The 57671-nt window shown below is 63.9% G+C and carries 50 protein-coding genes and 1 pseudogene (1 of these 51 running past the window's edge); 46 read left to right on the top strand and 5 right to left on the bottom strand.

Annotated features, from left to right (window positions below):
* The 12 genes from arcD to ZAL01S_RS06545 form a co-directional block, all read left to right on the top strand.
* Positions 1-1417 carry the 3' portion of an arginine-ornithine antiporter gene (arcD, locus tag ZAL01S_RS06600; RefSeq protein ID WP_244875356.1) on the top strand. 89 nt of this gene lie to the left of the window's left edge, so only the last 1417 of its 1506 coding nucleotides appear in the window; its start codon lies off the left edge, out of view; it ends in the stop codon at positions 1415-1417.
* A 109-nt stretch (positions 1418-1526) separates the two neighbouring features.
* Positions 1527-2777, top strand: a complete 1251-nt coding sequence (locus tag ZAL01S_RS06595; protein ID WP_066081536.1) for an arginine deiminase — start codon at positions 1527-1529, stop codon at positions 2775-2777.
* A 145-nt stretch (positions 2778-2922) separates the two neighbouring features.
* The gene (locus ZAL01S_RS06590) at positions 2923-3924 is read left to right on the top strand and encodes an ornithine carbamoyltransferase (RefSeq protein ID WP_066081532.1); all 1002 of its coding nucleotides are present in this window, start codon (positions 2923-2925) and stop codon (positions 3922-3924) included.
* 54 nt (positions 3925-3978) lie between these two features.
* Positions 3979-4899 carry a carbamate kinase gene (gene arcC / locus ZAL01S_RS06585; protein ID WP_066081530.1) on the top strand — a complete coding sequence of 307 codons (921 nt, stop codon included), beginning with the start codon at positions 3979-3981 and terminating at the stop codon, positions 4897-4899.
* Between the two features lie 132 nt (positions 4900-5031).
* Complete coding sequence (locus ZAL01S_RS06580; RefSeq protein ID WP_083523138.1) at positions 5032-6858, top strand: AMP-binding protein; 1827 nt, start codon at positions 5032-5034, stop codon at positions 6856-6858.
* 46 nt (positions 6859-6904) lie between these two features.
* Positions 6905-7882, top strand: a complete 978-nt coding sequence (gene dapA, locus ZAL01S_RS06575) for a 4-hydroxy-tetrahydrodipicolinate synthase (protein ID WP_066081529.1) — start codon at positions 6905-6907, stop codon at positions 7880-7882.
* 54 nt (positions 7883-7936) lie between these two features.
* Positions 7937-9679: a ribonuclease J gene (locus ZAL01S_RS06570; RefSeq protein WP_066081525.1), complete on the top strand. Its 1743-nt coding sequence runs from the start codon at positions 7937-7939 to the stop codon at positions 9677-9679.
* A gap of 219 nt (positions 9680-9898) precedes the next feature.
* The gene (locus ZAL01S_RS06565; protein ID WP_066081606.1) at positions 9899-12688 is read left to right on the top strand and encodes a DNA translocase FtsK; all 2790 of its coding nucleotides are present in this window, start codon (positions 9899-9901) and stop codon (positions 12686-12688) included.
* An 11-nt stretch (positions 12689-12699) separates the two neighbouring features.
* On the top strand, positions 12700-13308 hold the full coding sequence (gene pgsA / locus ZAL01S_RS06560) for a CDP-diacylglycerol--glycerol-3-phosphate 3-phosphatidyltransferase (RefSeq protein WP_066081521.1): 609 nt from the start codon (positions 12700-12702) through the stop codon (positions 13306-13308).
* Positions 13309-13350: 42 nt separating this feature from the next.
* On the top strand, positions 13351-13887 hold the full coding sequence (locus ZAL01S_RS06555; protein ID WP_066081518.1) for a CinA family protein: 537 nt from the start codon (positions 13351-13353) through the stop codon (positions 13885-13887).
* Positions 13874-14872: an alpha/beta fold hydrolase gene (locus ZAL01S_RS06550; RefSeq protein WP_083523137.1), complete on the top strand. Its 999-nt coding sequence runs from the start codon at positions 13874-13876 to the stop codon at positions 14870-14872. Before ZAL01S_RS06555 ends, ZAL01S_RS06550 begins: the two co-directional genes overlap by 14 nt.
* Entirely contained in the window at positions 14869-15189 is a 321-nt protein-coding gene (locus ZAL01S_RS06545) for a helix-turn-helix domain-containing protein (protein WP_066081511.1), read from the top strand. Before ZAL01S_RS06550 ends, ZAL01S_RS06545 begins: the two co-directional genes overlap by 4 nt.
* A 34-nt stretch (positions 15190-15223) precedes the next feature.
* Here ZAL01S_RS06545 and ZAL01S_RS06540 read toward each other — a convergent pair whose 3' ends face one another.
* On the bottom strand, positions 15224-16675 hold the full coding sequence (locus ZAL01S_RS06540) for an XRE family transcriptional regulator (RefSeq protein ID WP_066081509.1): 1452 nt from the start codon (positions 16673-16675) through the stop codon (positions 15224-15226).
* A gap of 183 nt (positions 16676-16858) precedes the next feature.
* Here ZAL01S_RS06540 and aceA point away from each other — a divergent pair, with 183 nt between their 5' ends.
* The 5 genes from aceA (at position 16859) to ZAL01S_RS06515 (ending at position 22296) form a co-directional block, all read left to right on the top strand.
* The gene (aceA, locus tag ZAL01S_RS06535) at positions 16859-18157 is read left to right on the top strand and encodes an isocitrate lyase (protein ID WP_066081506.1); all 1299 of its coding nucleotides are present in this window, start codon (positions 16859-16861) and stop codon (positions 18155-18157) included.
* Positions 18158-18182: 25 nt separating this feature from the next.
* On the top strand, positions 18183-19835 hold the full coding sequence (gene aceB, locus ZAL01S_RS06530; protein WP_066081503.1) for a malate synthase A: 1653 nt from the start codon (positions 18183-18185) through the stop codon (positions 19833-19835).
* 82 nt (positions 19836-19917) lie between these two features.
* Positions 19918-20151, top strand: coding sequence for a DUF3046 domain-containing protein (locus ZAL01S_RS06525; RefSeq protein ID WP_066081500.1), 234 nt, complete (start codon positions 19918-19920; stop codon positions 20149-20151).
* A 257-nt stretch (positions 20152-20408) separates the two neighbouring features.
* Positions 20409-21473 (top strand): recombinase RecA, encoded by a 1065-nt coding sequence (recA, locus tag ZAL01S_RS06520; protein ID WP_066081497.1) that lies wholly within the window; start codon positions 20409-20411, stop codon positions 21471-21473.
* A gap of 88 nt (positions 21474-21561) precedes the next feature.
* Positions 21562-22296, top strand: a complete 735-nt coding sequence (locus ZAL01S_RS06515) for a regulatory protein RecX (RefSeq protein WP_066081494.1) — start codon at positions 21562-21564, stop codon at positions 22294-22296.
* A 56-nt stretch (positions 22297-22352) separates the two neighbouring features.
* On the opposite strand, the gene ZAL01S_RS06510 is transcribed toward ZAL01S_RS06515, so the two are convergent.
* Complete coding sequence (locus ZAL01S_RS06510) at positions 22353-24197, bottom strand: hypothetical protein (protein WP_066081490.1); 1845 nt, start codon at positions 24195-24197, stop codon at positions 22353-22355.
* Positions 24198-24380: 183 nt separating this feature from the next.
* On the opposite strand from ZAL01S_RS06510, the gene miaB reads away from it, so the two are divergent.
* Genes miaB through dapF form a run of 3 tightly spaced genes read left to right on the top strand, consistent with a single transcriptional unit; the run spans position 24381 to position 27758 of the window.
* Positions 24381-25937, top strand: coding sequence for a tRNA (N6-isopentenyl adenosine(37)-C2)-methylthiotransferase MiaB (miaB, locus tag ZAL01S_RS06505; protein ID WP_066081487.1), 1557 nt, complete (start codon positions 24381-24383; stop codon positions 25935-25937).
* A 2-nt stretch (positions 25938-25939) separates the two neighbouring features.
* Complete coding sequence (gene miaA / locus ZAL01S_RS06500) at positions 25940-26866, top strand: tRNA (adenosine(37)-N6)-dimethylallyltransferase MiaA (protein ID WP_066081482.1); 927 nt, start codon at positions 25940-25942, stop codon at positions 26864-26866.
* A 49-nt stretch (positions 26867-26915) separates the two neighbouring features.
* Positions 26916-27758 (top strand): diaminopimelate epimerase, encoded by an 843-nt coding sequence (gene dapF / locus ZAL01S_RS06495; protein WP_066081479.1) that lies wholly within the window; start codon positions 26916-26918, stop codon positions 27756-27758.
* Here the strand turns inward: dapF and ZAL01S_RS06490 are convergent.
* The gene (locus ZAL01S_RS06490; protein WP_066081476.1) at positions 27755-28405 is read right to left on the bottom strand and encodes a class I SAM-dependent methyltransferase; all 651 of its coding nucleotides are present in this window, start codon (positions 28403-28405) and stop codon (positions 27755-27757) included. The two genes, dapF and ZAL01S_RS06490, sit on opposite strands and share 4 nt — an antisense overlap.
* A gap of 96 nt (positions 28406-28501) precedes the next feature.
* Between ZAL01S_RS06490 and hflX the strand changes: the two genes are divergently transcribed.
* Complete coding sequence (hflX, locus tag ZAL01S_RS06485; protein WP_083523136.1) at positions 28502-30187, top strand: GTPase HflX; 1686 nt, start codon at positions 28502-28504, stop codon at positions 30185-30187.
* Positions 30188-30229: 42 nt separating this feature from the next.
* On the opposite strand, the gene lexA is transcribed toward hflX, so the two are convergent.
* Positions 30230-30874, bottom strand: a complete 645-nt coding sequence (gene lexA / locus ZAL01S_RS06480; protein ID WP_066081475.1) for a transcriptional repressor LexA — start codon at positions 30872-30874, stop codon at positions 30230-30232.
* 247 nt (positions 30875-31121) lie between these two features.
* Here lexA and ZAL01S_RS06475 point away from each other — a divergent pair, with 247 nt between their 5' ends.
* The 7 genes from ZAL01S_RS06475 to ZAL01S_RS06445 all read left to right on the top strand — a co-directional run bounded on the left by ZAL01S_RS06475 (position 31122) and on the right by ZAL01S_RS06445 (position 37990).
* Positions 31122-31436 carry a LysM peptidoglycan-binding domain-containing protein gene (locus ZAL01S_RS06475; RefSeq protein WP_066081472.1) on the top strand — a complete coding sequence of 105 codons (315 nt, stop codon included), beginning with the start codon at positions 31122-31124 and terminating at the stop codon, positions 31434-31436.
* Between the two features lie 57 nt (positions 31437-31493).
* Positions 31494-32612, top strand: coding sequence for a histidinol-phosphate transaminase (locus ZAL01S_RS06470; protein ID WP_066081469.1), 1119 nt, complete (start codon positions 31494-31496; stop codon positions 32610-32612).
* Positions 32609-33214 (top strand): imidazoleglycerol-phosphate dehydratase HisB, encoded by a 606-nt coding sequence (hisB, locus tag ZAL01S_RS06465; RefSeq protein WP_066081465.1) that lies wholly within the window; start codon positions 32609-32611, stop codon positions 33212-33214. Before ZAL01S_RS06470 ends, hisB begins: the two co-directional genes overlap by 4 nt.
* Positions 33214-33843: an imidazole glycerol phosphate synthase subunit HisH gene (gene hisH, locus ZAL01S_RS06460; protein ID WP_066081603.1), complete on the top strand. Its 630-nt coding sequence runs from the start codon at positions 33214-33216 to the stop codon at positions 33841-33843. Before hisB ends, hisH begins: the two co-directional genes overlap by 1 nt.
* Positions 33844-33931: 88 nt before the next feature.
* Complete coding sequence (priA, locus tag ZAL01S_RS06455) at positions 33932-34675, top strand: bifunctional 1-(5-phosphoribosyl)-5-((5-phosphoribosylamino)methylideneamino)imidazole-4-carboxamide isomerase/phosphoribosylanthranilate isomerase PriA (RefSeq protein ID WP_066081463.1); 744 nt, start codon at positions 33932-33934, stop codon at positions 34673-34675.
* A gap of 5 nt (positions 34676-34680) precedes the next feature.
* Entirely contained in the window at positions 34681-35559 is an 879-nt protein-coding gene (locus ZAL01S_RS06450) for an SseB family protein (protein ID WP_066081461.1), read from the top strand.
* 10 nt (positions 35560-35569) lie between these two features.
* Entirely contained in the window at positions 35570-37990 is a 2421-nt protein-coding gene (locus ZAL01S_RS06445) for an HAD-IC family P-type ATPase (protein ID WP_066081458.1), read from the top strand.
* A gap of 27 nt (positions 37991-38017) precedes the next feature.
* Here the strand turns inward: ZAL01S_RS06445 and ZAL01S_RS06440 are convergent, their stop codons facing one another.
* Complete coding sequence (locus ZAL01S_RS06440; RefSeq protein WP_066081455.1) at positions 38018-38365, bottom strand: DUF1844 domain-containing protein; 348 nt, start codon at positions 38363-38365, stop codon at positions 38018-38020.
* A 284-nt stretch (positions 38366-38649) separates the two neighbouring features.
* On the opposite strand from ZAL01S_RS06440, the gene infC reads away from it, so the two are divergent.
* The 18 genes and pseudogenes from infC (at position 38650) to tyrS (ending at position 57248) form a co-directional block, all read left to right on the top strand.
* Positions 38650-39291: a translation initiation factor IF-3 gene (infC, locus tag ZAL01S_RS06435; RefSeq protein ID WP_083523135.1), complete on the top strand. Its 642-nt coding sequence runs from the start codon at positions 38650-38652 to the stop codon at positions 39289-39291.
* Between the two features lie 22 nt (positions 39292-39313).
* Positions 39314-39508 (top strand): 50S ribosomal protein L35, encoded by a 195-nt coding sequence (gene rpmI / locus ZAL01S_RS06430; protein ID WP_066081449.1) that lies wholly within the window; start codon positions 39314-39316, stop codon positions 39506-39508.
* Positions 39509-39546: 38 nt separating this feature from the next.
* A complete protein-coding gene (gene rplT, locus ZAL01S_RS06425) occupies positions 39547-39930 on the top strand; it encodes a 50S ribosomal protein L20 (RefSeq protein ID WP_066081446.1) in 384 nt (127 codons plus the stop codon).
* A 129-nt stretch (positions 39931-40059) separates the two neighbouring features.
* Positions 40060-40863 carry a TrmH family RNA methyltransferase gene (locus ZAL01S_RS06420; protein ID WP_066081601.1) on the top strand — a complete coding sequence of 268 codons (804 nt, stop codon included), beginning with the start codon at positions 40060-40062 and terminating at the stop codon, positions 40861-40863.
* 84 nt (positions 40864-40947) lie between these two features.
* Positions 40948-41721, top strand: a complete 774-nt coding sequence (locus tag ZAL01S_RS06415; RefSeq protein WP_066081443.1) for an amino acid ABC transporter ATP-binding protein — start codon at positions 40948-40950, stop codon at positions 41719-41721.
* Positions 41722-41790: 69 nt separating this feature from the next.
* Positions 41791-42672 carry a glutamate ABC transporter substrate-binding protein gene (locus ZAL01S_RS06410; RefSeq protein WP_066081440.1) on the top strand — a complete coding sequence of 294 codons (882 nt, stop codon included), beginning with the start codon at positions 41791-41793 and terminating at the stop codon, positions 42670-42672.
* An 82-nt stretch (positions 42673-42754) separates the two neighbouring features.
* Positions 42755-43402, top strand: a complete 648-nt coding sequence (locus ZAL01S_RS06405) for an amino acid ABC transporter permease (protein WP_066081437.1) — start codon at positions 42755-42757, stop codon at positions 43400-43402.
* Entirely contained in the window at positions 43399-44370 is a 972-nt protein-coding gene (locus ZAL01S_RS06400; RefSeq protein ID WP_066081433.1) for an amino acid ABC transporter permease, read from the top strand. The genes ZAL01S_RS06405 and ZAL01S_RS06400 overlap by 4 nt, the downstream gene beginning before the upstream one ends.
* Positions 44371-44397: 27 nt before the next feature.
* Positions 44398-45447 carry a phenylalanine--tRNA ligase subunit alpha gene (gene pheS / locus ZAL01S_RS06395; protein WP_066081430.1) on the top strand — a complete coding sequence of 350 codons (1050 nt, stop codon included), beginning with the start codon at positions 44398-44400 and terminating at the stop codon, positions 45445-45447.
* The gene (pheT, locus tag ZAL01S_RS06390; RefSeq protein WP_066081427.1) at positions 45448-48015 is read left to right on the top strand and encodes a phenylalanine--tRNA ligase subunit beta; all 2568 of its coding nucleotides are present in this window, start codon (positions 45448-45450) and stop codon (positions 48013-48015) included.
* A 137-nt stretch (positions 48016-48152) separates the two neighbouring features.
* Positions 48153-49202, top strand: a pseudogene (gene argC / locus ZAL01S_RS06385) (N-acetyl-gamma-glutamyl-phosphate reductase).
* Positions 49199-50365, top strand: coding sequence for a bifunctional glutamate N-acetyltransferase/amino-acid acetyltransferase ArgJ (gene argJ / locus ZAL01S_RS06380; RefSeq protein WP_066081422.1), 1167 nt, complete (start codon positions 49199-49201; stop codon positions 50363-50365). Before argC ends, argJ begins: the two are co-directional and overlap by 4 nt.
* A gap of 9 nt (positions 50366-50374) precedes the next feature.
* A complete protein-coding gene (gene argB, locus ZAL01S_RS06375) occupies positions 50375-51268 on the top strand; it encodes an acetylglutamate kinase (RefSeq protein ID WP_066081418.1) in 894 nt (297 codons plus the stop codon).
* A 55-nt stretch (positions 51269-51323) separates the two neighbouring features.
* On the top strand, positions 51324-52064 hold the full coding sequence (lipB, locus tag ZAL01S_RS06370) for a lipoyl(octanoyl) transferase LipB (protein WP_083523134.1): 741 nt from the start codon (positions 51324-51326) through the stop codon (positions 52062-52064).
* A complete protein-coding gene (gene lipA / locus ZAL01S_RS06365) occupies positions 52061-53140 on the top strand; it encodes a lipoyl synthase (protein WP_083523133.1) in 1080 nt (359 codons plus the stop codon). Before lipB ends, lipA begins: the two co-directional genes overlap by 4 nt.
* A gap of 63 nt (positions 53141-53203) precedes the next feature.
* Positions 53204-54403, top strand: coding sequence for an argininosuccinate synthase (locus ZAL01S_RS06360; protein ID WP_066081415.1), 1200 nt, complete (start codon positions 53204-53206; stop codon positions 54401-54403).
* A gap of 2 nt (positions 54404-54405) precedes the next feature.
* Entirely contained in the window at positions 54406-55833 is a 1428-nt protein-coding gene (gene argH / locus ZAL01S_RS06355) for an argininosuccinate lyase (protein ID WP_066081412.1), read from the top strand.
* A 104-nt stretch (positions 55834-55937) separates the two neighbouring features.
* A complete protein-coding gene (gene tyrS / locus ZAL01S_RS06350) occupies positions 55938-57248 on the top strand; it encodes a tyrosine--tRNA ligase (protein WP_244875355.1) in 1311 nt (436 codons plus the stop codon).
* Positions 57249-57671: the final 423 nt, after the last annotated feature.

Below are 57671 nucleotides of genomic sequence, written 5' to 3'. Positions count from 1 at the left end.
CGTCGTCGGATCGATGATCGGTGGCGGCATCTTCGCACTGCCCTCGCAGATGGCAGCTGCAGCCGCCCCCGGCCCGCTGATTATCGGCTGGCTCATCACCGGCGTCGGTATGCTCGCGCTCGCGTTTGCGTTCCAGGCGCTTTCGCGCCGCCGCCCCGAAATTGACGGCGGTGTGTACGGATACGCTCGTGCAGGCTTCGGTAACTACATCGGTTTTACCTCTGCGTGGGGATACTGGCTCTCCGCGTGGATCGGTAACATCGGTTACCTCGTTCTGCTCTTCTCGACGCTCGGATACTTCTTCCCGGTCTTCAAGAGTGACCAGAACCTGCTTGTAGACGGCGGTGCCAACATCCTTGTGATTGTTGGTTCGTCGATCCTGATCTGGGTGCTTCACTTCCTGCTTCTTGCAGGTGTCCGTGAGGCAACCTTCATCAACACGATTGTGACGATCGCTAAGGTCGTCCCGATTCTCACCTTCATTGTCCTCGTCGGCTTCGCGTTCAACGCTGGTGTCTTTTCGCAGGACTTCTGGGGTGAGACCACCCTCTTCGACGGCGAGACCCTCGGAAGCGCCTTCGACCAGGTGAAGAACATGATGCTCATCACCGTGTGGGTGTTCATCGGTATTGAAGGTGCATCGGTCTACTCGAGCCGTGCAAAGACTCGCTCGGACGTCGGTAAGGCAACCGTCATCGGCTTCCTCGGCGTGCTGCTCCTCCTCGTGAGCGTGAACCTCTTCTCGTTCGCAGTGATGCAGCGTCCGGAAATTGCAGAGCTCGAAGACCCGTCCATGGCCGGTGTGCTCGCGCACGTCGTTGGCCCGTGGGGTGCAGCCTTCATCGCAATCGGCCTCATCATCTCGCTCCTCGGCGCGATCCTTGCATGGGTGCTCCTGTGCGCTGAGATCTTCCGCGAGCCGTCCAACGAAGCAATCCTTCCCAAGTGGGTTGGTCGCCTCAACAAGAACGGCACGCCGTCGGGTGCACTGTGGCTCACGACCATCGCCATGCAGATCCTCCTCGTGTGGACGATCTTCGATGGTTCGGGCTACACCGGCCTCATCATCCTCGCCTCGAGCCTCATCCTCCTTCCCTATCTGTGGAGCGCGCTGTTCCAGCTCGTCAACGCAGTCCAGGGCAAGGAGGGGTACGAAGGTGGCAAGGGCCGCGGTTCGGACATCCTGGTCGGCCTAGTCGCCTCGGCGTACGGCGTCTGGCTCGTGTACGCCGGTGGTCTCGGCTACCTGCTCATCGCAGCGATCTTCTACCTCATCGGTACCCCGCTGTACATCTGGGCGCGTAAGGAAGCCAAGGCGAAGATGTTCTCGACCGTGGACCTCATCGTCATGATCATCGTGGCCATCGCGGCTGTGGCAGGTGCTGTCCTGCTCGCCACCGGTGTGATCACCGTCTAAGCAAGCGCAACGTACGGGGTGGGGAACAAGGCCCGCCGTCCTCTCCCGCCCCTCCCAACTCGGCGAAATCAGCTACAAACAACGACATCTTCTGAAGGAGATGAGCTACATGTCAGAAAACAAGGTTGGCGTTTACTCGGAGGCTGGGAAGCTCCGTAAGGTGATGGTCTGCCGTCCGGGCCTCGCACACGAGCGCCTGACGCCCACCACGTGTGACGACCTTCTCTACGACGACGTCCTCTGGGTTGAGCAGGCTCAGCGTGACCACGCTGACTTCGTCGCAAAGATGGAAGCACGCGACATCAAGGTTTACGAGCTCCACCAGACCCTCGCCGAGGTCCTCTCGGACAACGAAGCCCGCGCCTGGCTCCTCGACCGCAAGCTCGCCTTCTCGGTCGTTGGTTTCGGTCTCCGCGAAGAGATCCGTCCGTGGCTTGACGAGATGGACTCGAAGGAGCTCGCAGAGCGCCTCATCGGTGGTATCGCCTACGACGAACTCCCGGCCGACCTCCAGGGCCCGATCGTCAAGGCCTTCCGCGACGGCGTCCAGGACGAGAACTTCGTCATCGACCCGATCCCGAACACACAGTTCATGCGCGACAACTCGTCGTGGATCTTCGGTGGTGTGACGATCAACCCGATGTACTGGAGCGCTCGCCAGCAGGAAACGCTCATCACCCACTCGGTCTACAAGTTCCACCCGGACTTCAAGGACCTCGACTTCCCGGTGTGGTACGGCGGCGACGAGTCGATCGACTACGGCTCGGCTTCGATCGAGGGTGGCGACGTCATGCCGCTCGGTAAGGGTGTTGTCGCCATCGGTCTCGGTGAGCGCACCTCGTACCGCGCAGCTTCGGCTGTTGCCAAGGCCATGTTCGAGGCCGGCGCTGCAGAGCGCTTCCTCCTCGGCGTGATGCCGAAGACCCGTTCGGCCATGCACCTCGACACCGTCTTCACCTTCTGCGACCGCGACGTCGTGAACGCTTACGAGCCCGTCGTTGACCAGATCAAGACGATCGAGCTCCGTCCCGACAGCTCGACGGAGTCGGGCTTCACCGCTTCGGTTTCGGAGAAGCACTTCATCGACACCGTTGCAGACGCAGTGGGCGGCAAGTTCCGCACCGTCACCACCGGTGGCGACCGCTTCGGCATCGCTCGCGAGCAGTGGGATGACGGCAACAACGTCATCGCCCTCGAGCCGGGTGTCGTCGTCGGCTACGACCGCAACACCGCAACCAACGCCAAGCTCCGCGAGGCAGGCGTTGAGGTTATCGAGATTTCGGGCTCCGAGCTCGGCCGTGGCCGCGGTGGTGGCCGCTGCATGACCTGCCCGATCCTCCGTGACGAGATCGAGTACTAAGCCTCGCGCTGAGTCCCTCTGATCTAGCACGAACCCGGGAGCCGCGCCCGGAGCCTTACTCCGGGCGCGGCCTCCAGGGCCGCAAGGCCCAAAGAAACACCCAACAACCGCTGCACCGCAGTAACCCAAGGGAAAGAGAAACACAATGCCGTACAACAACCGCCACAGCGTGCTCAGCCTCCTCAGCCACACGCCCCGTGACCTCCAGTACCTCCTTGACCTGTCGCGCGACCTCAAGCGCGCCAAGTACGCAGGCAACGAGGTGCAGCGCCTCAAGGGCAAGAACATCGCCCTCATCTTCGAGAAGACCTCGACCCGTACGCGTTGCGCCTTCGAGGTTGCCGCATACGACCAGGGTGCCTGCGTGACCTACCTCGAGCCGACCGGTTCGCAGATCGGCCACAAGGAGTCGATGAAGGACACCGCTCGCGTGCTCGGCCGTATGTACGACGCCATCGAGTACCGCGGCAAGTCGCAGAAGGCTGTTGAAGAGCTCCACGAGTACTCGAACGTCCCGGTCTACAACGGCCTCACGGACGAGTTCCACCCGACCCAGATGCTCGCCGACGTCCTCACGATGATCGAGCACGCTGACAAGCCGCTCCACGAGATCTCGTTCGCCTACGTTGGCGACGGCCGCAACAACGTCTCGAACTCGCTCCTCATGATCGGTGCGAAGCTCGGCATGGACGTCCGCATCGGTGCCCCGACGAACCTCCAGCCCGAGGCCGAGCTCGTCGAGCAGTGCCAGGTCTTCGCTGACGCTTCGGGCGCCAAGATGACCGTCACCGACGACGTCAAGGCTGCTGTCAAGGGCGTTGACTTCATCTACACCGACGTTTGGGTGTCGATGGGTGAGCCGATCGAGTCGTGGGGCGAGCGCATCCAGGCTCTCCTCCCGTACCAGGTCAACGCAGAGCTCATGGCCGCTGCTGAGAACCCCCGCGTGAAGTTCATGCACTGCCTCCCCGCCTTCCACAACTCGGAGACGAAGGTCGGCGCTGACATCGCTGAGAAGTACCCCGAGCTCGCCAACGGCATCGAGGTCACCGAGGACGTCTTCGAGGGCCCGGCCAACATCTCGTTCGAGCAGGCGGAAAACCGCATGCACACGATCAAGGCGATCATGGTCGCCACCCTCGGCTAGTCCGAACTTTCCAACAAGTTATCTAGCCAAGAATTCCATTCGGAAAGGCATCTCATGAAGATTGTGATCGCACTCGGCGGTAACGCGCTCCTCCAGCGCGGCGAGCCGATGACGTACGAGAACCAGCACGCCAACATCGTCACGGCTGCAAAGAGCATTTGCACCCTCACCGACGAGCACACGGTCGTCATCTCGCACGGTAACGGCCCGCAGGTCGGCCTCCTGGCTCTCCAGGCTGCCGCATACACCGACGTCCCCGCCTACCCGCTCGACGTCCTCGGCGCCGAGACCCAGGCAATGATCGGTTACACGCTCGAGCAGGAAGTTCGCAACCACGCTCCGGGCCGCAACGTCGCAACGTTCATCACCCTCACCGAGGTTGACGCGAACGACCCGGCGTTCCAGAACCCGACGAAGCCGATTGGCCCCATCTACACCGAAGAAGAGGCCAAGAAGCTCGCCGACGAAAAGGGCTGGTCGATCGCTCCTGACGGCACGTCGTTCCGCCGCGTCGTCCCGAGCCCGAAGCCGAAGGCTGTCCTCCCGATCGAGGACATCAAGACGCTCGTCGACAAGGGCACCCTCGTCGTCTGCGCCGGTGGTGGCGGTATCCCGACCGTTGTCGAAGACGGCAAGGTCAAGGGCATCGAAGCTGTCATCGACAAGGACCTCGCAGCTGCTGTTCTCGCTGCTGGTCTCGAGGCTGACATGCTCATCATCGCGACCGACGTCGACGGCCTCTACCTCGACTGGGGTACGCCGGAGCAGCGTCGCGTTGTCGAAGCAAGCCCCGAAGAACTCCTCAACATGGAGTTCGCCAAGGGTTCGATGGGCCCGAAGGTCATGGGCTGCATCAACTTCGTCCAGGCAAGCGGCAAGTCGGCTGTCATCGGTTCGCTCTCGGACATCGAGAAGATCGTCCGCGGCGAAGCTGGCACGCTCATCAAGCCGGGTGCTGAGCTCAAGACTGCATAGTCTTTAGCCACCTGCAGTGCAGCAGATTGGGGTCGGTCCTTCGGGGCCGGCCCCAATCCTTGTTTCTGAGGTACAGACTTCGCGCGCTGACGTTGGCGGAGGGATATTGCGGGTCGGTGGTTGAATAGCTCCATGACGACGCACGACGAGGCCCGCACCCACGCACTCATCGAAGAGTCCAAGCGAAACGGTGCGCTCTTCCGCGAGGCACGTGACGGACTGCTCGAGCTCCTCGCAGAGCCGCAGCGCGCACGGGATACCTTCCGCTGGCCCGAACTCGGCGACCACTTCAACTGGGCCCGCGATGTGTTCGACCCCGCGGCAGACGGGAACGACGTCACTGCGCTTCGCATCATCGAAGATGACGGCAGCGTCGCCGACTACAGCTTCGATGAGCTTCGTCGCCGCTCCAACGCAGTTGCCCACCACCTCCGTGGACTGGGCATCAGCGAGGGTGATGTCGTCATGCTCATGCTCGCCAACCGAGTCGAGTTGTGGGTGTCGATGCTCGCGGTCATGAAGCTCGGCGCGGTCATGCTGCCGACGGCAATCGTGCTCGGCCCGCACGAGCTCGTGGATCGCGTCACTCGCGCCGAAGTGCGCTGGGTCATCACGGACGAAGCGGATGCCGAAAAGTTCGACGCCGTAGAAGGCGACTTCGGTCTTATCGCCGTGGGTGGCGCGAAGGGTGCAGAGCGGGTCGCGCTCGAGTTCACGAATACCCCGGAGGATGACCTCAACCGCGAGCGCTTGCGGTTCCTGCCCGAAGCATCGGCCGTCGATGAGTCGGCGTACCTCAGCCCGGTTGGGGGAGCGGACCCGGCCATCATCTACTTCACGTCGGGGACGACGTCGAAGCCGAAGATTGTCGTCCACTCGCACCTGTCGTATCCCGCCGGGCACCTCTCCACGATGGCGTGGATTGGCGTGAAGCCGGGGGACACGCACATGGTGATCTCCTCGCCCGGATGGGGGAAGCACGCCTGGAGTGCGTTCTTCGCGCCGTGGCACGTGGGCGCCACGATCGTGGTCGACAACGTGGTGCGCTTCCAGGCCTCGCGTCTGCTGCGCGTGCTTGATGAGCAGTGCGTGAACACGTTCTGCGCGCCGCCGACCGTGTGGCGCATGCTCATCCAAGAGTGCGCGAGTGACCGGCCGCGTGGCCTGCGCGAGCTGCTTTCGGCGGGTGAGCCACTCAACCCGGAAGTTATTGCCCGCATCCGCGAGTGGTGGGGGCTGGAGATTCGCGACGGGTACGGGCAGACCGAAACGACCGCGATCATCGGCAATCTTCCCGGCGACCCGGATCAGCTGCCCGGATCGATGGGGCGTCCGCTGCCTGGCGTCTCGATCGTCCTCGTCGATGAGCACACGGGGGAGCGGATCCCGTCCGACCGTCCCCGCGCGGAAGGTGAGGTGTGCCTCGAGCTCCGCGACGGTCGTCCTCTCAACCTCATGGTCGGGTATGCGGGTGACCCGGAGGCGACGGCGGATCGTTGTCGCGGCGAGGTGTTCCACACGGGTGATGTCGCGCAGCGCGACCCTGAGGGGCGCTACACCTTTGTCGGCCGAACGGACGACATCTTCAAGTCCTCCGATTACAAGGTCTCACCCTTCGAAGTCGAGTCGGTGCTCGTCGAGCATCCCTACGTTGTGGAAGCCGCGGTCATCGGTGCACCGGATGAGACGCGCCTCAACATCACGAAGGCCTACGTGCAATTGGCTGAGGGCATTGAGCCGGACGAACACGCGGCGTTTGAGATCTTGAAGCACGCCCGTGCCGGTCTCCCGCCGTACATGCGCGTGCGACGGATCGAGTTCCAGGACCTCCCGAAGACCTCATCCGGCAAGATCCGTCGTGTTGAGCTGCGCGACCGTGAGCAGCAGCTGGCCCGTCGCGGTGAGCGGATCCCCAACGAATGGCGCGAGGGCGATTTCCCGGAGCTCAAGCGCTCCTAGCCGGGGAGCTCGGACCGCGTCACGGGGTAGCGGTAGACTGGGGGAGGTGACGAGCATCGAGAATCCTTTTGGCCAAGTCCTCGTGGCGCTCGTGACGCCGATGACGATCGACGGCGAAGTCGATTGGGGCGGCGTTGAGCAGCACATGGAAGACGTGATCGCTCGTGGCGCCGACGGAATCGTCATCTCCGGCACCACCGGTGAAACTTCCACCCTGACGGATGCAGAGAAGATCCGTCTGGTCGAGGTCGGCAAGAGCGTGGCGGCCGGCCGCGCGAAGATCATCCAGGGTGGTCCCTCCAACGAAACCGCGCACGCCATCCAGCTGGTGAAGCAGTCTGAGGCTGCTGGCGCCGACGGCATCATGGCCGTCACGCCCTACTACAACAAGCCCACGCAGGCCGGTGTGCTCACGCACTTCCGCATGATCGCGAACGCGACCGACCTGCCGATGATCCTTTACGACATCCCGGGCCGTTCCGGCATCCCAATCAAGTACGAGACGATCATGCGCCTCGCGAAGCACCCGAATGTGCTCGCGGTGAAAGATGCGAAGGGCAACTTCGCTGAGGCGAGCCGGGTCATGAACCAGACCTCGCTCCTCTACTTTGCGGGCGACGACGCAAATGCGCTGCCGGAACTGTCGATCGGTGCCGCGGGCCTCATCGGCGTCACCGCGAACATTGCGCCGGGGCCGTACCGCACCATGATTGACGCGGTGAACCGCGGTGACCTCACGACGGCAACCGAGCAGCACCGACTCCTCGAGCCGCTCGTGCGCGCCACGATGACGCACGTGCCCGGCACTGTCTCGACGAAGTACATCCTCCACGGCCTCGGCCGCATCGCCTCGCCCCGCGTTCGCCTCCCGCTCGTCGGCCCCGAAGAGTGGGAAGCTGCCCAGATCGAAGACGAGATCGCCCTCGTCCACGGGCTTGAGGGCGTCGACGTCACAAACTTCCGCCCCGATCGGAACGCTGCCGCTGGCGGCGCACTGCCGAAAATCGCGGGCACGACGCGCTAGGCGTCACCTCAGGGTTCGGGTATCCGAGCCAACATCCTCAACGACAGGTACGACATGACAGGTACAGCCGCAGAAACCGAGCCGCACCCCATCGCACTTCCCAAGCTCAAGGAGGGAGTGCTCCGCATCATCCCTCACGGCGGCCTCGGCGAGGTCGGCCGGAACATGACGAGTTTCGAGATCGACGGCAAGATCCTCATTATCGACTGCGGTGTGCTCTTCCCGGAGTCCACCCAGCCAGGCGTCGACCTCATCCTGCCCGACATTGAGTCGCTCGGCGACCGTCTCGACGATGTCGTCGGCATCTTCTTGACCCACGGTCACGAAGACCACATTGGCGGTGTGCCGTACCTGCTCAAGCAGAACCCGGGCATCCCGCTCATTGGTTCACAGCTCACGCTCGCGCTCGTGGAGGCGAAGCTCAAGGAACACCGCATCAAGCCGTACACACTCACGGTTCGTGAGGGCGATGTCGAAGAGCTCGGGCCGTTCCGCTGCGAGTTCATGTCGATCAGCCACTCGATTCCCGACTCGCTCGGCATTCACGTGACGACGAAGGCCGGCACCTTTGTCCACACGGCCGACCTCAAGGTCGACCCTTCGCCGCTCGATGGCCGACTCACGGATCTCGTGACGCTCGGTCGCCTCGGCGCGGAGGGCATCGACATGTGGCTCTGTGACTCGACGAACGCCGAGATCCCAGGATTCTCGGGCTCGGAACGCATCGTCGGGCCGGCGATTCACGAGGCGATTCGCACGGCGCGCAAGCGCGTCGTCGTCTCGAGCTTCGCCAGCCATATTCACCGCGTGCAGCACGTCGTCGATGCCGCTGTCGCGAACAACCGCAAGGTTGCCTTCGTGGGGCGCTCGATGACCCGCAACATGGGTATTGCGCTTGACCTCGGCTACCTCAACGCGCCCGAGGGTACGATCGTTGACTACAAGAAGGCACTTGGGTTGCCGGACGACCGCGTCGTGTTTGTGTGCACCGGTTCGCAGGGCGAAACCCTCGCCGTGCTCAACCGCATTGCGCAGGGCGACCACGCTATTCAGATCGGTCGCGGTGACACGGTGATCCTCGCTTCGAGCCTGGTGCCGGGCAACGAGGTCTCGGTCTCGAACATGATCAACAACCTCATGAAGGCTGGCGCCGAGGTCATTCACAAGGGCAACGCGCTCGTGCACGTCTCGGGTCACGGCTTCGCCGGCGAAATCCTGCAGTGCTACAACGTCATCAAGCCGAAGTATGCGATGCCGGTGCACGGTGAGTACCGCCACCTCGTCGCGAACGGGAAGATTGCGCAGCTCTCGGGCGTGCCCGCCGATCACGTCGTCATCGTCGAAAACGGTGGCGTCATCGAGATGGAGAACGGCGTGCCCCGCAAGGCGGGCGAGGTTCCGGTCGGCTTCGTTTATGTCGACGGGAAGACGGTTGGCGAAGTCACGGAGGATGACCTCCATGACCGCCGCGTGCTTGCGGAAGAAGGCTTCATTTCGGTGTACGCCGCGGTCGACACGAAAGCCCGCCGCATCGTTGCTGGCCCGGAACTGCACGCGCGTGCTTTCGCTCCGGATGATTCGGTGCTTGAGCCGCTCGTGCCGCAGGTTCGCCGTGCACTCGAGGAAGCGCTCGAGGACGGCGTGGAAGACAAGTACCGCCTTTCGCAGACGGTGCGTCGTGTGGTTGGCCGTTGGGCTGGTACGAAGCAGCGTCGCCGCCCGATGATCGTGCCGATTGTCGTGCTGGCCGAAGAGTACGAAGAAATTCGCGCGACGGAAGCTCGTGCCGACGACTAGGTACTGAGCACGCGAGGGCCGCACTGTCGAGAGGCAGTGCGGCCCTTCCGCATGTGGGGGCCTGTGAGGCGAATGCTCATTGAGCACGCTGGCCATATCTGCATCATTTGCCACAGAAGTAACACCCGTCACATTTGTTTCATCACACTCATGTGTCACTTCTGGCGACACTCGTTCATCGTGCACCGGATGTCGGTGGTCGCCATTACCCTCCGAACCATGGCCTCGACTACGACCAAGCGTCAGCCTGCCCAGAATTCCTCGTCTCGACGTGGCGGATCCTCGGCAGGTGCTTCGTCGAGCCGTGGAAAGCAGCCCGAGTTCGAGACCGGGCCGAGCCTTCTCGAGCGCATGTGGATGGGCGCAGCCCACGCCACCGGTGCAGGGGCCCGCGCCTTCGGCCTCGAGATGATCGAGCGCGAAGAACGTCGCGATGGCTTCCCCTTCGCGCTCGTCGTGCTCGCCGTGCTTGGCGGCATCACGGTGTGGTTCTTCCCCTCGAACCCCGTCGCGGTCACCATCAACGCCTTCACCTTCGGTGGGCTCGTGGGCCGCGTCTCCATTGCGCTCCCGGTCATCTTTGCTCTTGTCGCGTTCTGGCTCTTCCGGCACCCGTCATCGGTGACCGACAACTCCCGCATTGGCGCGGGCGTCGCACTCGGCACCATCTCCGCCGCGGCCATCTGCCATGTTGCTGGCGGCACGCCCGAGCCGAGCCTCGGCATGCCAGCGCTCGCAACGGCTGGCGGCATCCTCGGGTGGCTGCTTGCGGCGCCGATCGCCTTCTTGATCACGCCCATCGGCGCTGGCATCGTTGCGGGCCTCCTGTTGGTGCTGTCACTGTTCATCATCACGAAGACGCCCCCGAACCGTGTCCCGGAGCGGCTGCGCGAACTCTGGGCGTGGCTATTCGGTCTCGATGAGGACGATGCCTCGGCCCCGGGCGAGGCTGACACTGACGTGGAGGCCCAGAGCTCTAGGCGCGGCAAGCGCGATGACGAGCGCGTGCCGTGGTGGCGTCGCAACGAATCCGGCCGCGAGGTCGACCCGGCCTACGACTCGCCCATGATTGACGGCGAGCGTGCTCCCGAAGGCGTTGACGAGTCCATCCAAGAGCTGCTCGGTGAGAAGCCCCGCAAGCCGAAGAAGGCGAAGCGCGAAGCTGCCGCAAACGACAACGCCACGCGCGTGCTTCCTGTCGTGCCCAATGACGAGCAGGACACTGACCCCTATGGCGTTCCCGCGGTCGAAGCGCCCACCTCGGGTGCGTCGTCGACGGGCCTTCGCGATGAAAGCCCCGAGAGCGTTGACGACTCCGAGCGCGAGGGCGCTTCGGAAGCTCTTGAAGCAAGCGATGCTGCCTGGGACTCGCAGGGGAGTGGCCTCGACGGCGACTATGCCCTTCCCTCGGTCAACATGCTCTCGACCGGGTCGCCCGCGAAGGAGCGCACGCAGGCGAATGACGACATCATGGCCGCGCTCGACGCGGTATTCGCAGAGTTCAAGGTCAATGCGAAGGTCACCGGCTTCTCGCGTGGCCCGACGGTCACTCGCTACGAGGTTGAGGTTGGCCCGGGCACCAAGGTGGAGCGCGTCACGCAGCTCTCGAAGAACATCTCGTACGCGGTGAAGTCGAACCAGGTGCGCATCCTCTCGCCGATTCCCGGCAAGAGCGCCATCGGTATTGAGATCCCGAACTCCGACCGCGAGGTCGTCTCGCTCGGTGACGTGCTGCAGTCGTCGAAGGCCATGAGCTCGAGTCACCCGATGACGATTGGTGTCGGCAAGGACGTCGAAGGCGGCTACGTCATCGCGAATCTCGCGAAGATGCCGCACCTGCTCGTGGCTGGTTCCACCGGTTCCGGTAAGTCGTCGTTCGTCAACTCGATGATCGTGTCGCTCCTCATTCGCTCGAAGCCGAGCGAGGTGCGCATGGTGCTTGTCGACCCGAAGCGCGTGGAACTCACGCCGTACCAGGGCGTCCCGCACCTCATCACGCCCATCATCACGAACCCGAAGAAGGCGGCCGAAGCGCTGCAGTGGGTCGTGAAGGAAATGGAGATGCGCTACGACGACCTCGAGAACTTCGGGTTCCGTCACGTGGACGACTTCAATGCCGCCATCCGTGAGGGCAAGGTCGTGCTGCCGGAAGGCTCCAAGCGCAAGCTCAAGCCGTACCCGTACCTCCTCGTGGTCGTGGATGAGCTCGCCGAGCTTATGATGGTTGCGCCGCGTGACGTGGAAGACTCGATCGTCCGCATCACGCAGCTTGCCCGCGCCGCGGGTATCCACCTTGTGCTCGCGACGCAGCGTCCCTCGGTGGACGTCGTCACCGGTCTCATCAAGGCGAATGTGCCCTCGCGCCTCGCCTTCGCCGTCACAAGCTCGACCGACTCGCGCGTCATTCTCGACCAGGTCGGCGCGGAAGCCCTCATCGGCCAGGGTGACGGGCTCTTCTCGCCAGCTGGCTCGAAGCCGCTGCGCGTGCAGGGTGCCTGGGTAAACGACGCCGAGATCCACGAAGTCGTCGCCCACGTCAAGTCGCAGGCACAGCCCGAATACCGTCAGGATGTCGCCGCTCCCGCCGAGAAGCGCGAGATCGACTCCGACATCGGGGACGACCTCGAAGTGCTCCTCGCCGCAGCCGAGCTCATCATCAACTCGCAGTTCGGTTCAACGTCGATGCTGCAGCGCAAGCTCCGCGTTGGCTTCGCGAAGGCAGGTCGCCTCATGGACCTTCTCGAGTCGCGCGACATCGTCGGCCCCTCGGAAGGCTCCAAGGCGCGCGACGTGCTTGTGACCCCAGAGGAGCTTCCTGCCGTCCTTGCGCGACTGCGTGGTGAGGAGCCGCCGGCCGAGGCTGCTGCCGAGGCTGATGATGACTGGGATGACGAACCATCGGAGCCCGTCGACCTCGTCGCGCGTGACGCCGAAGCCCGCATGCAGGGCCTTGAAGAGGTCGAGGCGGAAGACTCCGAAGACGCGTGGAGCCTCACCGGCCGCGAGTAGGCTGATCGTTCATGAGCGGTCGAATGCTGAGCGCGGGCGAAGGCCCTGCAAGCACCTGGTGCGTACCGAACCTCATCACGATCGTGCGCATCCTCATGGTGCCGCTCTTCGTGTGGCTCATGGTGCTGGATGCCGGGAGCCACGGGGCGCTCCGCTGGTGGGCCGGGGCAATCTTCCTCGTCGCAATCGCAACCGATGCCGTTGACGGGCACCTCGCCCGCAGCCGCAATCTCATCACCGACTTAGGGAAGCTTCTCGACCCCATCGCGGACAAGGCGCTCACCGGGGCGGGCTTCATCATGCTCTCGATCGTCGCCGAGTTGCCGTGGTGGGTCACCCTCGTCATCCTCACGCGCGAGATCGGCATTACGGTCTGGCGACTCGTGGAAGCCCGCCGTATCGTCCTCCCTGCGGGGCGCGGAGGCAAAGCAAAGACGGTCTTGCAAACGGTGGCGCTCGGGCTGGCACTCTGGCCGCTGCACGTTGTGCTTGGGCACGAGATCTGGCACTGGGCAAACATCGTCTTCATGTCGCTGGCGGTGATCCTCACTGTAGCCAGCGGCATCGACTACCTTTGGCAGGCTTACCGGCCCGGCGCCTCAGCAGACAGTTCGTCGTAGCGTGTGATTGGACGACGAGAGGTGGGAGTTCCTGTGACTGAGATGAATGTCGGCGACGTCGGAGGGGTGCTCATCCAGCGTGGTTTGAGCATCGCGGTGGCGGAATCCCTGACCGGTGGACTGCTGGCTGCATCGCTGTGTTCTGTGCCCGGCATCTCGGCGGTGTTTCGCGGAGGCATCGTCGCCTATCAGACACCGCTGAAGCACGCCCTGCTCGGCGTTGATGCGGAGCTTCTTGCTGCTCGTGGAGCTGTTGATCCGGACGTTGCTCAGCAGATGGCCGAAGGGGTTCGACAGCGTATAGCGACGTCAGGCCCAGCAGATATCGGCCTGTCCACGACGGGCGTCGCGGGCCCCGACCCGCAGGATGGTCACGCTGTTGGAACCGTCTTCGTGGGGATCGCAACGGCGCAGGGGAGCCACGCTCTTCGTCTCAATCTGGGCGAAGCGATCGTCTCCGGCGACCCGGTTGCCACTCGCCAACACATTCGCGACGCAACAGTCGCCGCCGCGCTGCAAGTCCTGGCCGAACACCTCGCTCGATGCGAGCCGAAGACGGGGCGCGATGTTGCGTCTTGAACGACGACGCTTTGAGCGGCCGCGTGCCAACCTCTTGCTCCGAGTGCGTCCGTCACACTCCGGGTCTTGGTGCGTGTTCCTCCACGGAGCTGGTTGTGACGGAGCGATGTTCCTCCATCAAATGGGAGTCCTGCCCGAGGATATTGGCATCGTGTGTTGGGACGCCCGTGGACACGGTTCATCGACCCTGAGTGGCCCATTTGTCTATGCGGACATGGTGGATGACCTCGCAGCCGTGCTCGACGAGGTGTGCGGTGGTCGCGCCATTCTCATCGGGCAATCCATGGGCGGTAACCTCGCCCAGACGCTGGCCGCTCATTCTCCAGACCGTGTTGAACGCCTCGTCCTCATCGACTGCGCCGACAATCATGCTGTGCTGTCGGTGGGTGATCGGCTGGCGATGCGCTGGGGAACACCGCTCGCGTTTCGGGTCTTGCCGTGGTGCCAACTTGTCACGATGTCTGCGGAAGCATGCGCACTGCGTTCCACCAACATCGCGTATGCGGCATTGTGTCTCCATAAGACGGGACGCCGCAGACTCGAGCAAGTCCTGACGAGCTTGTGCGATGCGCTTGAGCCGAATCCCGATGCTCGGTTCTCCATTCCGACGCTTGCCATCGTTGGCGAAGAAGACCGAACTGGCCGCGTACGGGAACAGCTGAGAGCCCTCGCTGAGCGTGACCCTGCCGTGTCACTCGTCGAAATCCCCAACGCCGGTCACCTGGCCAACATGGATGCGACGGACGTGTGCAGCGCTGCGATCACGCAGTTTTGTTCGAGGCCAGCCACAGACACTCAGGTGAGTCTCAGCCTTCCGGGGAATGTTCGCGCGCCTTTCGGAGTTGAGTTCATCAGACTCAAGATTTCTCCACAGGGGGCCATTTCCCAGCGTGTGGAGGCTCAGGGTCGCGTATCGTTAATCGACATGCCCCGCCACCGCCGGTGGATCGGGAAGTGTCCACAGTCACGAAAGGAGATCCCATGAGCCTTGCACGTCATGAAATTGGCGAAGTGCTGCGGGATGTCCGCCTCCGCAAGGGGCACACGCTCCGCCAGGTCGCTGGCCGCGCCTCGGTTGCACTCGGCTACCTCTCCGAGGTTGAACGTGGCCAGAAGGAAGCCTCGAGTGAGATTCTCGCCGCCGTTGCAGAAGCCCTCGACACCCCACTGTCCTCGATCTACCTCGAGGTTGGCGAGCGCCTTCGCATGCACGAGCGCCTGACTGCCCAGGCAGCGATTCCCGACACGGTCCCGGACGACCTGATCCAGAGCGTTCGCTCCAACTACGAGCGGGCCTCCTAGCGAGATCACGCAACGATCCACGCGCCCACGCCCATTACTCGGACGTGGGCGCGTGGCGTTCCAGGAAGGCGTAGAGCTCCCGCAAATCGACACCGGGAAATTCGCCGGTGGGCAGAGCTGCGAGCATCGTTGACGGCATACGCGCGCTTGGGAACGACGACGTTGCCCAGCGTTCCGTGAGCTCGGGGTGCGGGAGCTGGCAGCACGCTCCGCTCGGGCACTTCGAGGTGTAGCGGTGTGCGGTGTCTCGTCCACGGAACCAACGAACGTGCTCAAAGGGTGTGCCGACGCTCACCGAGTACAAGCCGAGAGCATCCTGTTGCACGCGGGAGGTGCACCAATACGTGCCGGACGGCTTGTCGGTGTACTGGTGATACGGATTGAAATGGTCCTCGACTTCGAAAACCCGGCGGGCACTCCACTGGCGGCACACGAGTTGCCCTTCAACGGCTCCAAGCGCATCGGCGGGGAACTGGACAGCATCGTTCTCGTAGGCCTTCGAGATGGTGCCCGACTCGTGGACCTTGAGGAAATGCACCGGGATATCCAGGTGAGCCGTGGCCAGGTTCGTGAATCGGTGGGCCGCGGTTTCGTACGTGACGCCAAAGGCATCCCGCAGGTCCTCAATTGAGAGCTGGCGCTCCTGTTTCGCTGCGGCCAGCAATTCGATGCAGCTCTGCTCAGGCATGAGTATCGCGCCAGTGAGGTAGTTCGTTTCCACCCGTTGCCGAAGAAAATCGGCATAGTTTGCGGGTGCCTGATGCTCGAGCACCTGAGCGGCGAGGGCTTGCAGGACAACTGTGCGCTGATCGCCGTCCTCCCGTTGAGCTCGAGGCACGTAGAGACGATGATGTGCCCGATCAAGGACAGACCGGGTTGATCGCGGCAGATCCGGCACCGAATGCAGGGAGAATCCGAGATGCGAGGCGAGTTCCGCTGCTCCGCGCTGCGGCAGCGGCCCTCGCGGCATACTGATTGCAGCGCGAAGGTCAGTCGCCTGTGCCTCAAGCTCCTCGAAATAGTTGGATCGTGCGCGCATGATCGCTCGAAGCTCTGTGTTGGCACGCCGAGCCTGTTCAGGGGTAGCGGCACGTTCGGTGTCCATACGCTCAATTTCGCGAAAGAGCCCGACGATCGCATGGAGGGTGTCGTCGCTGAGCGACTTTCGAGCGGGGATGTGCGGCAGGCTCAAGCGCTGATAGCGGGCCGTGGTTTGCAGCTTGGCGAGAGCGATTTCAAGGTGCTCCCGCTCTGAGAGCTCGGCAGCATCGAGGAGTTCGGCGACGTTCGCTTCGAGCGCGCGGGCATATTGCTGCAGCTCGGAGAGACGCAACTCCCGGCGGCCGTTCTCCACGACGGACACCTGAGATGGTGCCTTGCCGATGCGTTCCGCGAACTCCTCCAGTGTGAGGCCAAGGCGTTGGCGCAGTGAGCGCACGCGCCGGCCGATGGTGAGGGGGTCGAATGCATCGTCGAACTCAGTCATGGCAGCGGTCCTCTCAGCTTCAACGACGTTGTTGAAGCAAGGTCCTTTGGAAGCTTAGAAGAAACGCGTTTCTTCTGCCAAGAGTTTCGCGACACACGGGCGACGAGCGGACCAAGATCGAAGCAAGACCACACAGAGCCGCAAAACAGCAGGCTCTTCACCGCATCGCAAAGGAGCGAAACGATGACTGAACTCACCGGCACTCCCACGAAGACCGCTGCTGACATTGCGAAGGACTGGGCTGAGAATCCCCGTTGGCACAACGTGCGCCGTGACTACTCGGCCGAAGATGTTGTTGCTCTTCGCGGTTCTGTCATCGAAGAACACACGCTTGCGCGCCGAGGAGCTGAACAGCTCTGGGAACTCACCCATCAGGAAGAGGGTGAGTGGGCTTACGCGCTCGGTGCGCTCACTGGCAACCAAGCCGTTCAGCAGGTTCGTGCCGGCCTGAAGGCCGTCTACCTCTCCGGGTGGCAGGTCGCCGCTGACGCAAACGCCTCGAGCCAGACCTACCCCGACCAGTCGCTGTACCCGGCCAATTCGGTTCCGCAGGTCGTCCGCCGCATCAACAATGCCCTCCTGCGTGCCGACCAGATCGAGGTGGCTGAATCAGGTCAGGCCTCACGTGACTGGCTGGCCCCGATCGTCGCAGACGCTGAAGCTGGATTCGGTGGGCAGCTCAACGCCTATGAACTCATGAAGTCGATGATTCAGGCGGGAGCTGCGGGCGTCCACTGGGAAGATCAGCTTGGCTCGGAGAAGAAGTGCGGCCACATGGGCGGCAAGGTGCTCGTGCCCACATCGCAGCACGAACGCACCTTGCAGGCCGCCCGACTTGCCGCCGATGTTGCTGACGTCCCAACCGTGATCATTGCCCGAACTGACTCACTGGCGGCGACACTCATGACGAGCGACATCGATGAGCGTGACCGACCTTTTGTGACGGGCGAGCGCACTGCCGAGGGGTTCTATCAGGTCAAGCCCGGCATCGATCCGGTGCTCGCGCGCGGTGAGGCATACCTTGAAGTTGCGGACATGCTCTGGGTTGAAACATCTGTGCCGGACATTGATCTTGCTCGCCAAGTGGCAGAACACATGAAGGCGAAGCACCCAGACAAGAAGCTCGCGTACAACTGCTCGCCGTCCTTCAACTGGAAGCGCGCCCTGGACGATGCCGACGTCGCCCGATTCCAGCGCGAACTTGCCGCCATGGGGTACACCTTCCAATTCATCACGCTTGCCGGTTTCCACGCTCTCAACTACTCGATGTTCGACCTCGCCAAGGGGTACAACGAGACGCAGATGAGCGCCTACGTGGATCTCCAGGAACGCGAATTTGCGGCGGAGATGGACGGATACACGGCGACGAAGCACCAGCGCGAGGTGGGTACGGGCTACTTCGACCGTCTTGCCAGCGCGATCAACCCCAACGCCTCAACGCTTGCGCTCAAGGGTTCAACCGAAGAAGAACAGTTCCACTGATGGTCTCGATGGAAAGGACAGCATCATGATTGCACTGCAGACCAAGGTTGAGATCAACGGTCCAACGCATGAGCGCTTCGAGGACATCCTGACTGACGAGGCATTGAGCTTCCTTGCTCGACTGCACGACGCGTTCGCGGTGTGCCGCGAGGAGCTCCTCCGCGGGCGAGCCGTGCGCCGGCGTCGAATTGCAGAAGGGAAAGACCTCGACTTCCTCGAGGAGACCAAGCACATTCGCGAGGACCGCAGCTGGCGAGTTGCGGGCGCAGGGCCGGGGCTGGAAGACCGCCGCATCGAAATTACCGGTCCGACCGACCGCAAGATGACGATCAATGCTCTGAACTCGGGAGCACAGTGCTGGCTGGCAGACTTCGAGGATGCGCTTGCTCCGAGCTGGGAGAACGTGATCGGCGGCCAGCTCTCGCTCTATGACGCGATTCGCGGTCAGATCGAGTACACCTCACCGGAAGGTAAGCACTACTCGGTCACCGCGGAATCGACGCCCACGATCATCGCCCGCCCGCGAGGTTGGCACCTCGTGGAGTCACATCTGATCTGCACGGACGTCACGGGTGAAGAGCGGGCGGCAATTGGTGCACTCGTCGACTTTGGCCTGTACGCCTTTCACAACGCGAAGTTGCTCGTTGAGCAGGGGAGCGGCCCCTACTTCTACCTGCCGAAACTCGAGTCTCACTTGGAAGCGCGCCTGTGGGACGAGGTGTTTCACTTCACGGAGGAGCAGCTCGGGCTTCCCGTGGGCACGATTCGAGCTACCGTGCTCATTGAGACGATCCCGGCAGCCTTCCAAATGGAAGAGATTCTGTACGAGCTGCGCGATCACTGCGCGGGCCTCAACGCCGGCCGCTGGGACTACATCTTCAGTGTCATCAAGATGCACCGAACGCGCGGATGCTCCTTTATTACTCCGGATCGTGCGGCGATCACGATGACGGTCCCGTTCATGCGCGCCTACACGGAACTCCTCGTGAAGACGTGCCATGCACGAGGAGCGCACGCGATTGGCGGCATGAGCGCGTTCATCCCGAACCGTGCGAACCCGGAGGCGAGCGCAGCCGCGATCGACAAGGTTCGCGAGGACAAGCGGCGAGAAGCCGGTGACGGTTTTGATGGATCGTGGGTCGCTCATCCCGGACTCGTTGAAGCCGCCAGGACTGAATTCGATGCGGTACTCGGTGAACGACCCAACCAGGTAGACCGCCAGCGTGACGATGTGCGCGTGACCGCGGCAGAGTTGCTCGCCGTGCAAGCGGCGGGTGGCGAAGTAACTGATGGTGGCCTCTTGACGAACGTCTCGATTGGGCTTCGCTACATCGAAAGCTGGCTTCGTGGGGTCGGTGCTGCGGCGCTTGACGGTCTCATGGAAGACGCAGCCACCGCGGAAATCTCTCGCTCGCAGATTTGGCAGTGGATCAATGGAGGCGTGAGCACTGTCGAGGGGACACGCATTACGGCGTCTCACGTTGAGGGCCTCATTGACAGGGTTCTCGTTGACATGCCGCGTCACCCGGGGGATCAATTCGATGAGGCTGCGGTCCTCATGCGGGAAGTGTCCATCGGCGAGAACTACCCCACGTTCCTCACGATCTCGGCCTATGAGCGGTGTGTTGCGACACCGTTGCGGCCTGCGTTGAGCGGGTTCCAAGACGTCGAAGGATAGTGACGGGGCAGGTGCGTCTGCGGCAGTTCACCACGAGTGACTGTCGCAGGCGCACGCTGCTGTGCCTCGTAGCATGTTGCCCATGCGAATGAGCGAATTCCAGCGGGCGGTGCACGATGAATTTGGTGATGCCTATGGCCGCTCGCTCATGAATGATCTCGTGCTCGGTGCGCTGAGGGATCGTACGGCACGGGAAGCGCTGGAGGCTGGGGTTGTGCCGCGTGAGGTCTGGCTTGCGCTCTGCGAAGCGATGGATGTGCCGCCGCAGCGACGGGTTGGTGTGGGGCGACTGGAGCCGTCGAAGCACTCGGCGTAGTCGGTGTATTCGAAGATTGTTCGAACGACACGCGATGTCAGATATCGAACGCGAGTTCGAATGCGTTAGGTTCATCCACAGGTGAGAAATCTGCTCCGTTTCCACAGCTTCCGGGTGACAAAAATCGAATGTCGGTGGTCCCCCGTAGCGTGCACGGTAGACAGACATCAACGCCTGTTCCGCCTTGTTGAGGCGCTCTCCATCAGCGCAGCGACAGCCTTGAGGCGAGCCGACCACTTCCGAAAGGACACCCCACCATGCCATCACCCGCCGACCGCGAGAAGGCCCTCGAAGCAGCCCTCGCCCAGATCGACCGCCAGTTTGGCAAGGGGTCGGTCATGCGCCTCGGCTCCGACGAACGTGCACCCGTCGAAGTCATCCCCACCGGTTCGATTGCGCTCGACGCTGCACTCGGTATCGGCGGTCTGCCGCGTGGCCGCATCGTCGAGATCTACGGTCCGGAGTCTTCGGGCAAGACGACGCTCACACTGCACGCCATTGCCAATTGCCAGCGCGCTGGCGGTATCGCGGCCTTCATTGACGCCGAGCACGCGCTCGACCCGATCTACGCGCAGAAGCTCGGCGTTGACATTGACGCGCTCCTTGTCGCTCAGCCCGACACGGGTGAGCAAGCCCTCGAAATCACCGACATGCTGGTTCGCTCGGGCTCGGTCGACCTCGTGGTTGTTGACTCGGTCGCTGCGCTCGTGCCGAAGGCCGAAATTGAGGGTGAGATGGGCGACAGCCACGTCGGTCTTCAGGCCCGCCTCATGTCGCAGGCCCTCCGCAAGCTCACCGGTGGCCTCAACCAGACCAAGACGACGGCCATCTTCATCAACCAGCTCCGCGAGAAGGTCGGTGTCTTCTTCGGCAGCCCGGAAACCACCTCGGGCGGTAAGGCGCTCAAGTTCTACGCCTCGGTGCGTCTGGACATCCGCCGCATCGAAACCCTCAAGGAGGGCAGCGAGGCCGTCGGTAACCGTACGCGAGTCAAGGTCGTGAAGAATAAGATGGCTCCGCCCTTCAAGCAGGCAGAGTTCGACATTCTCTACGGCACCGGTATCTCGCGCGAGGGCTCGCTCATCGACTTCGGTGTCGAACACGAGATCGTGAAGAAGTCCGGCGCCTGGTACACCTATGACGGTGAGCAGCTCGGTCAGGGCAAGGAAAACGTCCGCCGCTTCCTCACCGAGCACCCCGAGATCGCCAACGAGATCGAGGAGAAGATCCTCACGAAGCTCGGTGTCGGTGGCCGTCACGAAGAAGAGGACCTCGCCGAGGTCGAGTCGCTCGAGGCGCACGCCGAGGCTCGATCGGCCTAGCGAGCAGTCATGTGGGGTGCGTCGTCTCAGCGGCGCACCCCATGTGTAGCTACTCGTGAGGACGACGCACGTAAACCCAAGGACGATCATGGCCGAGGCTGAAATCATTGCGTTCCCGGGCGCCCATCACTCGGGTGAGGGCGCGGCTGACCGCGGGGCAGATTCGACTATCCGCACGGGGAGGACGCGAGCGACGGTCGAGCCGCTCTCTGCACGCATCAACGACATGGAAGCCGCACACGGTGCGGCAACCGCGCCTGGCCCTGCGGCCGGGCTCCCATGGAGCGCTGCGAGCTCGCAGCCGGTGCTTCCCGGCGAAGACAGGGCCCTCAGTATCCTGCGACGCGGCGACAAGACCCGAGCCGAACTTGAGGCCAAGCTCCGGGAAGACGACTCGCTCGACGAGGCAGCACGCGAAGCGGTCCTCGACCGGATGGACGAGTACGGATACCTCAACGACACCCGCGTCGCCGAAAACCTCGTCAACAAGCTCCTGCATCGGCAGGGGAAAGGGCGGATGCTCGTCGAACGGGAGCTCCGCCAGCGGGGCATTAGCGACACCGTCATTGAAGAAGTCCTCGCTGGCGAGGACCGCGACGACGAATTCTTGCGCGCCAGGGCCTGCGCGGAAGACCGTGCTCGACGCCTCCGCGGGCTCGACGACGTGACCGCCCAGCGGCGGCTCGTGTCCTACCTGCAGCGACGCGGCTTCACCTCTGGCGTGGCCTTTCGCGCTGCCGAAGACGCGCTCAACGGCAACGACCGGGGCATCGCTTCCGGCGAGCCGCGTCGCGGAGTGTTCTTTGAACCGAGCGATGCGTAGGGCCTCGATGCTCCGCGGTGCCATGGCAGCGTGATGCTGCGGGGGAAACGAGGCGACTAGGCGAGCGTTGAGCCTCGCTCAGCCAGGAACGTCGCGGCGCGGCGCGCCTCCTGAGCGGCATGCTGCTCGCCGACCCGCTCAAAACAGATCGCGAGATCTTCGGAGGCAACTGCAGCATCAGCGAAGAGCCCAACTGACTCGAGCTCGTCTCGAGCCTCAATAAGCTTCGCAATCGCAGAGCGGAAGTCCGCGTTGAGTGCATCATCGAGCGCCAAATAACCCAGCGTGATGCCCAGACCATCCTTGCGATTGCCACGACGGAACAGGCGCTCGGCCTCCGCCAAGGCGTCACGTCGGGCAGCGTCATTGCCGGTACCGCGGTGCGCATTCGCGAGCAGCAGCGCAGCGCGACCACCAAACGCATCCCGCTCCAACTCAGCGAACCGCGCGGCAGCCTGCGACGCAAGCTCAGCTGCCACCGCATACGAGCCGCTCCGCAGCCGCGCATCCGCGAGCAAGAACGAAATCTGGGCCTCATAGTGGGCAGCAAACTCGAGCGCTTCAAGCTCATCCGGTGCATGCTGCGAACGGTGCGACGCCTCAGCCAGGAAGCTTTCCGCGGTGCCACGGCCAAGTTCGAGCGCCGCAATCGCCTGCGGTAGATGGTCCGCGGCAAGCTCGAGCTCGCCCAGACGCTTCGCCAGGTGCACCGCCTCCAACGGCGAATCATTCAGCGTCGGGGCCGCGAGCGCACGACGCAGCGTACGTCGAGCCTGCTCCTCGTTGTGCGCCTCGAGCTCAAGATCGCAGGCGAGATCAGCAAGCGTGGCTGGCGTGAACTCACGCTCCGCCAAAGCCGATGACAGCGTGGGCGACGGTGCCGCTTCGCCCAGGCTCCGAAGAACAACATGCAGACGCGTCAAAGCGCCTGCCTGCTGCCCCTGGTCGAGCAGGCCATACGCCTCACGGAGTTCCTGCGCAGGGTCCTCACGCACCGGCTCAGCAGGCGCTGACGACGCCACACCCGGCGCAGCAGCGGCGTGCGGAGCCCCAGCTTTGCTGTGGAAGTCACCTGCCGGGGCACCGAAGGCTGGCGTGCCAGCGGCCGTGCCAGCTGCGCCAGCCTCATCGAGGCGCGGAGCCTCCGCCGTCATCGCACGGTGCAGTCCGTCGTCACCGTGGAACGAACCAACCGGTGTCACCTGCGATGCAGCCTGAGCTGGCGACGCAGGCTGATCCTGGATCGATGCCAGGTGCACCGCGAGCACCGAACCATCGCGCCCACGGTCCACAAAGATCGCAAACTCTCGCTCTGTGGCTACCGAATCAACGAGCGTGATGAGGTAGTCAGAACGGCCCGGGAACATGGCCGCGGCACAGCCGCCATCCGGGTGCAGCGTCTGTTCAAGCTGGGGGAGCGCCTCATTCGCCACCCACTGATCCCACGGGAAGTTGCCGTCACGGTGCATGTCGCGAAGACCCGCATCACACACGACCACCGGTCCAGCACCGCCCGCCTGCTGAGGCCCGCCCTGCACCACCGGGATCTGTCCGGGCAGCGGCGTCCACGCGTCCTCGACCCGCAACGCGCCACGCTCTGACGACGACACTTCTTGGGCTGCCAGCACGAACGAGAGGGCAAGGAGCTCGACAGCATCCGCTGAACGACCCCGCGTGGCCACCACCTGCACCGCGCCCATTGGAGCCTTCACGACGACACCATCGGCGCCGTTCTCACCAGACAACGGCCCGAAATAGAGCGCGCCGCTCGGTGTCGGCAGCTCAGCGATCTCATCGACGGTGATGTTGTGTTCCCGTCCGTGACCATCCACGCCGTTACCAGGGCGAAGGGCAACCGAGTCCCGGAAGAAGGACCCGGTGCTGGAGGTCAGGGCGCGCATGTGGCATCCAATCTCGCGTCGAAAACGTCGATCAACGACCCTGCGGGAAGCCGGAAGTCGTACCACTGCCCAAGGTAGTCGACTGAAGGAAACGGCAGCTTGTCGACGGGAGGAAATCAACGTCATCCAGCGCGATTTCATCCCCTCGACTGAGACGCCAAGCCGCGTAGACTCCTCTACACGATGACGATCGAACAGCCCACCCTTATTTCCGCTTCTCCGGCCGCGCTCCGCCCCGACGGCACGCCTCGCAGCTACGAGGTTCGCACCCTCGGATGTCAGATGAACGTGCACGATTCCGAACGCATGTCGGGATCGCTTGAAGCCGCCGGATACGTGCCCGCACTTGATGGCAAGCCGGACGTCGTCGTCATCAACACTTGCGCCGTCCGCGAAAACGCGGGACAGCGTCTCTACGGCAACCTCGGCCAGCTTGCCGCGGTCAAGCGCGAACACGAGGGCATGCAGATCGCCGTCGGCGGCTGCCTCGCGCAGAAGGACAAGGGCGACATCCTCGAGAAGGCCCCCTGGGTCGACGTCGTCTTCGGCACCCACAACATGGGATCGCTCCCGGCGCTCCTCGAACGCGCACGCCACAACAACGAGGCACAGCTCGAGATTCTCGAATCGCTCGAGACCTTCCCCTCGACGCTTCCGACGAAGCGTGACTCGACGTATGCCGGCTGGGTGTCGATCTCTGTCGGCTGCAACAACACCTGCACCTTCTGCATCGTGCCGAGCCTCCGCGGCAAGGAGAAGGACCGCCGCCCCGGCGACATCCTCGCCGAAATCCAGGCCCTCGTTGACGACGGCGCCGTCGAGGTGACGCTCCTCGGGCAGAACGTCAACACCTATGGCGTCGAGTTCGGCGACCGTCAGGCCTTCGGCAAGTTGCTGCGCGCGGCAGGCACGATCGAAGGACTCGAGCGCATCCGCTTCACGAGCCCGCACCCGGCGGCCTTCACGCAGGACGTTATCGACGCGATGGCCGAGACACCCGCGGTCATGCCCCAGCTGCACATGCCGCTGCAGTCCGGTTCCGACCGCATCCTTAAGGCCATGCGTCGCTCGTACCGCTCCGAAAAGTTCCTGCGCATCCTCGACGACGTCCGCGCCAAGATCCCGAACGCGGCGATCTCGACCGACATCATCGTCGGCTTCCCCGGTGAGACCGAAGAAGACTTCCAGGACACCCTTCGCGTTGTCGAGCAGGCCCGCTTCGCGAACGCCTTCACCTTCCAGTACTCGATCCGCCCTGGCACCCCGGCCGCGACGATGGACGACCAGATTCCGAAGGCCGTCGTACAGGAGCGATTCGAGCGACTCGTTGCTCTGCAGGACCGCATCTCTACAGAAGAGAACGCGAAGCTCCTCGGCACCCAGCAGGAAGTGCTCGTGTCGACGAACGAGGGCAAGAAGGACGAAGCCACGCACCGTCTCACGGGCCGCGCCGAAGACAACCGACTCGTGCACTTCTCGGTGCCGGAAGGCGCCGAAGCGCCCCGCCCGGGCGACGTGGTCTCGGTGACGATCACGAAGACCGCGCCGTTCCACCTTCTTGCTGATCCGCCCGCCGGGCAGGCTTGGCCGATCCGTCGCACGCGTGCCGGTGACGCTTGGGACCGTGCCCAGGCTGACTCCTGCGGTGTTCCCTCGAGCGGCGGCGCACAGAACCTCGGAGCCGTGAACCTCGGCCTGCCGACCCTCCGAGTCGGAGCACCGAGCACGCCAGCGAGCTAGCCATGCTCATCGTGCTTGCGGGGGCGACCGCGACCGGCAAAACGAGCCTTTCCATTGAGATTGCCGACCAGCTCAGGTCAACGGGACGCCCCGCCGAAATCATCAACGCGGACGCCATGCAGCTGTACCGCGGCATGGATATCGGTACCGCCAAGATCCCGGTGAGCGAGCGACGGGGCATCCCGCACCACCTCTTCGAGCACCTCTCAGTGCGCGAGGACTCCACGGTGGCGGGATACCAAGCCGTTGTTCGCCCGCTGATCGACACGCTGCTCGCTGAGGGCATCACGCCGATCCTGGTCGGTGGTTCCGGTCTCTACATCGCCTCGGTCATGTTCGAACTCGAATTCCCGGGCACCGACCCCGAAATCCGCGCGAAGCTCGAACGCGAGCTTGAAGAGTGGGGGTCGGGGATGCTGCACCGGCGGCTGCAGGAATACGACCCGGCATCTGCGGAACGTATTGACCCGCGCAACGGTCGGCGGATCGTCCGCGCGCTCGAAGCGATCGCGGTCACGGGAAAACCGTTCAGCGCAACACTTCCCGGCCAAGAACGATGGTGGCGGCCCACGACGATGGCGATCCTCGAGGAAGACCGGCAGGTGCTCGTCGAGCGACTCGACCGTCGTGTTATCGAGATGTGGGACGCAGGACTCCTCGAGGAGACCAAGCGACTGCTTGACGAGGGTCTCGAGGAAGGCACCACCGCCCGCCGAGCGATCGGCTATGCCCAGGCAATCGCGCAGCTGCGTGGCGAGATGACCCGCGACGAGGCCATCGCTGAGGCGCAGTTGCTCACCCGCAAGTACGCGCGGCGCCAAGTGAGCTGGTTCCGACGCTACGAACGGGCGCTCCGTTTGCCCGCCGGTGGCGTCCGCAATGTTGAGATCGTGCTCGACGCTGCCGCGACCGAGGAGACCTCGAACTAGTACGCATCCACTCAGCGAGGGCCGCTTCCTGACTGCGTACGATGTCCACATGCGCATCGACTTCACGAAGGCACACGCGACCGGCAACGACTTCGTGATGGTGTTTGACCCAGACGATGCACTTCACGAACTTGCCCCGCAGCACGTGGCCCAGCTGTGCGATCGCCACTTCGGTGTCGGCGGCGACGGCTTCATCCGCGCCGTGCCGAGCGAAGATAAGGGCGTGTGGTTCATGGACTACCGCAACGCCGACGGCTCCGCGGCGGAAATGTGCGGCAACGGGGTCCGCGCCTTCGTCCGCTTCCTCCTCGAACATGGCGCGGTCACGCTCGGCGAGGTTGATTCCCTCCCGATCGTCACGCGCGCAGGCATGAAGCACGTGCGCCGACTCGGTGACGGCTTCGAAGTCGACCTTGGCCCGTGGCGTCTGGAGGGCGGCGAGCCGCTCGTCCACGCCCGCGGGCTCGAAGTTGCCCGGCCGGGCCTCGGTATCGACATGGGCAATCCGCACGTCGTCGTGGCGCTGGCGAGCCGCGAAGAACTCGACGCGCTCGAGCTCACGAGCGCTCCGGCAATCGATCCGCAACCGCCCTATGGCGCCAACATCGAATTTGTCGTCCCCGGCGAGCCGCTCATTCGTGAGGGTGCAGGGCACGTCGCGATGCGGGTCTTCGAGCGCGGCATCGGCGAAACTCTCTCGTGCGGCACGGGCGCAGCAGCAACTGCAGCCGCGGTCCGTCACTGGGCAGGATCGGGGGCACCGTCGCTCTGGTACGTGACGGTGCCCGGGGGAGAGGTCACGGCCCGCCTCGACGCGGGCACCGACGGCATCGAACATGTCTTCCTCGGCGGCCCGGCCACACTCGTCTACACCGGCAACATCACGCTCTAGGCGTCTGCGGCGCTCGGTGTCGTCTCCCGCATGCGCTCGATGCGGAGGATGCGGAAGCCCTTCGCTGTTGCCGTGCGTTCGGCTTCGGCCCAGTCGGCAAACTCCGCCTGCATCCAAGTGAGCAGTGAGTCGGCGCCGAGTTGCTTCGCCACGACAAGCCACGCGACGCCACCCAGCTCAAGCCGGGGCAGCCACTGGCTGAGGAGCTCGTGAAGCGCCTCTTTGCCAATGCGGATGGGCGGGTTCGACCAGATCACCGAGAAACGGATGTCCTCGGGCACGCCTTCCGGGCGGGTCACTTCGACACGGCCCGCCGCATGACGCTCCGTGTTCTGCCGCGCAAGATCGAGCGCACGATCGTTGACATCCACCGCCCACACCTTGAGCGCATCAGGGGAGCGAAGTGCCATGTCGAGCGCGATCGGCCCCCAACCGGTGCCAAGGTCAAGGCCGTGGCCGCGCGTGGGCGGATCTGGCACCTCATCGAGCAGGATGCGCGTGGCCTTATCGAGGTGGTCACCGCTGAACACGCCGTTCGCGGTGACCATTTCACGCTCTTCGCCAGCCAGAAAGGCGTGGATGCGTTTGAGCTCCAGCGGAGTCTCCGGCGATTCGCTGAAGTAGTGGGGCTGATCCTGCGCGCTCATGCCTGTGACGCTAGCAGTGCTTGCCCGGGCTACGAGGTATCCACGAGAGAACGCGGTTCCCGTGCGCAGTGCCGGGCCGTAGACTCGGGAGAACGCATGACGAACCACTTTGATGACGCCGACGCGGACGGCTTGAGTTCCGCCACCGAGGCCCACGCCACCGAGGCCCCTCGGCGAGACGCACGACGCGACGCTGTTGAACGTGTCCTTGAGCGCGCCGCAGCATCCGGTCGTGAACCGAGCCGACGCTTTAGCGAAGGGCGAGCGCAAGCGCTCAGCGACGAGGATGCTGTCGCGGCGGGCACGCGCGACGATGGCCTTCAGCTCGACCGCGAAGAGCGCGCTGGGCTCCGCCGTGTCGATGGTCTCTCAACCGAGCTCGAAGACGTCACCGAAGTCGAATACCGACAGCTGCGTCTCGAGAAGGTCGTCCTCATCGGCGTGTACGCGGCAGGTAGCCTCGACGACGCCGAGAACTCACTCCACGAGCTGGCGGCACTGGCAGAAACTGCTGGCGCTGTCGTGCTCGATGGCATTCTGCAGCGACGACCGCATCCCGACCCGGCCACCTACCTCGGCCGCGGCAAGGTGGAGGAACTCCGCGACATTGTGAAGGCCTGTGGCGCCGATACCGTGGTTGCCGACACCGAGCTTGCCCCGTCGCAGCGACGCGCGCTGGAAGACGCTGTCAAGGTGAAGGTGATCGACCGCACCGCCGTCATCCTCGACATTTTCAGCCAGCACGCGAAGAGCCGTGAGGGTAAGGCACAGGTGGAGCTTGCACAGCTCGAGTACTTGCTGCCGCGTCTTCGTGGTTGGGGTGAGTCGATGTCTCGCCAGGCCGGTGGTCAGGTGTCTGGCGGTGCCGGTATGGGTTCGCGTGGCCCCGGTGAAACGAAGATTGAGCTCGACCGACGTCGAATCCACTCGCGCATGGCGAAGCTGCGTCGCGAGATCGTGGGCATGAAGGCTGCCCGCGACACGAAGCGAGCAAGCCGCACGAAGAATTTGGTGCCCTCCGTCTCGATCGCGGGTTACACGAACGCTGGCAAGTCGAGTCTGTTGAACCGACTCACGAAGGCCGGTGTCCTCGTCGAAAACCAGCTGTTCGCAACCCTTGACGCGACGGTACGACGGACGGAAGCAACGGACGGACGTCCGTACACCCTTGTCGACACGGTCGGCTTCGTGCGCAACCTCCCGCACCAGCTCGTTGAAGCATTCCGTTCGACGCTTGAGGAAGTCCAGCACAGCGACCTCATCGTGCACGTCGTTGACGCTGCTCACCCGGATCCGGCGGGGCAGATTCGCACGGTTCGGGAAGTCATCGCAGAAATTGGCGCGAGTGACATCCCGGAACTCATCGTCTTCAACAAGTGCGATCTCATCGATGACGATCGCGTGATCGAGCTGCGCGGCCTTGAATCCGGTGCGGTGTTCGTGTCGGCGGCGACCGGTGAGGGTATCCCGGAGCTGCTCGAGCGCATTGAATCGCTCATCCCCGCCCCGAGTGAGCACGTGTGGCTCATGCTGCCGTATTCCCGGGGCGATGTGCTCTCAATGCTGCACGAGCAAGGTTCGGTGCTCGAACTCGCCCACGAGGAATCCGGAACACGTGTGCACGCTCGGATCCACCCCGACCAGCTGGGGTTGGTGGACGCCTACCGCGTGGACGGGCATGCGCCCTTGCCGGAGGAACCGCCGTTGAAGCGGAAGCCACGACGCGAGGAGGCTCCCGTGGCAGAAATGCCCGCTTCGCTCCCGAAACACGACGACCGGTAGTCGGCGGACGCGGCGGCTGCCGTGCCTGGTCTGCCGAGCTTCTTAGACGGAGCGGAGGACGGCGACGACCTTCCCGAGCACTTCGGCAGCGTCGCCCAAGATGGGCTCGAAGGCGCTGTTGCGGGGGAGCAGCCACACATGGCCGTCCCGTCGGCGAAGAGCCTTGACGGTCGCTTCGCCATCAAGCATGGCCGCGACGATGTCGCCGTTCTCGGCCTCCTGCTGCTTGCGCACGACGACCCAGTCGCCGTCGCAGATGGCAGCGTCGATCATGGAGTCGCCAACAACCTTGAGCAGGAACAGCTCGCCCTGCCCCACGAGCTGGCGGGGGAGCGCGAAGACGTCTTCGACCTGCTGCTCGGCGGTGATCGGGATACCGGCAGCAATCCGGCCGACGACCGGCACGTTGACTGTCTGAGCCTTCGGGGTGTCTGCGACGGAGTCACTTTCGACGACGGGGTGGAGCACTTCAATCGTGCGGGAGCGGTTTGCGCCGCGGCGAATCGCGCCGTATGCCTCCAGCTGCTTGAGCTGGTGGGCGACGCTCGAGAGTGAGGAGAGTGCGACGCCGGCACCAATCTCGCGAATTGTCGGCGCGTAGCCGTGTTCGTTCGTGTAGTGCGCGATGAAGCCGAGGATCTCTTGCTGCTTGTCGCTGAGTTGCTGAATGGTGCGTCGCGTCGCCATGTTTCCGCCGCTCCGGAACCGAATGTCGGTGGTCCCTGGTGAGGTGTGTCGTGTCACCAACGACCCTAGCCGGGCCGGGTGGCTGTGCCAAACACCTGTTCGGATTCGGCGAGTCGAACATCGTCGCCCTGGATTCGAAATTCGTACTTGCGTTCGGATGGGATCCGAAGATATGTTCGATCTAGGTGTTCGGCGCGGCCTTCCGGCGGGACGAATCGAACACCGCCAACGTCTCGAAGGAGCCAACATGAGCACGATTGCCACCAACAAGGAACGCGTCTACCAGCGCCGCCGCCGTGCACTTGCGGCCGTCTTGCTCGCGCCGGTGGCTTGCATCATTGGCTTCTCCGCGCTCACGGTCTCGCCGGCCGGAGCGAGCAACGAACACGCAGCCCCGCTCGAAGAGGTCACGGTCCACGCAGGCGAAACCCTCTGGTCCATCGCAGAGGAGCACGCCGATGGTCGCGATGTGCGCGACGTCATGGGCGACATCCAGCGCATCAACGCGCTCTCCTCGACCTCCCTCGAGCCCGGTCAGCACCTCCTCCTCCCGGCTGAGTAGGTGGGAGTGCTCGGCCGCCAGGCCTGAGTTCTCGGGTGCCTCGCCTAGAATTGCTGCATGACGAGGCTGGATGATCTGCCGATTCGCGACGACCTGCGGGGGAAGGAACCCTACGGAGCGCCCATGGATCCTGTCTTGGTTCCCCTCAACGTCAACGAGAATCCGTTCCCGGTTCCGGCGGCCGTCGTGCGTGACATGCTGACCGAACTCGAAAGCGTCCTCCCGACGCTCAACCGCTATCCCGACCGCGAATTCCTCGAACTGCGGGAGCATCTCGCGGACTACCTCGGGCACGGTCTCGTGCGCGACCAGCTCTGGGCTGCGAATGGCTCCAATGAGGTGCTCCAGCAGCTCTTCTTGGCGTTCGCTGGTCCCGGGCGTCGCGTGCTCGGGTTCCCGCCGAGCTACTCAATGCACCCCGAGCTTGCCCGCGGGAGCGGAGCAGACTGGGTTGAGGCGCCGCGCGGCCAGGACTACGAGCTCACGGAGCAGCTTGTTGTGGACGCGATCACGGAACACAAGCCCGACGTTGTCGTCATCTGCACCCCAAACAACCCCACAGGTACGGCGACGAGCAATGACGTCATCCTCGCCGCACACGACGCCTTTGACGGCATGGTCATCGTGGACGAGGCCTATGTCGAATTTGCCGAGCCGGGAACACCTTCTGCGCTCGACCTCCTGCCGGGTCGCCCCCGCGTCGTCGTCTCGCGCACGATGAGCAAGGCCTTTGCCTTCGCCGGCGCGCGCCTTGGCTACTTCGCGGCCGACGCGACTGTGGTAGATGCCGTTCGTCTGGTCCGCCTGCCGTACCACCTCTCCGCAGTGACCCAGGTGGTCGCCAAGGTGGCGCTCCGGCACGCGCCCACCATGCTGGACGAAGTTGCTGTGCTCCGCGCCGAGCGCGACCGCATCGCATCCTGCGCGAGTGAACTCGGCTACCGAGTCGCACCGAGCGAAGCCAACTTCGTGCTCATCCACGGCTTCGCAGCCCCGCGTCAGGCGTTCGAGTTCTTCCTTGCCCGAGACATCCTCGTGCGCGACATCGGCATCCCGACCGCGCTGCGTGTTTCGGCAGGTACCCCCGAGCAAACTGACGCGTTCCTCGACGCGTTGGAGGACTACACGAAGTCGGCAGCGCCCGTGCCGCCTTCCGAATGTGAGGACACCAAGTGACGACACCCCGCACCGCCACGATCACACGATCAACGAGCGAATCCAGCATCGAGCTGACCATCAACCTCGACGGCAGCGGAACCGCCGACATCTCGACGAGCGTGCCCTTCTATGACCACATGCTCACCGCGTTCGCCAAGCACTCCGTCACCGATCTCACGATCCGTGCCACCGGCGACACACACATTGACGTGCACCACACTGTCGAGGACACCGCCATCGTGCTTGGGCAGGCGATTCGCCAGGCGCTTGGCGCCAAGGAAGGCATTGTTCGCTACGGCGACGCCATGTGCCCGCTCGACGAGGCCCTCGCCCGCGCCGTCGTCGACTGCTCCGGCCGCCCCTACCTTGTGCACGAGGGCGAGAGCGAAGCCTTTGCACACCACCTCATCGGCGGCCACTTTACGGGCTCGCTCGTGCGTCACGTGTTCGAATCCATCGCGCACCACGCAGGCCTCACCGTCCACATTGATGTGCTGCGCGGTCGCGACCCGCACCACATTGCCGAGGCTGAGTTCAAGGCCTTCGCGCGCGCCTTCCGCACGGCAAAGAGCTTCGACCCGGACATGCGCGGCATCCCGTCGACGAAGGGCGCACTGTGATGCGGCCTCGCGTCGTCGTCATCGACTACGGCGTCGGCAACGTCCACTCGGCAGTGAAGGCACTCGAAGCTGCTGGGGCCGAGGTCACGCTTACAGCGAATAAGGCCGAGATGTACGAAGCAGACGGCGTCCTCCTCCCTGGCGTCGGCTCCTTCGCGCACGTCGCGGAGCAGGCTCGGTCGCACCGACTCGGCGAGGTCATTGGCCGCCGCCTTGCGGGCGGACGGCCGGTCCTCGGCATTTGCGTTGGCATGCAGATCCTCTTCGACGAGGGTGAAGAGGGCGGTACCGTCACCGAGGGGCTCGGCGAATGGCCTGGCCGTGTGCGCAAGCTCGACGCAGAACCCCTACCGCACATGGGATGGAACACCGTCGAGCCGGATGACGGCTCAACCCTGTTCGCCGGACTCTCGGGGGAACGCTTCTACTTCGTGCACTCCTACGCCGCTCACGAGATTGACCTCTCGCCCCACCCGAAGGCCCGTCCCATCGTGCGCACCTGGAGTAGCTACGGCGAACGTTTCCTTGCTGCCGTCGAAAATGGGCCGCTCAGCGCGACCCAATTCCACCCGGAAAAGTCGGGGGAAGCTGGCATCCAGCTCCTGCGCAACTGGATCAACTCGCTCTAACTCGTGAAAGTCTCGCGAGGCGATTAGGCTCGAGGACATTGTCCTTGAGCAGCGCCCGGGAGCTGCTCCTCATGACCGAAGGAACAACGTGAACGGCTTCAACAATTCACCGAGCCTCGTGCTCTTCCCCGCAGTGGACATCGCGGGCGGCAAGGCAGTGCGCCTCGTGCAGGGCGAAGCCGAGTCTGCAACCTCCTATGGTGACCCGGTCGAGGCCGCCCAGGAGTGGGCTGGCCAGGGCGCTGAGTGGATCCACCTCGTCGACCTCGATGCCGCTTTCGGGCGCGGCGAGAACCGCCAGACGATCAAGCGCGTCATCAAGGCCATGAAGGGCGTCAACGTCGAACTTTCGGGCGGCATTCGCGACGACGAGTCGCTCGAGCGCGCCGTTGACGCTGGCGTGAAGCGCATCAACCTCGGCACGGCCGCACTCGAGAACCCGGAGTGGGCGGCAGCTGTCATCGCGCGCTATGGCGAGCTCATCGCCGTCGGCCTCGACGTCCGCGGCACGACCCTGGCAGCACGCGGATGGACGCAGGACGGCGGTGACCTCTGGGAAGTCCTCGAGCGTCTTGAGCACGCCGGTTGCGCACGCTACGTCGTGACGGACGTCACGAAGGACGGCACGCTCCGCGGCCCGAACCTCGAACTGCTCCAGCAGATCATGGAGCGCACCGACCGCCCCGTCATCGCCTCCGGCGGCGTCGCAACGCTCGACGATGTCCGCAACCTGCGTGGCCTGGTACCCGAAGGCCTTGAAGGCGCCATCATCGGCAAGGCGCTCTACTCGGGTGTCTTCACCCTGAGCGAAGCGCTCGACGTCGCCCGCTAACCGCCGTGGCACCGGAACAGCTCGATCCCGGCGACGGATCCGGCATGTGGCGCCGCAGCGCGCCATGGGACAAGCGCGAGGCTGACTCTGCCGGCAAGCCCTGGGCCGGCCGCGAACTCTCGCCCCAGCCCTTCGCCGGTGATGACGGCAGCACGCCGCGTGCTTACGCCGAAGCACACATACGATTTCGCGCCGGAGACGACAACGGCCTTCAGCAGGTCGTCGACGTGCTCCGAGAAACTCGCCTGCTCATTCCACTCCTTGCCGAACTCGGCGAGGAGGGACGCGCGAGCGACGGCGCCATCGTCGACAAGCAGGCAGATCTCTCGATCGTGACGGTCCAGGGGCCGGATGGGCGACGCGTCCTCCCGGTTTTTACCTCGGTCGCCGCCATGTCCGCGTGGAATCCGACGGCTCGCCCTGTGCCGGTTGAAGCACGTCGTGCGATGATCTCGGCTATCGACGACGGCACTGAACTCGTCATCGTCGATCCAGGCAACGCGACAGAATTCGGTGTGCGACGCCCCATGCTCTGGGCAATCGCGCAAGGAACGGACTGGACTCTCCCGTGGCAGGACGCGCTCGTTCAGGAGCGCATCGCCGAGCCGCTTGCCGCGCACGACGCCGTTCTGGCTATCGACCTGCTGCCGCACGCCGAGCCAGGATCCTTGCACGGCGCAGAACTGCGCGTCGTGGTCGGCATCGATGCCGCCGCGACGATCGACCGTGCGGCATTCCAGCGAGAGGTCCTGAGCGCCTGGGGTCAGGATCCTGCCCTCATTGAACGGGTGGATTCGATGTCGCTCGCCTTCGCCTCTGCCGTGCGACAGACTCCGATACGTCGCAGTTGGATTTCTCGCCGATTCGGCCGTTCGAAGGCATAGTCTTCGGATCATGAGTTCCACGTCGCCATCTGCTGCACTCGCCCACACCGGACTCACAGCGGACGAAGTTGCGGCACGTGAACGTGCGGGCGACGTGAACACGCTCCCGGATGACTCGAGCCGCAGCCTCTGGTCGATTCTTCGCGCCAACGTCTTCACGCTCTTCAACGGCATCGTGCTCAGCTGCTTCGTGCTGCTGTTCGTCGTGGGGGAGTGGAAGGACGCGCTCTTCGGTTTCTCGGCCGTCGCGAACGCCATCATCGGCGTCGTCCAGGAGTACCGCGCCAAGAAGGCGCTCGACGAACTCGCGCTCATTCACGCGCCGGTCGCAACCGTCATTCGTGACGGCGAGCGTCAGGAGATCGCGCGTGAGGCGGTCGTGCGCGGCGACACGATCGTTGTGACTGCGGGTGACCAGATTCCGGCCGACGCTGAACTCCTTGAGGTGCACGGTCTCGCCGTCGACGAGTCGCTCCTCACCGGCGAATCCGAGCCGGTTACGAAGCGCCTCGGCGAAGAAGTGCTGGCGGGCTCGTCGGTGGTTGCTGGGCACGGCATTGCGCGCGTTCGCAAGGTGGGCTCGGAAGCCTACGCGGCAAAGCTTACGCAGGAAGCGAAGCGCTTCTCGCTCGTCCAGTCCGAGATTCGCAACGGCCTGAACCGAGTGCTCCGCTGGATCGCCTGGATGCTGTTCCCGGTGCTCGCGATCGTCGTGAACGCGCAGATGCACACGATCGGAGGCTGGGAAGTCGCGATCCAGACCGGCGCATGGCGCTCGGCGAGTGTCGGCGCCATCGGTGCGGCGATCGCCATGGTGCCACTTGGGCTCATCCTCATGACGAGCGTCGCCTTCGCGGTCGGCGCAGTGAAGCTCTCCCGCCAGCAGGTGCTCGTGCAGGAACTCCCCGCAGTCGAGGGCCTTGCTCGGGTGGACGTCATCTGCTTCGACAAGACGGGCACCCTCACCGACGGCAGCTTCACCTTCGACGCGGCGTCGGCTCCGGATGGCGGTGCCCCGGTCGAACCGTGGGCATCCGTTGTTGAGGCGATGGCGCTCGATGAGCACGCGAACGACACGGCGAAGGCGCTCGCATCCGGTCTCGAAGGAGGAGCGCCTGCACGGATCGCACGCTCGATCCCGTTCAGCTCAGCACGAAAGTGGAGCGCAGTTGTCGTCGAAGATGGCGAGGCGCGAGGCACCTGGGTGCTTGGCGCCGCCGAACTCGTTCTCAGCAGGACCGCTGAACATGCGCAGTTCCTTGATCTCGCTGCGACGAAGGCCGCTGAGGGCCGTCGCGCGCTCCTGCTTGCCTACTCAGAGCAGGTGCTTGACGCTGACGCCTGCGAGGCGGCCACGAAGCCAGCTGACCTCCGCGGCGTTGCGGTGCTCACGCTCCGCGAGAGCATTCGCGACGACGCAGCCGACACGATCGCCTACTTCCGTGAGCAGGGCGTGAGCATGCGCGTCATCTCCGGCGATGACCCCCGCACGGTGGGTGCGGTTGCGCAGGCCGTGGGGCTCCACGACGGGCCAGGATTCGATGCGCGGGAGCTTCCCGAAGATCCCGACGAACTCGCCGAGGTGCTCGAACGTGAGCGCGTGTTCGGACGCGTCACGCCCGAACAGAAGCGCGCCATGGTGCACGCGCTGCAATCGCGCGACCACGTCGTCGCCATGACCGGCGACGGTGTGAACGACGTCCTCGCGCTCAAGGATGCGGACCTTGGCATCGCCATGGGTAATGGGGCCGCGGCCACTCGTGCCGTTGCCCGTCTTGTCTTGCTCGACGGTCGCTTCTCGCACCTTCCGGGCGTGGTGAAGGAAGGCCGCCAGGTCATCGCCAATGTTGAGCGCGTCTCGATGCTCTTCCTCTCGAAGACGGCCTACTCGATCTTGATCGCTCTCTGCTTCGGCCTGCTCGTCTGGGGCTTCCCGTTCCTGCCGCGCCAGCTCTCAGCACTCGACGGGCTCACGATCGGCCTGCCGGGATTCATCCTGGCGCTCATCCCGAACCCGCAGCGCTACCGTCGCGGCTTCTTGAAACGCGCCCTTGAATTCGCGATCCCGAGCGGTGCGATTGTGCTGCTCGCGATTCTCAGCACGAGCATCGCTGCGCGTGTGCTGGGCATTGGACTCGACGAGGCTCGCACGGCCTGCTGCATCACACTCGGCATTGCCGCGCTGTGGATTCTCAACGTTCTCGCCCGGCCGCTGAGCCCGTGGCGCGCGGCACTGCTGGCCACCTGCTATGCCGGAATGCTCCTCGTCATGACGGCACCCTTCGTGAGCGACTTTTTCGCGTTCCGCCTCCCCGGCATGCCCATGTTCGGCATTGCCGTCGGGGTCGGAGTGGCCGCCATGGTCCTCATCGAGATTCACTCCCGCGTCACCCGCGCCCGACACAACGCGACCCGGCCAGCACGAGGCTGAACCGGGTCGGGTTCTCGGCGGGGCGAACTAGAAGACGGGGCCAGTGAGGTCTTCGCCCGGGCCCTTGCCCGGCTCATCCGGGTAGGGGGATGCTTCGCGGAACGCGAGCTGCAGCGAGCGAAGCCCGTCGCGCAGCGGACGCGCGTGGTGGTTCCCGAGGTAGGGGAGCGAGGCGGTAATGAGGCCGGCGAGCGCGCAAATGAGCTTGCGGGCTTCGTCGAGGTCCGGCGACTGCGGCTCGTCCTCGTCGCCGAGACCAAGCTGCACAGCCGCCGCGCTCATGAGGTGCACGGCGGTCGTCGTGATGAGTTCGACGGCGGGCACCTCGGCGATGTCGCGAGCGAGCTCGGACGCGTCGCCAGGGGCGGCATCCATCGGCTCGTGCGAGTGGTTCGACTGTGACTCGTGCAAGGTATTCCCTCTCCGGCAGAAAGCTGGTATTCTGGTCGCTGGTGTCTGCACAGCAGATGCCGTGTGAATCAAGAGGACTTCGTCCCACCCGTTGACCGCTCCAAAGGTTACCGGGTTCGCCACTCCCTCCGAACGCATCAGCATTCGGGGCGTGCCGCAAGGCAGTCGGGTGGCCGACACCATCGTGCTCACGATGGTGGGTGCGATGTCGTCAACCGTTCCCGCGCCCGCCACGTTAGGAGCAACTCATCAGCGAACCCCGCACGAACGACCGCATCCGCGCCAACGAGATCCGTCTTGTCGGTCCCAGCGGCGAGCAGGTCGGCGTCGTCAAGCTCGAAGTCGCCCTCCGCCTTGCGCAGGAGGCCAACCTTGACCTCGTTGAGGTCGCCCCGAACTCGAAGCCGCCCGTGGCCAAGATCATGGACTACGGCAAGTTCAAGTACGAGGCAGCGCAGAAGGCCAAGGAAGCACGCCGCAACCAGGCCAACACGGTGCTCAAGGAAGTTCGCTTCCGCCTGAAGATCGACTCGCACGACTATGAGACCAAGAAGAAGCGCGCCATCGGCTTCCTCGAGGCGGGCGACAAGGTCAAGGCCATGATTCAGTTCCGTGGCCGGGAGCAGTCCCGCCCCGAACTCGGTGTCCGACTTCTCCAGAAGTTCGCCGAGGAAGTGCAGGAGTACGGCGCGGTGGAATCCACCCCGACGATCGACGGTCGCAACATGACGATGATCATCGGGCCCCACCGCAGCAAGTCTGACGTGAAGGGCGAGGCAGCAGCCCGCCGTTCGGCCGCGAAGGAAGCAGCGCGAGCCGCGAAGAACCCGAAGGTCGCCGCCGAAAAGGCAGCAGCCGCCACCAAGACGTCCGCGGACACCGCGGAGTAGACCACCACAGCAAGGAGATCCCATGCCGAAGCAGAAGACCCACTCGGGCACCAAGAAGCGCTTCAAGATCACGGGCACCGGCAAGATCATGAAGCAGCAGGCCGGCATGCGCCACAACCTCGAGGTCAAGGCCCCTGGCCGTAAGGCTCGACTCAACCAGGACCAGGTCCTCTCGAAGGCGGACTCGAAGGTCGTCAAGAAGCTTCTCGGCCACTAAGCGCCGACTACCCATTTAGTCTTTAGGAGAACACTCACATGGCACGTGTGAAGCGGGCAGTCAACGCCCAGAAGAAGCGTCGCGTTACTCTCGAGCGCGCATCCGGTTACCGCGGTCAGCGTTCGCGCCTCTACCGCAAGGCCAAGGAGCAGGTCATCCACTCCTTCGTCTACAGCTACCGCGACCGTCGCGCGAAGAAGGGCGAGTTCCGTCGCCTCTGGATCCAGCGCATCAACGCGGGTGCTCGTCAGAACGGCCTCACCTACAACCGTTTCATCCAGGGCCTCGGCCTTGCTGGTGTCCAGGTTGACCGTCGCATCCTTGCCGACCTCGCCGTGAACGAGCCGGCTACCTTCGCGGCGCTCGTGAAGCTCGCCAAGGACGCCCTCCCCGCCGACACCTCGGCGAAGAAGGCTGCGTAGCCCTTCCCAGCAACCTGCGAATGGGGCGGTCAGCACATATGCTGACCGCCCCATCGCTGTGTCGTATCGTGTGAACGGCTGGCCGACGTGAACGGTCGGAGCCACAACCTTGAGGAGTTCCCCGCCATGATGATCGAGAGCCCGCGCAACGCTCGTGTTCGCGAAGTCCGCCGACTCGCGCAGAAGTCCGAGCGTCAAGAGCGAGGCCTGTTCCTCCTCGAAGGTCCGCAGGCGCTCCGCGAAGCACTGAACTACCGTCCCGATCTCGTCGAAGAGCTCTACATCACCCCGACCGCGCTCGAGCGTCACCAGGACCTCGGGGACCTCGCCCGCGAAGCTGAGCTCGAGGTGATCTTCGCCAGCGAAGACGTCATCGAGGCAATGGCAGACACGCGCACGCCGCAGGGTGTCATCGCAGTGTGCCGCCAGTTCCCGACGTCCATCCGCTCGATCCTTGACGGTGCGCCGAAGCTCGTTGCCATCCTTGAAGAGGTCCGTGACCCTGGCAACGCTGGCACCATCATTCGCGCCGCCGACGCGGCAGGAGCGGATGCCGTCATCCTCTCCGGCCGAGCTGTCGACCTGTACAACCCGAAAGTCGTGCGTTCGACGACGGGTTCGATCTTCCACCTGCCGGTCGCCGTCGATGTTGACTTCGAGACGGCGCTCAGCCAGGTTCGCGGTGCAGGACTTGTCGCCCGAGCCGCAGATGTCAAGGGGCGTGACCTCCCCGAACTTTCGATGGAAGCGCTCGCTGAGCCAACGGCCTGGATCTTCGGCAACGAGGCCCGTGGCCTCACGGACGAGGTGCTCGCCCAGGTCGACGACGTCATCCGCGTTCCCATCTACGGCGACGCCGAGTCGATGAACCTCGCGACCGCGGCATCCGTGTGCCTCTACCAGTCGGCCTTCGCGCAGCGCTCCGAAGCCTAGACACTCGGTCCCCGTTCCGAACTTGCTTCCGAACACCCCGGCGCGAATCCCCGTCGAGTGATCACAAGCGATATAGTTGTGTGCATGGATGAGCGCAATGGGGCGGTCACGAATAAGGCAGCATCGCCTTTGATCGAAATCCGCAATGTCAACAAGTACTTTGGGGACCACCACGTCTTGAAAGACATCACCACGACGGTGAATCGTGGCGAAGTGGTCGTCGTCATCGGCCCCTCAGGGTCCGGAAAGTCGACGCTGTGCCGCACGATCAATCGCCTTGAAACGATTGATTCCGGTGAGATTCTCATCGATGGGGTCTCCTTGCCTGAGGAAGGGAAGGCCCTGGCTGAGTTGCGCAGCGACGTCGGCATGGTGTTTCAGTCCTTCAACCTCTTTGCCCACAAGACGGTGCTCGAGAACGTGACGCTCGGCCCTCGGCGTGTTCGCGGTGTTGGCCGAAAAGAAGCGGACGAGCGCGCATTGGAGCTCCTGCGCCGAGTTGGTGTAGCCGAGCATCGAGACAAACTGCCAGCACAGCTCTCGGGCGGCCAACAACAACGAGTCGCTATCGCGCGCTCCCTCGCCATGAACCCCAAGGTCATACTGCTTGATGAACCGACCTCAGCGCTTGATCCAGAAATGATCAATGAGGTCCTCGACGTCATGATCGAGCTCGCCGACGAAGGCATGACGATGATCGCGGTAACCCACGAGATGGGATTCGCACGTCGCGCTGCAGATCGTGTCATCTTCATGGCCGACGGTGCCATCGTTGAAGAAGCTGCGCCCGACACGTTCTTCACTGCGCCGTCGTCTGAACGAGCACAAAACTTCCTCTCCAAGATTCTCGCTCACTAGGCGAGAGACAACTCAACACCCCTCACACCCGGTTTCAATGACGAAACCGTTCACAGAGAGAGTCATGCAATGAAGCTGAAATCCCTCGTTACCTCCGTCGCAATTGCGCTGGTGGCTGCAGCTGGGCTCACTGGCTGCACGAACTCGGAGGCGAGTTCTCCGGCCAGCCAGGGTCCTGCCGTCAACGAAAACGCAACCTTTGAGGCGGGCACCACGATGGCTTCGCTCAAGGACAAGGGCACAATTCGCATCGGCACGAAGTTCGATCAGCCACTTTTCGGCCTCATGGGAGCATCGGGCAAGCCCGAAGGATTTGACGTTGAAATGGGCAAGATCATCGCCGGGGAGCTCGGCATCCCCGCCGACAAGATCGAATGGGTTGAGACCGTTTCCCAAAATCGCGAACCGTTCATCCAGAACGGCCAGGTCGACCTGGTGATCGCGACCTACACGATTAACGACAAGCGCAAGGAAGTCATCGACTTTGCGGGTCCGTACTACACCGCGGGTCAGTCGTTCCTCGTGCCGTCCGGAAACCCGAAGCAGATTACGAGCGAGCCGAGTTCCCTCGGGGAGGCAACGGTGTGCACCGTGACTGGATCGACCTCAGAGAAGAACGTCCGTGAGCACACTGACAAGGTGCTCACCGTCGACAAGTATTCGGATTGCCTCGAGCCGATCCGCACTGGTCAAGCTGACGCACTGACCACGGACAACGTGATTCTCGCGGGCCTCGTTGCCCAGAATGCGGGTGAATTCGAGGTTGTTGACGGCACATTCACCGAGGAACCTTATGGCATCGGCCTCGCGAAGGGTGACGAAGCATTCCGCACCTTCGTCAACGACACCATCGACGCCGCTGTCGCTGACGGGCGTTGGGAAGCAGCCTGGACTCAGACGGTCGGCAGTGTCCTTCCTGTCCCGGAAGCACCAAAGCCGGACCGCTATTAATCCCGTGAGGCCCCAGCCGTGATGACGGCTGGGGCCCGGCTGGGGCATGTTCGCCCAAGCCCGGTTGGAAGGACACATCGTCATGCAGGCAGTTCTCGACAATCTCGGTGCCTATGGACAAGGGTTTCTCGTCACCCTGCAGTTGTTGCTCGGCGGCGGCATGGGTGCCGCCGTGATCGGCATGATCGTTGCAGTCATGCGTATCTCACCTATTTCAAGCTTGCGCGGGCTGGCGACGCTGTGGACCGAGACGGTGCGAAATACGCCACTGACGCTCGTCTTTTTCTTCTTCGCCATCGTCTTGCCGACACTGCAGGTGCGACTCGACTACATGCTGAGCGCAACTGTTGCCCTTGCGGTCTACACCTCGCCGTTTGTCGCTGAGGCCCTCCGTTCCGGCATCAACGGTGTGCCTATTGGGCAGGCAGAAGCCGCGCGAAGCATCGGGATGACCTTTGGCCAAACAGTCGCCCACATTGTGTTTCCGCAGGCGCTGCGAATGGTCGTTCCTCCGCTCATCAACGTCTTCATTGCCCTCACGAAAAATACCTCTGTCGCAGCGGGTTTTTACGTCGTTGAACTCGTTGCCACGTCAAAGATCTTGACGAACGCCAACGGCGACCAGGTGATCCCGATTCTTATCGGAACGGCACTGTGCTACCTGGTCATCACGATTCCGCTCGGTCAAGTTGCTGAGCGCATCGAACGAAAGGTTGCGGTGCTTCGATGAGTAGTTCAGTCCTCTATGACGCACCAGGGCCGAAGGCCCGACGTCGCAATCGCGTGCTCTCCGCGCTGACCACCGTTCTTGTGCTCGCGGGAGTGGCATGGCTCCTCTGGGCTCTTGGCCAAGAACGAACGACGGTCAACGGAGCGAAACTCACGGGGCTGTGGTCACCCGAACGCTGGGACTTTGCCCGGGACGTCGTGTTCTGGCGCAGGCTTCTGGTCGATGGTCTCTTGATGGGAACGCTTCGTGTGGCCGCGCTCGCAGCAATCCTCGCGCTCGTGATCGGGGTGGTGTTCTCCTTCCTCCGTACGGCACGGCAGGCCTGGATCCGGGTACCGGCCACCATCGTTCTCGAATTCCTTCGTGGCATGCCGATTCTGCTCATGATGCTCTTCATCCTGCTCGCGCTCGCGACCGAGGGGTACTGGGCCGCGGTTGGCGCGCTCGCGCTTTACAACGGTGCCATCATCGGCGAAGCGCTCCGCGCCGGTCTTGCCGCACTTCCCAAAGGGCAGCGTGAGGCAGGACTCTCGCTTGGTCTGACACCGCTGCGGACACGCATGCTCGTGGAATTCCCGCAGGCGTTCCGACAAATGCTGCCGATCATCGTGGCGCAGCTGGTCGTGCTGCTGAAGGACACCTCACTGGCTTATGTCGTGGCGTTTCCCGAGATCCTTCGCATCTCGCAGCAGATGCGAGATTCGCTCGGCTCGACCAAGGTGTCATTCTCGGTCTTCCTGATCGTGCTCGTGGTGTACCTGTCAGTGAACCTGGCCCTGTCATGGTTCGCACGTTGGCTTGCCCGACGTACCGGCCCGCAGGCGATTGGCGCCCGACGGCGCACCACGAAGCGAGGCGGTCCGCAACCTCGACCAAGTGAAGGGGAGCCGGGTACGGACACCGCACTCATCTCGATTTCTGGTTCTGCACCATCGGGCATGCTTGGCCACCATCGGCGCGGAGACTAGGCAGACGAGCCGATAGACTCGCATGCTGTGAGTGAAGCAGAGAACGCCCTGACCTTGACCCCGGAGGCGGTGCAGTCGGCCCTTGACGCGGCACTCGCCGCGCTGGCCGCCGCCTCGACCTCGACCGAGCTGAAGGCCGCCCAGAAGGCCCACATGGCTGAAGGCTCGCCCCTTGCGCTCCTCAACGCTGAGATCCGTAATGTTCCGAAGGAGCAGAAGAAGGAGGCTGGCAAGCTTGTCGGCCAGGCGCGTGGCGAAGTCAACAAGGCGTTCCAGGCGAAGCAGGACGACATCCTTGAGCGTGAGAAGCGTGAGCGTCTCGCGCAGGAGACCGTGGATGTGACGGCAGCGCCGACGCGTCAGCGCCTGGGCGCGCGCCACCCGCTCACCGCGCTCCAGGACCGTGTGAGCGACATCTTCGTCGGCATGGGGTGGGAAATCGCCGACGGCCCGGAGCTCGAGAGCGAATGGTTCAACTTTGACGCTCTGAACTTCGACGCCGATCACCCGGCCCGTGCCATGCAGGACACCTTCTTTGTGGAGCCGGTCGAGCGCCACCTCCTCATGCGCACGCACACCTCGCCCGTCCAGGTTCGCTCGCTCATTGAGCGCGGTGTTCCGCTCTACGTGCTCTGCCCGGGGCGCACCTTCCGCACTGACGAACTCGACGCGACGCACACGCCCGTCTTCATGCAGTTCGAGGGCCTCGCCATAGACAAGGGCCTCACGATGGCGCACCTTCGTGGCACGCTTGAGCACTTTGCGCGCGCCATGTTCGGTGACGAAGCGAAGATTCGCTTGCGCAACAACTACTTCCCGTTTACCGAGCCGAGTGCCGAAATGGACATTTGGCACCCGGGCGCCAAGGGCGGCCCGCGGTGGATCGAATGGGGTGGCTGCGGCATGGTGCACCCCAATGTGCTCCGGGCAGCAGGTGTTGACCCGGAGGAATACCAGGGCTTTGCCTTTGGCATGGGAACCGAGCGCACGCTCATGTTCCGCAACGGCCTCACCGACATGCGCGACATGGTCGAAGGCGACGTCCGATTCAGCGAACAGTTCGGGATGGTGATCTAAATGCGGGCTCCACTGAGCTGGCTGCGTGAATGGGTTGAACTGCCGGTCGAGGCAACGCCGCAAGAGGTTCTTGACGCATTTGTTCGCGTTGGCCTCGAAGACGAAGAAATTCTCGGTTTTGACGTGACCGGTCCGGTCGTCGTCGGTGAGGTGCTCGAACGCACCCCCGAACCGCAGTCGAACGGCAAGACGATCAACTGGTGCCAGGTTCGCGTGGCTCCGGAAGGGCAGACCGCAGCCGATGGCGGCGCGGACGTCCGTGGCATCGTGTGCGGTGCCCACAACTTCGAGGTGGGCGACAAGGTCGTCGTGACGCTGCCGGGCTCTGTGCTTCCGGGCGGCTTCGCGATTGCTGCGCGCAAGACCTACGGCCACATCTCGGACGGCATGATCGCCTCCGTGCGCGAGCTCGGCATCGGCGAAGACCACGATGGCATCCTCGTGCTCTCGACGCTTGGCCTCGACCCTGAGGTTGGCACGAGCGCCATTTCGCTCCTCGGCCTCGACGAGCAGGCAGTCGACGTCAACGTCACCCCCGACCGCGGTTACGCGCTGTCGATGCGCGGTCTCGCACGCGAGTACAGCCACGCAACCGGTGCAGCATTCCGTGACCCGGCGTTCCGGAACGAGCTCGCAGCGCTCGCCGAGCAGGCAGTGGCTCCGGACGCCGCATCCATTCGCGTGCCGGTGACCGTCGCTGACGAGCTCGCCGTCCGTGACCAGACCATGTGCCCCGTGTTTGCCGCCTTTGTGCTGGAGGGCGCTGACCCGTCGCGTCGCACGCCCCAGTGGATGCGCACGCGCCTCGAACTCGCGGGTATCCGCTCGAAGAGCCTCCTCATCGACATCACGAACTACGTGTGCCTCGAGCTCGGGCAGCCGATTCACGGCTACGACCTCGCAAAGCTCGACGGAGGCATCGTCGTGCGTCGCGCGAGCGCAGGGGAGCGGATCACCACGCTCGACGGCAAGGACCGCGAACTGAGCACCGAAGACATCGTGATCGCCGACAACCGCGGCCCGATCGGGATCGCCGGCGTCATGGGCGGGGCCGAGACCGAGATCAGCGACACGACGACCGACCTCCTCATCGAGGCTGCAAACTTCGCGCAGATCTCGATTGCCCGCAGCGCACGTCGTCACAAGCTGCCCTCGGAGGCCTCGCGCCGCTTTGAGCGCGGGGTCGACCCGCGCGTGGCCGTCGCGGCCGCCGCGCGCGTCGCTGAGCTCGCGATCGAGCTCGCGGGTGCACGCCTCGCGCCGGCTGGCACGATCGTTGGCGAGGCGTCTGAGCTGCGTACGCTGTCGCTTCGGGCAAATGCTGCCGCTGAGCGGATGGGCATTGACTACGAGCGTGACGAGATCATCCGCTCGCTCACCGCAATCGGCGCACAGGTCGAAGCATCCAACGATGAGACGCTCCAGGTGACGGTCCCGAGCTGGCGCCCCGACCTCGTCGACGAAGTGAGCCTCATCGAGGAAATCGGTCGCCTCGGCGACTTCGACCGCATCCCCTCGGTGCTACCGGTCGCCCCCTCCGGGCGTGGCCTCACGCGCGAACAGAGCCTTCGCCGCCAGCTCGCCAACACGCTTGCCGCAGCGGGCAGCGTGGAGGTGCTGAGCTACCCCTTCACGACCCTCGCGGACAACACGCTCTTCGGTGACGCGAGCGGTGAAGCACACGACCACGTCAAGCTCGCAAACGCCCTCGACTCGGAGACAGCATGGCTGCGCCGAAGCATGCTGCCGGGCCTCATTGGCGTCGCACACCGCAACGTGTCGCGCGGCATGACCGACCTCTCGATCTTCGAGATCGGTCACGTGTTCCTCCCGCGTGAGGGGGCTGAGCTCGGTGTTTCGGAGCTTCCGCCCGTTGCCGCTCGCCCGAGCGATGCTGAACTGTCTGCCCTGGAGCAGGGCCTGCCGGAGCAGCCGCGCTACCTCGGCGCGATGCTCGTCGGCGACCGCGTCGCCAAGGGCCCCGGACAGGCTGCCTTCGGCTACGACTGGGTGGATGCACTCGATCTCGCACGCCTCGCTGCGCACGCGGTGGCGACGGAACTCGTCATCGCACAGGGCTCGCACGCGGCCTTCCACCCGGGGCGCACGGCGGAACTCTTCGTCCGACAGGGCGACGAGCTCGTCTCGGTCGGCTTCGCTGGCGAGCTCCACCCCGAGGTGAGTGCCGAGCGTGACCTCCCCGGTCGCGTGTGTGCCGTCGAGATGAACCTTGACGCGCTGCTCGAAGCTGGACGTCGCGAGGTGATTCCGGGCCTCATCGCCGGGTACCCGGCGGCAACCCAGGACCTGTCGCTCGTCGTGAAGGCGAACGTGCCAGCCGCTGAGGTGCAGGCCGCCGTTGCCGAGGGCACGGGCGAGCTGCTCGAGTCGATCACGCTCGTCGACGACTACCGAGGCCAGGGCCTTACTGACGACGAGAAGTCGCTCACCTTCGCGCTTCGATTCCGTGCGGGCGACCGCACGCTCACAGCAGCTGAGGCAAGCGAAGCCAAGGAAGCGGGCGCTGCACTCGCCCAGGAGCGTTTCGGCGCCACCATGCGCGCGTAGCGATGTCTGCGAACAGGCCGGTCACTTCATGACGAAGTGGCCGGCCTTCGTCATTCGAGAGTAACCATGCATGTGGGCCACGTGACTGTGCAACTTGCACAATGCAACCCGCAAAACAGCTCACTACCCCATGACATATGGAGAGGTATTCCGTCGCAGCAGTCGGAGCAAGTGGATATGCCGGTGGTGAGCTGCTTCGCCTTCTGGCAGCCCATCCCGCACTCGAAGTGCGCACCGTGACCGCGCACTCACAGGCCGGTGAGCGTCTGCGACGCGTGCACCCACACCTCGCGAGGTACGGCAACATGGTGCTGCAGGACACGACGCCGGAGGCCCTTGCCGGGCATGACGTCGTGATCTTCGCCCTGCCGCACGGGGCGTCCGGCGCACTCGCCGCAGCCATGGGTGACGACACACTCCTCGTCGACTGCGGTGCGGACCACCGCCTCGAGTCGGCCAACGATTGGAACGACTAGTACGGCGGCGAGTGGGCTGGCGCGTGGACGTACAGGATGCCGGAGCTTCCGCGCGTCGAGGGCCCATCTCAGCGGGAACGCCTCGCTGGAGCCCGCACCATCGCGGTGCCCGGTTGCAACGTCACGGCCCTGACCTTCGCTTTTGTTCCGCTGGTCGCCGATCACCTTGTTGCCCCGTCCTCGTTGAGTGCGGTGCTCGCTGTCGGTCCCTCCGGAGCAGGAAAGAAACCGACGCCAACGAATGCGGCCGCCGAACTCATCGGCCAAGCTGTGCCGTACAGCCCCGATGGTTCACATCGCCACAACCCCGAAGTGCAACAGAACCTGCGCAACGCGTCGGGGCAGTCCGTGCAGCTCACCTTTGCGCCGGTGCTTGTGCCGATGGCTCGAGGCATCCTCGCAACTGCCCACGCGCAGGTGAAGCCGGGAGTCACTCGAGCGATGCTTCGCGCTTCCTTCGAACGTCACCTCGACGGTGAACCGTTCGTCGGCCTCCTGCCGGAAGGGGAGTGGCCCCGCACGGGTGATGTCCTCGGTTCCAATCGAGTTGCGATCGGCGTGGGTCTTGACGAGCGCGCCGGCCAGGCCGTGATCGTCACTGCCATCGACAACCTCGGCAAGGGCACTGCCGGCGCCGCCATCCAAAACATCAACCTGGCACTCGGTCTCGATGAGTGCCTTGGCCTCAGCATCAACGGAGTTGCACCATGAGCATTACCGCGCCCAAGGGGTTTCGCGCAGCCGGCATCGCTGCTGGCGTCAAATCAAGTGGACGACGAGACCTCGCCCTCGTCGTCAATGATGGTCCGCGAACAGACGCAGCCGCCGTCTTCACGAGTAGCCGCTGCCCCGCGAATCCCGTCATCTGGTGGAAGGGCGCCATCACGAGCGGCACCGCCCGGGCAGTCATCCTGAATTCTGGTGGCGCGAACTGCTTCACCGGGCCGTTTGGCTTCGAGACGACACGGATGACCGCTCAGGCGGTTGCCGAGCACGTGAACGTTTCGTCCTCCGACGTGCTCGTGTGCTCAACGGGTCTTATCGGAACTGGCGGCGAAGCGTTTCGCTCCGCTGTCCTCAGTGGCGTTCCCAAGGTGGTGGAGCAGCTTGGAAATACCGCATCTCATGCAAGCGGTGCCGCCGAAGCGATCCTCACGACCGATTCACGAATCAAGGTAGCTGTTCGACGATCGCCTGCCGGTTGGACCATTGGAGCGATGGCAAAGGGTGCAGGGATGCTCGCACCAGGTCTCGCGACGATGCTCGTCGTCATCACGACCGACGCGGTCCTGACGCCAGACATCCTCGACCGTGAGCTCCGGGCTGCAACGCGCGTCACGCTCAATCGCGTGGACTCAGACGGATGCATGTCGACGAACGACACCGTCGCGCTGCTGTCCTCAGGTGCGAGCGGCATTGAGGCCGGCCCTGATGAATTTGGCGAGCTCCTCACCGCGTGCTGCGCAGACCTCGCAAAACAGCTCCAGGAGGATGCCGAAGGGTCAAGCTACGACATCACGATTGACGTCACCCACGCGGCCACCGAGCAAGACGCTGAGGACGTTGCCCGGGCCATCAGCCGCTCCAAGCTGTTCAAAGCGGCCATTTACGGCAAGGACCCACATTGGGGCCGAGTGCTCGCCGCCGCGGGCACTACAACGGCCACCTTTGATCCGGCAGAGCTTGATGTCTCTCTCAACGGGGTCATGGTTTGCCGCCAGGGAACCCCGCACGAACGCCCTGAACTTGTCAATCTCGAATCGCGCGAGGTGCATGTGGAGCTGTGCCTTCACGCCGGTACCGCGCGAGCCACCATTCTCACGAACGATCTCACCCACGAGTACGTGCACGAGAACAGCGCTTACTCGTCGTAACCAGGAACCATGTCGAAACTCCGGATCACACAACCCACCGCGACCGCGAAGGTCGAAACCCTCATCGAGGCGCTGCCGTGGATGACCCACTACGCGGACAGCATCATCGTCGTGAAGTTCGGCGGGAACGCGATGGTCGACGACGAACTCTTTGAGGCTTTCGCTGCCGACATCGCGTTCTTGCGACATGCGGGCGTACAAGCTGTCATCGTGCACGGCGGCGGGCCGCACATCTCACGGATGCTCGATGCCCTCGGCATTGAGAGCGAATGTGTCGCAGGCTACCGAGTCACCAGCCCCGACGCGATGGAAGTCGTGCGGATGGTCCTCGGCGGGCAAGTGGCGCGTGAACTCGTGGCGTCCATTAACGAGCGCACGCGACAGGCAACCGCGGTCAGTGGTGAGGACGCTGGTCTGTTCCAAGCCCGCCGAAAGAGTATCGAGGTTGACGGCCACACGGTTGACCTTGGGTGCGTTGGTGAGATTGAGGTCGTTGATCCAAGTGTTGTGCTCGCGGATATCGCGGCAGGACGCATCCCTGTCATTTCCTCGATCGCGTCCGACCTGGATCATCCGCGCAAGGCGCTCAACATCAACGCGGACCGTGCGGCGGCGGCGCTCGCGGTGGCCCTGAACGCCAAGAAACTTGTCATGTTCACGGATGTGCCCGGGCTGTACGCGAACTACCCGGATCCGGAATCGCTCATTTCAGAGATCACTGCCGCTGAGCTTCGTGAGCTGCAACCGAGCCTCGAGTCCGGCATGATCCCGAAGGTTGAGGCCTGTCTTGAGGCGGTTGATGGGGGAGTGCCGTGCGCCACGATCATTGACGGCCGTGAGCCTCACGCCGTCCTCTTGGAAGTCTTTACGACTGATGGTGCCGGGACCATGGTCGTGCCGTAACCTCGCACACCGACCGATTTAGTAGACGGGGTTCAAAAAAGATAGTGTCGCTCACATGACAAGTGAGTGGCTGTGCCTGGGACGCATTGGCGAAGCGACGCAAGCGTCTCCACGAGGAGGCGACCTTCCGCCCATTGACGGGCTCATTGATGCGGACGGGCGCGTTCCCTACGAGGCGGGGCTTGAGTTGCAGTATGAGCTGCACCGACAGGTCGTAGCTGGAGAACGCGGGCCAAGTCTCATCATGCTCGAGCACCCGAGCGTCTACACCGCCGGTCGTCAGGCCAAGGAGGAAGACCGTCCCTATGACGGCACCCCGGTCGTGGCAATCGACCGCGGCGGTCAACTCACCTGGCATGGGCCGGGTCAGCTCGTTGTGTATCTCTCGGGGGCGCTGCGTCCGAAGCCAGACGTGCGCGAGTTCGTGACCGACCTGGAAACAGCGATCATCGACGCGCTGGCGGAGTTCGGGATCCAAGCCGTCACGGTCGAGGGGCGCCCCGGCGTGTGGCTGCCTGGTGACGAACGAGGTCCCGACCGCAAGATTGCTGCCCTCGGGCTCGCCATCCGCCAAGGCGCCACGCTTCACGGCATCGCAGTGAACTGCACCAATGACCCGCGCCCCTTCGCGCAGATCGTGCCCTGCGGGCTCAAGGACGCGAGCGTCACCTCCATGGCCTTGGAAGGGATCGCCGGCGTCGAACCCGTCGATCTCGCGCCCGTGCTCGGACGAAAACTCGACGACGTCGTCTCCACGTGGTTTGTGGCGGCGCCGAACAAGGAGAAGGCAGCATGACCGTGTCACCGCCGTCAGGGCGCAAACTCCTGCGCATCGAAGCGCGAAACAGCCAGACCCCGATCGAGACGAAGCCTGACTGGATTCGCACGACCGCGCAGCAGGGCCCCGCGTTCCAAGAGCTGCGCGAGCTCGTCTCGAAGCGCCAGCTGCACACGGTCTGCCAGGAAGCAGGCTGCCCAAACCAATTCGAGTGCTGGGAAGACCGTGAGGCAACGTTCCTCATCGGCGGATCGCAGTGCACAAGACGCTGCGACTTCTGCCAGATCGACACGGGCAAGCCCTCCCGGCTCGACGTGACTGAGCCTCGCCGCGTTGCCGACTCGGTGCGCCAGATGGGCCTCCGCTACGCGACGGTCACCGGCGTCGCTCGAGATGACCTCGAGGATGAAGGCTCGTGGCTCTACGCCGAAACGGTGCGCGCGATCCACGCAATGAACCCCAACACCGGCGTCGAGCTCCTCATCCCGGACTTCTCCGGCAAGCCCGAGCACCTGCAGCGGATCGTGGATGCGGCCCCCGAGGTGTTCGCGCACAACGTCGAGACGGTGCCGCGAGTGTTCCGCCGCATCCGCCCTGCCTTCACCTTCGAGCGGTCCCTCGACGTCATCCGCTTCGGCCACGATTGTGGACTCATCACAAAGTCGAACCTCATTCTCGGTATGGGGGAGCGGGACGACGAAGTCTTCGAGGCGATGGAAGCGCTGCACGAAGCAGGATGTCAGCTGCTCACGATCACGCAGTACCTGCGCCCCTCGCCGCGCCACCTGCCTGTCGACCGGTGGGTGACCCCGGAGGAGTTCCTCGACTTTGCTGAGGCTGCCGAGGAGATCGGGTTCCTCGGCGTCATGTCCGGCCCACTTGTGCGCTCCTCGTATCGCGCGGGTCGCCTGTACGCGACGGCTATGCAGAAGCTCGGGCGCCCACTCCCAGAACATTTGCAGGGTCTCGAAATGGTCGGTTCGGCGCGTCAAGAGGCGCGTGCGCTGGTGGCGACCAGGGGTTTACTACCTGCTAGCACAGGAGTGAAATTGACGCCTTCAGCAGCTGCACAAAGGGCCTCTGACAGAGCATAAGTTGAGCAATTCGTCAATTTTCATGTAGGGTAGCTGAAATTTTCGACGAGTTAGGAGCTCAGGATGACGGAACGCGTGGTTCTCGCATACTCGGGCGGCCTTGACACGTCGGTGGCGATTGGGTGGCTGAAGGATGCCACGGGCAAGGATGTTGTTGCCCTCGCCATTGATGTGGGCCAAGCCGGTGAGGACATGGAACGCGTCCGACGACGTGCTCTTGACTGCGGCGCCGTGGAATCGGTTGTGATCGACGCGCAGGAGGAATACGCCTCCGACTACCTCATGCCGGCCCTCAAGGCGAACGCGCTCTACCAGAAGCGCTATCCGCTGGTTTCGGCCCTGTCCCGACCGCTCATTTCGAAGTACCTCGTGCAGACCGCTCGCGAACTCGGTGCCGACACCATCGCACACGGCTGTACCGGTAAGGGCAATGACCAGGTCCGCTTCGAGGCTGCCTGTGCGGCGCTCGGTCCGGAACTCAAGGCGATCGCACCCGTGCGTGACCTTGCCCTCACCCGTGACAAGGCCATCGAGTACGCCGAGGCCAACAAGCTGCCGATTGAGCAGACGAAGAAGAGCCCGTACTCGGTTGACCAGAACGTCTGGGGTCGTGCCATTGAGTCGGGGTACCTCGAAGACCCGATGAACGCCCCGCGCGACGGTATCTACTCGTACACCGAGGACCCGGACCCCTCGAAGACGCCGACTGAGGTCATGATCGGCTTCGAGCAGGGTGTGCCGGTCTCGATCGATGGTGTGCGCAAGACGCCGATCGAGATGGTTCGCGAGATGAACGCGCTCGCGGGTGCACAGGGCGTCGGTCGTATCGACATGGTCGAGGACCGCCTCGTTGGCATTAAATCGCGTGAGATCTACGAGGCGCCGGCGGCAATCGCCCTCATCGAGGCGCACGAGCACCTCGAGGACATGACGCTTGAGCGTGATGTGCTTCGCATGAAGCGCCAACTCGAGGCCGAATGGTCAAACCTCGTCTACGACGGTCTCTGGTTCGGTGGCCTCAAGCAGTCGATTGACGCCTTCATCGACCACACGCAGCAGTACGTGACCGGTGAGGTGCGTCTCCAGCTGCACAACGGTCGCGCGACCGTGACCGGTCGCCGCTCGGCGCAGTCGCTCTACGACTTCGAACTTGCCACCTACGAGACGGGTGACCAGTTCGACCAGTCGCACGCGAAGGGCTTCATTGAGCTCTGGAGTATGCCCTCGAAGATCGCTGCTCGCCGCGCACAGGGGCAGAAGTAAGCGTGTCGGGTCAGACAGAAAACCGTGCCGGCGAAGCGGGCGCCCTCTGGGGCGGCCGCTTCGCCGGCGGGCCTTCGCCGGAGCTTCAGCGCCTGAGCTGCTCGACGCACTTTGACTGGGCGTTCGCAGGCTATGACCTCGCAGGATCCCGGGCGCACGCACGTGCACTGCACACCGCCGGATACCTCGACGAGCACGAGTATCAGGGCATGATCGCCGCGCTTACCGAGCTGGGGGAGCGCGTGGCTGACGGCACCTTCGTGCCGACACCAAGCGATGAAGATGTGCACTCTGCGCTCGAGCGCGGTCTCATGGAGATTGCTGGCCCGGAACTCGGCGGTAAGCTCCGCGCGGGCCGCAGCCGGAACGATCAGATCGCGACGTTCATGCGCATGTGCCTTCGCGACGCCATCGTCTCGATTCGTGGCCTTGTGGCCGAACTCGTCAATGCGATTGGCGAGCAGGCCGAGGCACATATGGACGTCATCATGCCAGGACGCACGCACCTGCAGAGCGCACAGCCGGTGACCCTTGCGCACCAGTTGCTCGCTCACGCGTGGCCGCTTGTCCGTGACCTCTCGCGTCTCAGTGACCTCGAGCAGCGTCTTGACGAGTCGCCGTACGGTGCTGGCGCGCTCGCGGGTTCGACGCTCGGCCTCGACGCCATGCAGGTTGCGGGGGACCTCGGGTTCTCGACAAGTTCGCCGAACTCGATCGACGGAACCGCCAGCCGTGACCTCGCCGCCGAGTTCGCTTTCGTGACGGCCCAGATTGGCATTGACCTCTCGCGCTTCGCCGAAGAGATCATCATCTGGAACACGAAGGAGTTCGGCTTCGTGACGCTCCACGACTCCTGGTCAACGGGCTCAAGCATCATGCCGCAGAAGAAGAACCCGGACATCGCGGAGCTTGCCCGTGGCAAGTCGGGTCGCCTCATTGGCAACCTCACTGGCCTGCTCGCAACGCTCAAGGCGTTGCCGCTCGCGTACAACCGTGATCTGCAAGAGGACAAGGAGCCGATCCTTGACTCGATCGCGACGCTTGAGGTGCTGCTTCCGGCGTTCACCGGCATGGTGCGCACGCTCACCTTCCACGGTGAACGGATGACGGAGCTAGCTCCGAAGGGCTTCTCGCTCGCAACGGATGTTGCCGAGTGGCTGGTGAAGCACCGTGTTCCGTTCCGTGACGCGCACGAAATCTCCGGCATGCTCGTGCGTCGGGCTGAGGAACGCGGCGTCGAGCTCGATGAGCTCAGCGACGAAGACTTCGCTGAAGTGTCAAGCCACTTGACGCCCGAGGTGCGAAGCGTCCTCACTGTCCAGGGCTCGGTCGCAACGCGAAACGGTCGTGGTGGAACGGCGCCCGTGCGTGTGCGCGAACAGCTCGCCGAGCTTCGTGCGCGGGTTGGCGAGCTCACCGCGAACGCCTAGTCCAAGGAACACCTCGTTGGGGTCGTGCACTTCGGTGCACGGCCCCAACATCGTTGTTGGCGCGGTGAACAGGGTGTGCGCGCGGGCTTGGTACGGTGGAGGGCGTGACCGAACTCAATCTCGCAAGCCAGGCGAACGACGCATCGTTCGAAAACGTTCTTGACGAGCTCGAGTGGCGTGGTTATGTGCACGTGTCCACTGACCGTGAGGAACTGCGCGCTCTGCTCGGAGGCGAGCCGATCACCTACTATTGCGGCTTCGACCCGACGGCGCCGTCGCTGCACCTCGGACACCTCGTCCAGCTGCTGCTGCTTCGTCGCCTGCAGCTGGCCGGCCACAAGCCGCTTGGTCTTGTCGGCGGATCCACCGGTCTCATTGGTGACCCGCGTCCTACCGCGGAGCGCACCCTCAACTCGCGTGACACCGTCGCCGAGTGGGTCGAGCGTCTGCGGGGCCAGATTGAGCGCTACCTCGACTTCGAGGGTCCGTCTGCCGCTCGCATGGTGAACAACCTCGACTGGACGGCCGAGATCACCGCGATCGACTTCCTTCGTGAACTCGGTAAGCACTTCCGTGTCGGCACGATGCTCAAGAAGGATGCCGTCGCTGCGCGCCTCAACTCCGAGGCCGGTATCTCGTACACCGAGTTCAGCTACCAAATTCTGCAGTCGCTCGACTACCTCGAGCTCCACCGCCGTTACAACTGCGTCCTTCAGACCGGTGGCAGCGACCAGTGGGGCAACCTCACGGGTGGTGTCGACCTTGTTCGGCGCATTGAAGGCAAGCAGCTTCACGCGATGGGTACTCCGCTCATCACGAACTCCGACGGTACGAAGTTTGGTAAGTCCGAGGGCAACGCCATCTGGATTGATGCCGAGCTCACCTCGCCGTACGCCTTCTACCAGTTCTGGCTCAACACCGACGACCGCGATGTGATTGAGCGGCTTAAGATCTTCACCTTCCTCACGAAGGCAGAGATTGAAGAGTTCGCACGTCTCGTCGAAGAGGAGCCGTTCCGCCGCGCGGCGCAGCGTGAGCTTGCGAAGCAGGTGACGGCGCTTGTCCACGGCGAGGCTGCTGCAGCCCAGGCGATCGCAGCATCTCAGGCCCTTTTCGGACAGGGCGAACTCACCGAGATCGACGCTGAAACTCTTGCCGCTGCAGGCAAGGAGCTGCCGCACACGGATGCCGCGCTCGGCACCTCAATCGCGCAGCTGCTTGTTGACACCGAGCTGGTGAAGAGCCTCGGTGAAGCCCGTCGCGCCATCTCGCAGGGTGGTGTCACGATCAACAATGTGAAGCTCGACGATGATCGCGCGCTTGAGCAGGGCGACCTGCTCGCCGGCGACATTGCGATTCTTCGTCGCGGCAAGAAGACCCTCGCTGCAGTCTTCGCGGCAACCGCGGGGGAGTAGCTCTCCATCACACGAGCAGTTGGGCCCGGTTTCCCTGTGGAGACCGGGCCCAACTGCATCGTCCACAACAGGCGCGACACGCCCGAGATTGGGGCGATTTGGAGAAGCTGGGCATTCGGCCCTAAAGTCATAACTCCTCGCCGAGAGAAACGAAGCGCCAAGCGCTCGGGCCTCACGGAGAGGTGAGATCAACTCCAAACAGCTTCTTCGGAACGCATTTGCACTCCAGAAGCGAAACGAGTACGATCTCGATCACCTCGATTCCAGCAATCGGAAATCGCAACGCGACACGCCGATTTGACAGAAAGAATCGGACGGAGATAAGCTAATCGAGTTGCCGCAGCGCGGAAACGCCAGCAGCAACATCGAGCATCTCCGCCCCACGAGCAGGTCACTGCCCGGGGTTCAGGTGATGAGAATTTC

This window comes from [Zimmermannella] alba NBRC 15616 (assembly GCF_001570905.1).
Lineage (GTDB): Bacteria > Actinomycetota > Actinomycetes > Actinomycetales > Microbacteriaceae > Pseudoclavibacter > Pseudoclavibacter albus.
The sequence above is the reverse complement of the archived record's forward strand: the minus strand, read 5'-3'. Positions and strand labels throughout refer to the sequence as shown.

Excerpts from the sequence above, each read along its gene's own strand:
- ZAL01S_RS06595 (WP_066081536.1), top strand. The coding sequence starts at position 1,527 with ATGTCAGAAAACAAGGTTGGCGTTTACTCGGAGGCTGGGAAGCTCCGT.
- ZAL01S_RS06590 (WP_066081532.1), top strand. The coding sequence starts at position 2,923 with ATGCCGTACAACAACCGCCACAGCGTGCTCAGCCTCCTCAGCCACACG.
- arcC (WP_066081530.1), top strand. The coding sequence starts at position 3,979 with ATGAAGATTGTGATCGCACTCGGCGGTAACGCGCTCCTCCAGCGCGGC.
- ZAL01S_RS06580 (WP_083523138.1), top strand. The coding sequence starts at position 5,032 with ATGACGACGCACGACGAGGCCCGCACCCACGCACTCATCGAAGAGTCC.
- ZAL01S_RS06570 (WP_066081525.1), top strand. The coding sequence starts at position 7,937 with ATGACAGGTACAGCCGCAGAAACCGAGCCGCACCCCATCGCACTTCCC.
- ZAL01S_RS06565 (WP_066081606.1), top strand. The coding sequence starts at position 9,899 with ATGGCCTCGACTACGACCAAGCGTCAGCCTGCCCAGAATTCCTCGTCT.
- pgsA (WP_066081521.1), top strand. The coding sequence starts at position 12,700 with ATGAGCGGTCGAATGCTGAGCGCGGGCGAAGGCCCTGCAAGCACCTGG.
- ZAL01S_RS06555 (WP_066081518.1), top strand. The coding sequence starts at position 13,351 with ATGAATGTCGGCGACGTCGGAGGGGTGCTCATCCAGCGTGGTTTGAGC.
- ZAL01S_RS06550 (WP_083523137.1), top strand. The coding sequence starts at position 13,874 with ATGTTGCGTCTTGAACGACGACGCTTTGAGCGGCCGCGTGCCAACCTC.
- ZAL01S_RS06545 (WP_066081511.1), top strand. The coding sequence starts at position 14,869 with ATGAGCCTTGCACGTCATGAAATTGGCGAAGTGCTGCGGGATGTCCGC.
- ZAL01S_RS06540 (WP_066081509.1), bottom strand. The coding sequence starts at position 16,675 with ATGACTGAGTTCGACGATGCATTCGACCCCCTCACCATCGGCCGGCGC.
- aceA (WP_066081506.1), top strand. The coding sequence starts at position 16,859 with ATGACTGAACTCACCGGCACTCCCACGAAGACCGCTGCTGACATTGCG.
- aceB (WP_066081503.1), top strand. The coding sequence starts at position 18,183 with ATGATTGCACTGCAGACCAAGGTTGAGATCAACGGTCCAACGCATGAG.
- ZAL01S_RS06525 (WP_066081500.1), top strand. The coding sequence starts at position 19,918 with ATGCGAATGAGCGAATTCCAGCGGGCGGTGCACGATGAATTTGGTGAT.
- recA (WP_066081497.1), top strand. The coding sequence starts at position 20,409 with ATGCCATCACCCGCCGACCGCGAGAAGGCCCTCGAAGCAGCCCTCGCC.
- ZAL01S_RS06515 (WP_066081494.1), top strand. The coding sequence starts at position 21,562 with ATGGCCGAGGCTGAAATCATTGCGTTCCCGGGCGCCCATCACTCGGGT.
- ZAL01S_RS06510 (WP_066081490.1), bottom strand. The coding sequence starts at position 24,197 with ATGCGCGCCCTGACCTCCAGCACCGGGTCCTTCTTCCGGGACTCGGTT.
- miaB (WP_066081487.1), top strand. The coding sequence starts at position 24,381 with ATGACGATCGAACAGCCCACCCTTATTTCCGCTTCTCCGGCCGCGCTC.
- miaA (WP_066081482.1), top strand. The coding sequence starts at position 25,940 with ATGCTCATCGTGCTTGCGGGGGCGACCGCGACCGGCAAAACGAGCCTT.
- dapF (WP_066081479.1), top strand. The coding sequence starts at position 26,916 with ATGCGCATCGACTTCACGAAGGCACACGCGACCGGCAACGACTTCGTG.
- ZAL01S_RS06490 (WP_066081476.1), bottom strand. The coding sequence starts at position 28,405 with ATGAGCGCGCAGGATCAGCCCCACTACTTCAGCGAATCGCCGGAGACT.
- hflX (WP_083523136.1), top strand. The coding sequence starts at position 28,502 with ATGACGAACCACTTTGATGACGCCGACGCGGACGGCTTGAGTTCCGCC.
- lexA (WP_066081475.1), bottom strand. The coding sequence starts at position 30,874 with ATGGCGACGCGACGCACCATTCAGCAACTCAGCGACAAGCAGCAAGAG.
- ZAL01S_RS06475 (WP_066081472.1), top strand. The coding sequence starts at position 31,122 with ATGAGCACGATTGCCACCAACAAGGAACGCGTCTACCAGCGCCGCCGC.
- ZAL01S_RS06470 (WP_066081469.1), top strand. The coding sequence starts at position 31,494 with ATGACGAGGCTGGATGATCTGCCGATTCGCGACGACCTGCGGGGGAAG.
- hisH (WP_066081603.1), top strand. The coding sequence starts at position 33,214 with ATGCGGCCTCGCGTCGTCGTCATCGACTACGGCGTCGGCAACGTCCAC.
- ZAL01S_RS06445 (WP_066081458.1), top strand. The coding sequence starts at position 35,570 with ATGAGTTCCACGTCGCCATCTGCTGCACTCGCCCACACCGGACTCACA.
- ZAL01S_RS06440 (WP_066081455.1), bottom strand. The coding sequence starts at position 38,365 with ATGGATGCCGCCCCTGGCGACGCGTCCGAGCTCGCTCGCGACATCGCC.
- rpmI (WP_066081449.1), top strand. The coding sequence starts at position 39,314 with ATGCCGAAGCAGAAGACCCACTCGGGCACCAAGAAGCGCTTCAAGATC.
- rplT (WP_066081446.1), top strand. The coding sequence starts at position 39,547 with ATGGCACGTGTGAAGCGGGCAGTCAACGCCCAGAAGAAGCGTCGCGTT.
- ZAL01S_RS06420 (WP_066081601.1), top strand. The coding sequence starts at position 40,060 with ATGATCGAGAGCCCGCGCAACGCTCGTGTTCGCGAAGTCCGCCGACTC.
- ZAL01S_RS06415 (WP_066081443.1), top strand. The coding sequence starts at position 40,948 with ATGGATGAGCGCAATGGGGCGGTCACGAATAAGGCAGCATCGCCTTTG.
- ZAL01S_RS06410 (WP_066081440.1), top strand. The coding sequence starts at position 41,791 with ATGAAGCTGAAATCCCTCGTTACCTCCGTCGCAATTGCGCTGGTGGCT.
- ZAL01S_RS06405 (WP_066081437.1), top strand. The coding sequence starts at position 42,755 with ATGCAGGCAGTTCTCGACAATCTCGGTGCCTATGGACAAGGGTTTCTC.
- ZAL01S_RS06400 (WP_066081433.1), top strand. The coding sequence starts at position 43,399 with ATGAGTAGTTCAGTCCTCTATGACGCACCAGGGCCGAAGGCCCGACGT.
- pheT (WP_066081427.1), top strand. The coding sequence starts at position 45,448 with ATGCGGGCTCCACTGAGCTGGCTGCGTGAATGGGTTGAACTGCCGGTC.
- argJ (WP_066081422.1), top strand. The coding sequence starts at position 49,199 with ATGAGCATTACCGCGCCCAAGGGGTTTCGCGCAGCCGGCATCGCTGCT.
- argB (WP_066081418.1), top strand. The coding sequence starts at position 50,375 with ATGTCGAAACTCCGGATCACACAACCCACCGCGACCGCGAAGGTCGAA.
- lipB (WP_083523134.1), top strand. The coding sequence starts at position 51,324 with ATGACAAGTGAGTGGCTGTGCCTGGGACGCATTGGCGAAGCGACGCAA.
- lipA (WP_083523133.1), top strand. The coding sequence starts at position 52,061 with ATGACCGTGTCACCGCCGTCAGGGCGCAAACTCCTGCGCATCGAAGCG.
- ZAL01S_RS06360 (WP_066081415.1), top strand. The coding sequence starts at position 53,204 with ATGACGGAACGCGTGGTTCTCGCATACTCGGGCGGCCTTGACACGTCG.